The sequence below is a fragment of the Planosporangium spinosum genome, assembly GCF_049999945.1.
Taxonomy (GTDB): domain Bacteria; phylum Actinomycetota; class Actinomycetes; order Mycobacteriales; family Micromonosporaceae; genus Planosporangium; species Planosporangium spinosum.
Genome location: NZ_JBLYUB010000008.1, coordinates 115,344 through 169,536, shown reverse-complemented (window position 1 = coordinate 169,536; position 54,193 = coordinate 115,344). Strand labels below are relative to the sequence as shown.

Sequence of the window (54,193 nt, the reverse complement as noted above, 5' to 3'; positions counted from 1 at the left end):
GCGCGTTGCCAGGCCCGCAGCCGGTCGAGGATCTCCCGCTCCGCCTCGCGACTGAGGCTGTGGAACACCGAGACGTCGTACGGGTCGCGTACCGACGCGTCCGTCGGGGCATGCTCCTGCAACCAGGCCCGAGCCCGGATCCGGAACGCCGCGAGGTCGGTGTCCACGACGAGATCAGCCGTCATCTCAGTCCTCATGCACCAGGGAGATTGCCCGCTCGGGACAGTTGTCCACGGCGGCCCGAAGGTCTGCCACACCCTCGACGTTCTCGGGGACGCTCTCGTTGATGACCACCGGGAAGCCCTCGTCGTCGCAGTCGAAGAACTGGCCGGCGAGGCCGTAGCAGCGCCCGTGACCGCTGCACCTGTCGGTGTCGATGACAATGCGCATCGTCGTACCCACGTCCCGCGTCTGCCCGCTCATCGGTCCCACGCCAGGTGCAGCTTTTCGATGCCGACCTGCGGGCCGCTCTCGACCAGACCCTCCGTGTTCGCCACCCGGTAGTCGGGGATCCGCTTGTGCCACTCCTCCAGCGCGATCGCCAGCTCGGTCCGCGCCAGGTGCGCCCCTGCGCAGCGGTGCGGGCCGCCGGCGAACGAGTAGTGCCGGTTGACCTTGCGGTCCAGCTGGATCTCGGTCGGGTTCTCGTACTCCGCCTCGTCCCGGGAGCCGGAGGGGTTGGCCACCATGACCATGTCGCCCTTCTTCATGGGGCAGCCATGGAACTCGGTGTCCTTCGCGACCTGGCGCGCGGTCATCACGATGTTGTGCGCGCGCAGGAACTCCTCGACCGCGTTCGGGATGATCTCCGGCTCCCGGACGATCCACTCGCGGTCCTTCGGCGTGATCGCCAGGTGGTAGAAGATGTAGCTCAGCTGGCTCTTCACGGTGTCCAGGCCGGCCAGCAGCAGCACCTCCGACATGTTGAGGAACTCCTCGTCGGTGATCGGACGGTCACCGACGTTCGCGTTGGCCAGGATGGAGAAGAAGTCGCCGTCCTCCTCCGGACGCGGGTTCTCCCGGCGGTCGGTGAGGACCTCGGCGAAGTAGGCCTTGATCTCCCGCTGCGCCTTGAGCTGGTCCTCGGCCTCGTCGCCGAAGTGGCCGAGCCCCTCGAAGATGGTCTCGACCCACTCCATGAACATGTCGGTGTGCTCCATGGGAAGCCCGAGGATGCGCAGGAAGACCTGGGTCGGGAACACCTTGGCGAACTGGTCGAGGAAGTCGCACTGCCCGTCGGCCAGGAACTTCTCGATCGTCTCGACACAGTCGCGACGGATGTCGGCCTCGATCCGGCGGACGAAGCGCGGGGAGAACGCCAGGTTGAGGATGCGGCGGTAGTCGGAGTGCGCCGGCGGGTCCACCATGGTGGGGATCCACAGCCAGTCCGGATGCGGCACCGTCGGGATGGTCGCGCTGCTGCTGAACACCTCTGGTGTCTGGTAGGCCTCACGGACAAGGTCGGAGGTGAGCAGCATCCAGAAGCCCGGCCCGTAGGTGCTGTAGGCGACCGGGGTCTGCGCCCGAAGCTTGTCGAACTCGCTGAAATAGCTCAGCGCCGGCTTGGGGGTGGTGTAGTCGAAATGGACGACGGGACACCCAGCCGCCTGGGCGCGCGTGCGGCCCTCCTCGGCTTCCGGGAGCAGCGCGTCGCCGGCCTCGGCCGTCTTGTTCTGCATGTCGAGCTCCTCGATCTTGTGTTTCCGGTTCGGCGTCTGCGCGCCTCGACGAATCAGGGCGCGACCGCCGGAGGGATGTGGACGTCCACGGGCGCAACGGCGGTGACGGGCAGGAAGTTGGACAGCTTGATGGTGTGGACCATGTGGGAGATCCGCCAGCGGTCCGCGGCACGGGTGAAGGTCGTGCGGTAGTGCGCGGCCATCATCAGCACGTGCGAGGGGTCGTCCCGAATCACCTGGTGGGAGATCAGGTAGGCCAGCCCCTCGGCCGTATCCCCGGTCACGTCGATCCGGTAGGGCGACACGTTGTGGTGCTGCCAGGCCAGGTGGGCGGTGTTCTCGATGATGTAGCCGACCACGGCGTCCGCCCCGGTGACGACCGTCCGGCCGTTGTGGTAATCCACGACGACGTCGTCAGCGAAGACGGACCGGAGCCGATCGAAATCCCGCGCGTCGATGAACGCCGCGTAATCCGTCATCACGTGACGGATCTGCTGCTCGTCGACCAGGAGCTGAAGCTGCCGTGCGAGTCCGCTGATCTCCAACATCACCCCTCCCGTCGGTTCTGCTGAGCGCCACGTCGTCCCTGCGCGCACGATGTGACGGTGACCACCAGAATCTAATTCATCATGAGAATTAGGTCAAGGATTCCTCGACGAGATGGCAGGGCGGTCGCAGCTCCGTACGGAGCCGACGATCGCCCCCACCTCCGTACGGAGCCGTACGATCGCTCCCACCTCCGTCACGCGACGGTGGCGCCCCCGTCGACGGGGATGGTGACCCCCGTGACATAGCTGGCGTCGTCGCTGTTCAGGAAGGCGATCACATTGCCGATCTCCTCCGGCTGGGCACCACGACCGAGCGGCACGGTGTTCCGGAAGTTCGCCATCAGCTCGGCCGGGTCCCTGTCCTCGGAGCCCGGGAAGAAACTGGACAGCATCGGAGTCTCGACCATGCCCGGCGCGACGACGTTCACGCGGATCCCGCGCTTGCCGCCGAGCAGGGCCAGCGAGCGTGCGAGTGGAGGCAGCGCCCCCTTGGTCATCGAGTAGATCGGGCTCCGGGGTGAGCCGATGATCGCGGCCGCGGTGCTGGTCAGCGTCAGGCTGCCCGCACCGTTCGCCTTCTCGAGGAGGTCGAAGGCGAGCGTGGCGGAGTAGTAGGCCGACTTCATGTTGACGTCCATGACCCGCTGCCAGTCCTCCTCTCCCATCTCCAGTCCGCTGGGGCCCGGGATGCCGACCTGGTAATGCACGGCGTGCAGCACACCGTGCTCGGCATCGATCCGCGCGTAGAGCGCCCGCAGCGCGTCGACGTCCGCCGCGTCGATCCCGACCCCGACGGCCTTGCCGCCGGCCTCCTCGATCTCGGTGGCGACCTTCTCGGCGCTGGCCCGGTTCAGGTCCCCCACCCAGACCGTTCCGCCTTCTGCGGCCATCCGCCTGGCCGCAGCGCGCCCCATGCCGGAGCCTCCCCCGATGACCAGGACGACCCGGCCCTCGAACCGTGCGAGCATGCGAACTTCCTCTCCAGTCAGTAGTTGCGGGACCACACGCTCTTGCGTCGCGTGTACTCCTCGAGCGCCGGCGAGCCGAGGCTCCGGCCGTAGCCGGAGTGCTTCGCACCGCCGTAGGACACCGCGGCGTCGGTCACCTGGTAGCAGTTGATCCAGACCGTGCCGACGTCCAAGGCGTCCGCGGCCCGGTTGGCGCGCGCGATGTCGGTGGTGAAGACCCCGGCGGCAAGACCGAACTCGGAGTCGTTCGCGAGCGCGTACGCCTCCTGCTCGTCCTCGAAAGGAATGATCGACATCACCGGGCCGAAGATCTCCTCGCGGGCGATCGTCATGTCATTGCGGACGTCCGCGAAGATCACTGGCCCCTGGTAGTTACCCCCCGCCGGGCCTGCCGAGGACCCCTCCAGGCGGAGAGTGGCACCCTCCGCCGTGCCCTGCTCGATGTAGGCCCTGACCTTGGCCAGCTGCGCCGGCGTGATGAGCGGGCCGAGATCCGTGGAGCCATCGAAGGCGTGGCCGACGCGGAGGTTCTCGGAGAGCCGCACGGCCTCGTCGACGAACTCCTGATAGATGCTGCGCTGGACGAAGGTCCTGGTGCCGGCGGTGCAGACCTGACCGGAGTTGTTCCAGACCGTGCCGGTGGCCGCCCGGACGGCTGCGGGGATGTCGGCGTCCGAGAAGACCAGGACCGGACTCTTTCCACCGAGTTCCAGGTTTACCTTCTTGAACGTCTTGGCGGCCACGGCGGCCAGCGCCCGACCGGTGGCGACCGAACCGGTGAACGACAGCCGGTTGATGCCGGGATGCTCCACCATCGCGATACCGACCACCGCGTCACCGTGGACGACGTTGAACACACCCGGCGGAATCCCGGCCTCGAGCGCCAGGTTCGCCATGTACGCGGCGCTGAGCGGAGTGTGCTCGGCGGGCTTGAGAACCACCGAGTTGCCTGCGGCCAACGCGGGGGCGACCTGAGCGAAGATCGCGGCCGGGCCGTTCCAGGGCTTGATCACCCCAATGACACCGACCGGCTCGACGCGCTCCTGGACCACGAAGTCCGGGCCCACGGGAGGCATCCGACCGGCCATCTTGGTGGGCCAACCGGCGAAGTAGTGCAGGGCGGCCGCGGAGTACTGAGCGATGTAGTCCGCATAGCGGCGCAGGATCCCCGCGTCGAGCGAGTCAAGGTCGCCGATCACCGAGGCATGCTCCTCGACCAACTCACCGAGCCGGCGCAGCCGGCGCTCCCGCTCCCGGGGCACCAGCCGAGACCAGCGACCGTCCGCGAAGGCGGCGCGCGCCGCTCGCACCGCACGGTCGAGGTCCTCGGCGCCGCCGGCGGCCACCGACCCGATGCGCGAGCCGGTCGACGGATTGAGGATGTCGCGCGTGGCCCCCGAGGCAGACAGGACCGACTGACCGTCGATGATGTGCCCGATGACGCCGGCGGTGAGGAACGCGTGCGCGGCCGTGCTCACCGTCGCTCCGTCGAACGTCCTGGATCCGGTTGCCTCGACGACTGTCATCGTGGTCTCGCCCTCTCGTTTCGGCTGCCAAACTGATCAGGCCGCAGCGCCGTTCGGGTTGCTGTCCAGTGAAATGCCACCCAACCGTCGAACCCGTCGCGCGGAACCCGCCGGGCCGCCCGCCGAACGGACGAACGACCCGGCGAAAGTTCGCTCTGCACGACTGCCGGAAAGGCCACTCGCGAATCGGAACGCGTCACCTGCGGACGCGAGGCGTTGCGGCGTGAGTCGCGACTTTCAGCCTTGTGACCGTGGCCACGTGGCGGTGTCAGTGTGTCAGCCGAATCGCCAGCATGTCAATATTCCTCATGATGATTCACTCCGTCGCTCACGCTCAGCCCGGACGCGGTCAGCTCGCGCCCGGGTGAGACGGCCTGAACGCCCATCCCAGCAGGCCGACCGGGATAGCAGAGACCACGGTCGGCACCTGAGGCACCGCCCGACGACCGCACGCGTCGGATCGACGCTCACCCGGGAGACGACGTCACGCCGCGACGCCGAGATAGGAGGCTTCGATCTCGGGCCAGCGAGCCTCCAACTCGGCGGCGCTCCCCTCCGCGGTGATACGCCCCGCGGAGAGGACGTACCCACGCTCGACATGCTTCAGCGCCAGATGAACGTGTTGCTCGACGACGAGCACGCCGATATTCAGTCGGGTGGCGAAATCACGCAGGGCCTCGAACAGCCGCTCCACGATGAGTGGTGCGAGACCAAGTGACATCTCATCCACCAGCAGTACCCGGGGCTCGCAGTACAGTGCCCTGGCGAGGCAGAGCATCTGTTGCTCGCCGCCCGAGAGCAGGGCGGACCGTCGCCGCCGCAGCGGCTTGAGCTCCGGGAACAACTCGAAGGCGTCGAAGGACGGGCTGCCGGAAGCCACCCGAAGGTTCTCCTCCACCGTCAGGCTGTAGAACAAGGAACGATCCTCGGGCACCTGAACCACCCCAGCCTTGACGATCTGGTTGGGCGCGAGGTTCTGGATGTTCCGATCGCCGAGCTTGATCTCTCCTGATTCGACTTTGACCAGACCAGAGCATGCGAGCAGCGTCGTGGACTTGCCTCCACCGTTGGGCCCGACGAGCGCCACGACCTCACCGGGCTTCACCTCGATGTCGATGTCATGCAGCACGGTGACGCCGCCGTAGCCCGCACGCAGCTTCGAGATCGTCAATGATTCGTTCGTCATGAGCTCGCACCGCCTTCCCCGACAAGCTGCTCCGCCGGGGTACCGAGGTAGGCCCGAAGGACTTCCGGATGCTCGCGGATCACGGACGGAGGTCCACCCGCCAGCCACTGCCCGAAGCTGAGAACGTGCACCTCGTCGCAGTGGCCGAGCACGAGGTCCATGTCATGGTCGATCAACAGGATCGTCACTCCTCGTTGATCGACCAAACCCCGAAGGTGCTCGGCAAGCTGTCGGGTCTCTCCTACCTCGAGTCCGGCCGCTGGTTCGTCGAGGAGAAGCACCCGTGGATCCGAGACCAGGGCACGGGCTATGGAGATCACACGCTGTGTCCCATGTGGGAGATCGTCGGGAAACCGGTCGATCGCCCACTCCACGCCGAAGAGGCTCAACGCCTCCAGGATCTTCGTCTCCATCTCCGACGAGCGCCGCAGCCGCTGGCCGAGCTGACGCAGTCCATGCGGAGCGGCGTAGACAAGAAGGTTCTCGCGGATCGTCAAGTCGTGGAAGAGCTCCACGGACTGGAAAGTTCTCACGAGACCGTTCCTGCTCCGTTTGTAGGCAGGCCATGTGTCGATGACGTGGCCGCCGTAGCGGATGTGCCCGGTGTAGCGGGTCATCCCGGTCAGCGTGTCGATCAACGTGGTCTTACCCGCGCCGTTCGGACCGATCAGTCCGGTGATGCTCCCCTCCTCGACCGAGAACGTGACGCCGTTGAGGGCATGAACCCCTCCGTACCGCACGCTCACGTCGTTGAGCTCGAGGATCGGCATCGTCGCCTCCCTTTCGTGTGGCGTCACTTGGTGCTGGCGAGCGTGCCCCGGAACCAGGCGATGCCGTCGGTGACATCGATGTAGTCGGCCAGCGGGCCGGACTTGTCCACGCTGACGGGAGTGAACGTGCCGCCCTTGTACTGAGACACGGTCTGCCAGGGATTCAGCACCGAGGGCGAGCCTGCGGCCACATAGTCCTTCGACATCGCGTGCGAGAGGAAGCCGTTCCAGGCCTCCTTCTTGTTCAGTTCGGCGAGCACCGACTCCTTCGTGATCGGCCCTTGAACACCCTTGAGGACCTTGACCATGTACTCCAGGGAGGAGGCCGCCATGCAGGTTTGGTTGGACAATTCCTGCTTCGGCGCGTAGGTCTCCATCACGTGGTGGTACAGCTTCGTGTCGACTCCGTCGACGGAGTCGGGCTTGCAGGCGAAGGAGAAGTACTTGCCGTCAGCCGCCGGCCCGGCACTCTGGAAGACAGACTTGATCGCCGCGGCGGCGGTGCCACCGACCGGAACGTCGATCCCGGCGGTCTGCATGTCCTTGAACATGCGGGCAGCCGTGCCACCCGACGCGCCTTCGATGACGACGTCCGGCTTGCTGGCGGCGACCCGCGACAGCAGCGGGGTGAAGTCAGGCGAGGTGGAGTCGAACGGGAAGGTCTGCGCCGACTCGCCGCCCAGCTGCGTCCACAGCTTGGTGAGCATCGTACCGACGCCGTTCCCCGACGCGGTGTCCGGCAGGACCAGCGCCAGCTTCTTGGCTCCGGTCGAGCGGAAGTAGACAGCCAGCGCGGGGTAGGAGCCGGACGCACCGGGAGTCGTGGGGAACACGTACGGGCTCTCGTACTCCTGCTGCGTGATGGGGTTCCCGCCGATGCTGGCCACCTTGGCGGCAGCGGTCTGCGGGAGCACCACCTGGCCGAAGGTCAGCGATGCGTTGTTGACGAAGGCGACGATGTTCTTTGCGAGCAGGTTCGACGCGCACTGGGTAGCGGTAGCGCCGTCTCCCTTGTCATCACAGTTGACGATGCTGACCTTCCGGCCCCCGATGCCGCCGAGCTCCTGGTTGATGTACTTCTCCCACGCCGCGTTCGTCGCCGCGACGTCGGCGTTCTGCCAGGCAGGGTTGGAAATGGTGAGCAGTGAGCCGAGTACGATCGGATCACTCGAACCGGCCTTGCTGGTGCCGCCGCACCCGGCCACGAGACCGAGAGACAGGGTGGCGACTGCTGCGAGCACAGAGCTCGTACGTAACTTCCTCATGATTATCTTGCAAGCCCTTCCAGAGAAACGTCCGCTCGATCTGCGTTCATGGAACCGTGGGTCGTGGTGGTTGATGTGCCAGCCACTCCGCGTAGTGCTTTCTTTTGGCGCCGCTGTCGTATCTCATGTCCGAGCGAAGCGATGCCGTTCGAGTGCAACTGAATTGCGATCAGCAATGCCAGACCGCCGATGAGATCCTGCGCCGAGGACCACCCGTTGACAGCCAGGAACTGTGCGAACAACCCACCGCTGGCCCCGATACCGGCGAACACCGCGCCACCGATCATGGCGATGCCCCCGATGTAGCCCATGATGACGATGTTGAGCGATCCGAAGGTGCCGAACCCGCTCGGCGCGAAGACCAACGCGTGGTAAGACAGCAGGCAGCCAGCCAGCCCTGCGATTGCTGACGACAGCGCAAAGCCCGCCAGCTTGTAGTGGGTGACGTTGGTACCGGCGGCGATGGCGGCGGCCTCGTTCTCACGGACCGCCAGAGCGCGGCGCCCGAAGCTCGACGCGCGCAGAGCGGCGACCAAGGCCCCTGTCGCGATGACGACCACCAGCACGAGGAAGGCGAAGGCCCGCGGGCTCAACGGTGAACCCAGCAGCTCCGGCGCCCTGACCAAGGGGAACCCGAATCGACTGCCGACGATCCGGGGATCCTCGAAGATCACCGTTTGGCAGATGTAGGTCGCGCTCAGCGTGACGAGAGCAAGGTTTTGACCGCGCACCCGGACCGACGGCAGACCCAGCAGGACACCGATGACCGCGGCGACGAGCGCCGACACGATCATCACCACCGGTAGCGGTAGCTCGGCGGACAGCCTGGCGGCGACCAGGCCGCCGATACCGGCGGACGCGAACTGCGCGAGGGAGACCTGACCCAGGAAGCCTGTGATCAGGACGACCGAGAGCCCGATCATCACGCCGCCCATGGTCACGACAGCAGCCGAGAGCCACGGGGTCGCGAGCGTCATGATCAGCACGGAGCCGACGAGGAGGGCGACGAGGGGGCCGGAACGCCGGTACCGCGGCATCGGACAGATCGGCAGGCGGCCGGTGGCGGCGTCACCGCGGGAAGGCAGGAGCCGTCCCGAGAAGACGATGAGAAGGATGACGATCAGGGCCGGAAACGCCTTCGTGCGACCGACTCCAGCCCACAGTTCGGTGTACCAATGGCTGGAGCCCTGGAAGAGCTCCAGGATCGCCTGCATCATCCCGATCCCGAGGCCGCCTGCGACGGCGAGCAGGAACGAGTTGAACCGAGCCAGCAGCGCCGCTCCGAACACCGGCACGATCAAGAGGGTCAGGGCATCGGCGTCAAGACCGGCGACGGGGCTCAGGAGGATGCCGGCCAGCGCGGCGAGTGCGAACCCGACGCCCCAGGTGACCGCACCGAGCAGGCTCGGCGAGAGCCCGACCAGCTGTGCTCCCTTCTCGGAGTCGGCGACAGCCCGCACCGCCAGACCCAGCCGCGTGCGCACGGAGAGGACGCTGAGTGCGACACCGAGCGCGATGGCCAGACCAGCAATGATGAGCCGGTCCTCCGGTACGGCAACACCGCCGAGATGAAGGGTGCGATGAGGGAGCACGTGATCCGGAGTCGTGGTGGCGACCTCGAAGACGCTCATTGCCAAGCCACGCAACAACAGGAGAAGGCCGATCGTCGCGGTGATGCGGGCGAGAATCGGCGCACTGCGGAGCTGACGCATGACGAGCCGGTAGAACACCCAGCCGGCTACGGCTGCTGCCAACAGGGTGACGACAGCCGCCAGGACCGGCGGCCACTCTTGCTTGTCGCGGAGTCCAAAGAAGACGTAGGCGGAGAACATACCCACGGCGCCCTGACTGAAGTTCGGCACTCCAGTTCCGCGGTAGATGGCGACGACCCCCAGCGCGAGCAGAGCGTAGGCACCTCCGAGGCCCAAGCCCAGAATCGCCATGCGGACCACATCCATCAGCACACTCCATCTCTGATGTTGTTCGTTCGAAGTGCGCTCCTGAGACCGCTCGCACTGGTGCGTGCCGGTCACTGAACGGAGCGTGCCGTCCCCCCGAAAGTGTGTCTGTCACCACACCGGGAGTCAATACTTATGAGGAATATTTGTCATGACGAATTTGCCGAACCGACGTTGACAGGTCGGACCCCCATCACCCTGCGTGACTGGCAGACGGTGAACGTGTTGCACGCGACGATGGAGACCGCGATCGTGCGGCAATGACCAGCACGTCGCACAGAGCGGGGCATGGGGACCCGACGGCTCCCCCGCCGTGGAGTGGGCGGCCTCCGGGTGACGGCGCGCCAATCGGGCGGAGTGACGCTCCGTCGCTGATCGCGCCGAGCACACCGGCCGGCGGCGTCTGCTCGGCGCTCGACCAATCACCGAGCGGTCATCAGCCCCACGACCGACCTCGCGTCCACGTCAACAACCCGCACAGCCCTTGACAGCGCGGAAGCCGCGAAAGCACCAACGGGCCTACCGCGTCGGTAGCCGCCCACATGCAACGATCTGCCTCGACGCAGCCAGGCCGACCATGACGCGATCGCGGCCAAACTCTGACCCTGACCCGGATGGAGTGCGTCCATCAATGGAGAGGACCCGACCCACCGTAGTGATCAGCGGCAGTGAGTGGAGGAGTCACCGCTGCTGCGAACGGAGAACAGGACCCTGCACCAAAGCATGGCCCGCCGGAAATAGCGCAGCCTTCCGCGCCAGGCAGCCGACCAGATCCGACGAGCACATCCGCGTTCGTCGAGGCGGAGACGGCCCGTGACCGCGCAACCGGGTCGCCGTCATCCTCACTTGCCGATGAACTGCTCCACCAGTCGCTGCGCTTCCTTGGTTTCGACCGCAGCCGCAATGGTCTTCGCCTCGTCCTCGGCGCTGCGCTCACGTGCCACCTCGTAGGACGACCGGATCAACCGCTTGGCCTGCCCCAACGCGTTGGCCGGTCCGTCCGCGAGTCTGCTGGCGATCTCGGCGGTTCGTTCGTGCACCAGGTGCTCGTCGACGACCTCGGTGACCAGTCCCCAGGCCAGGGCCTCCTCGGCCGTGAGCACGCGGCCCGTGAGGGCCAGGTCCAGTGCCCGCTGGGTGCCGATGACGCGGGGCAGCAGGTAGGAGACACCGCAGTCGGGCGTGAGGCCGATGCCGGCGTAGGCCATCAGAAACTTCGTCGAGCGACCGGCCACCACGATGTCGGAGTTCAGCACGAAGGCCAGGCCGGCGCCTGCGACGGCGCCGTGGACACCGGCGACGACCGGCTTGGGCAGCTCCGCCAGCCGCCGCAGCTCGAACTCGAGGACGGTCGCGAGTTCATGAAGGTATGCCGACGGCTCCGCCGCTTGCAGGAACGAGCGGACGTCCCCACCGGCGCAGAACCGCTTCCCCGAGCCGGTGAGGAGGATCGTCTTCACCCCGTCTGCGGCCGCGGCGGTCACCGCCGCTCCGAACGACCGCGCAGTGGCAAGGTCGATCGCGTTGGACGCCTCGGGCCGGTTCAGGGTGATCCGGCCAACCCCGTCGGTGGCCTCGAACAGCACGCCCGGCGTCATCACGAGATCCGCCGGAAGAGTGCGGCGAGGGCCTGCCCGCCGCCGATGCACATGGAGACCACGCCGAGCTCGAGATCGCGACGGACCAGGTCCTTGGCCACCCGCAAGGAGAGGATGGCGCCGGTGGCGCCAACCGGGTGGCCGAGCGCGATGGCACCGCCGTACGGGTTGGTCTTGTCCGGGTCCAGCCCGGCGTCCCGGATCACCGCCACAGCCTGGGCGGCGAACGCCTCGTTCAGCTCGATCGTGTCGATGTCACCCGGCGTGGTCCCGGTCTGGGCGAACAGCTTCCGCAACGCCGCCACCGGGGCGTAACCCATCAGCTCGGGCTCCATCGCCGCGGTGGCCACCGCCTCGAGAGTGACCAGACCGGTCAGCCCTCGCTCGGCCGCGACGGACTCCCGCGCCAGCACCACCGCCGCACCGCCGTCGTTGATGCCCGACGCGTTCCCGGCCGTGACGGTGCCGTCCTTCTCGAACGCCGGCCGCAGTTTCGCCAGCGCCTCCAGCGTCGTCTCCGGCCTGGGGTGCTCGTCCTCGTCGACCACGTACGGTCGACGACCACCCACCTCCACCGAGGTGATCTCCTCGGCGAACGCCGCCCGCGCCGCGTCCGAGGCGGCCCGCTGCTGGGACAGCAGCGCGAACTCGTCCTGCGCCTGCCGGGACACGTCGTACGTCCGGGCCACGTTCTCAGCGGTCACGCCCATGTGGATGCCGTGGAACGGATCGGTCAGCATCATCACGGTGCCGTCCACCAGGGTCCGGTCCCCCAGCTTGTAGCCCGACCGGGCGCCGAAGTCGTAGAACGGCATCCGGCTCATCGACTCATCCCCACCGGCCAGCGCGAAGTCCGCTCCACCCCAGCGCATCTGCATGGCCGCGGACCAGATCGCCTGCAGCCCGGACCCGCAGAGCCGGTTCACCGTGTACGCCGGCGTGGTCTTGGGCAGCCCGGCCGCGATCGCGACACGGCGGGCGTTGTACCCGTCCGGGCCGACCTGGCCGATGCAGCCCATCACCACCTCGTCGATCTCCGCCGGCGCGACGTTCGCGCGCTCCAGCGCGGCCCGGGCCGCCGTCGCCCCCAGTTCATGCGCGGGGACATCTTTGAAGGCGCCGCCGAAGCTGCCGACCGGCGTCCGCGCGCCGCCCAGCAGCACGATCCTGTCCTGGTTCATCTCCACCTCTTCACTGACCTGCCCCTCCGCAGATACTAGGACTTCCAACTATTTTCGGGATGACGAATGCGTCACACGACCTCACCCCGCCGCCGACGCGGCAGGCAGGACGACCGGGAGCACCGTGGCGGTCAGCCGGCCTGTCACCAGGGTCATGTCGGCGGTGCCTGCGCTGACCGGAGGCAGCCACCACTGCCGTCGATCTGCCGGTCGGGCACGCCGACTCGCACTCGTCGCGCAGGGCCTCGACTTCCTCGACAGGCCTTCCTGGCCGTCTGTAGCATGCTCAATTCGACGTTGCGTCGGGTGGCAGTGTCCGGAGAATTGAGCATGACCGACATCGCATCCACGATGGCGGCTTTCTCGTTCACCGGTGGACAGGCGGGTGAGGAGGCGCGCGTGGAGGTGGTCAGCCTCCGGCAGATCGCCGAGCGTGGCGGGGCGCTCGATCTCGACGACCGAGGGTTCCCGGTCCGCCCGCTGGTCGTGGTGGACCTCGACAGCGCCGACTGGCGCGCTGCGCAGGCCGCCGCCGCAGTGCTCGAGGGCGGACGCAACCCCGTCCTGGTAGGCGTGGCAACCTCGGCGCTCCCGGCCGCCGCCGCACCTCTGCTCGAGCGACTGACCTGCACACTCGCCCCGGCCGGCCCGGGCCTGTACTGCGCGGGGGACGCCGCGGACCTGGACAGCATCGCGGGGACGGTCGGCGCCGCGCCGTACGCCGCCGTGACTCTCGCCGGACTGCTCGACGTCAGCACAACGTGCTCCGTCGCCGATGGTCTGCTGCTGGAATCGCTCGCCTACTCGATGCTGCTGGCCGGGCCGGAGTTCACCGCCTGGCGCACCGGCACCCCGCGAGGCGACATCGTGGGTGGTGACGAGCCGGTCTTGCTCGAGCGGTCCGGGGACACCCTGACGATCACGCTGAACCGCCCGGATCGGCACAACGCGTTCGGCCACGCCGTTCGTGACGGGCTACTCCGAGGACTCGACATCGCACGGCACGATCCCGCTGTCCGGGAGGTCGTTGTTTCCGGGGCGGGACGGTCGTTTTGCAGCGGGGGCGACCTGGACGAGTTCGGCACCACGCCGAACGTGCCGGCGGCGCATCTCGTGCGCCTACACCACAGCGCCGGGCACGCCGTACACCGGTTGCGGGACCGCGTTCGTTTTGTCGTGCACGGCGCCTGTATCGGCGCTGGCGTCGAAATTCCTTCATTCGCCGGGTCCGTGGTAGCCCGGGACGACGCCTATTTCCAGCTGCCCGAGTTGCGGATGGGGCTGATTCCCGGCGCCGGTGGAACCGTGAGCATCACGCGCAGGATCGGACGCTGGCGGACCGCCTACCTGGCGTTGACCAACCGGCGAGTCGACGTACCGACGGCGCTGCGGTGGGGTCTGGTGGACGGCCGTGCCTGAACCCGATCCGGTGGCGGACTGGGCGCGCTGCGGGGCCATGGCGCTGACCGGGCGCGCCGACGGACCCCCGCTCGTCGCTCCGGGCCGGCCGGCAACCACGCTGCTGAATCATCTGGAACAGGTCCGCCGGAACGCCGTCGTCCGTACCGGCTGGCCACCGGCGCTGCCGGGGTGCGAACTACTGGGCGAGCGCGCGGCGATCGCCGGATTCTCGCGTCGCGGACCGTGGTCGTGCGGTGCCGCGTTCCGCGCTGTCCCCACCACGGACGGATGGTTCGGCCTGTCGCTTGCCCGCGACGATGACGTGGTGTTGGTGCCTGCCCTGGTCGAACACGAGACCGTGGACTCCGCCTGGGAGGCGATCGAAGCCTGGGCCGCCGGCATCACCACCGCGGAGGCGGTGGCCCGGGCCCGGCTGCTCGACCTGCCCTGCGCCGCGTGGCCGCCGGAAACCGGCACCCGACCCGGAGTGCTCGTCGAGCAGGGCGGACGACACCAACCGGCGGAGCGCCCGCTCATTGTGGATCTCACCTCGCTATGGGCCGGCCCGCTGTGCGCGCACCTGCTCGGACTGACCGGTTGTGTCGTCGTCAAGGTCGAGAGCTGGCAGCGCCCGGACGGCACCCGGCGCGGCCCGTCCCGGTTCTTCGACCTGCTGCACGGCGGCCACAGCTCGGTCGCGGTCGACTTCACCGATCCGCACGACCGTGACCGACTCGTGGGGCTGATGCAGCGGGCGGACCTGGTGCTGGAAGGCTCCCGGGCCCGTGCGCTGCGGCGTCTCGGCATCATTGCCGAGGATCTCGTCGCCAGTGGCACCAGTTGGCTCTCCATCACCGCACGGGGACGTGACTCCGAGGCTGTCGGGTTCGGCGACGACGTCGCGGTCGCCGCCGGTCTGGCCATCCAGCAAGGCCGCGACCTGCTCCCCGCCGGCGACGCCCTCGCCGACCCGCTCACCGGTGTCGCCGCAGCGGCTGCGGCGTCCGAGGCGCTGCTCGCCGACAACGCGGTCCTGGTCGACGTCTCGATGCTCGACGTCGCGCGGGAGGCCGTCACCGGTCCCCCTGAGCCACACACCGTGTGGCGCGACGACGGCGCCTGGTGGGTGGAGTCCGTCTCCGGCCGGCACCTGGTCGCCGGGCCGGCGGCACGCGCTCCGCACGGCCGCGGCCCCGGGCTCGGGGCCGACAACGAGGCCTGGCTGCGATGAACCTCCTCTTCCGCGACGTGGAGGTCGACGGCAACCGGGTCGACGTCCTGGTGAAGGGAACCCGTGTCGTCAATGTCGGAGCTGACCAGCGGTCCGGCGACGAGGAACCCGTCACGGTCGTCGAAGGCCATGGCGGTGTCCTGCTACCCGGGCTGCACGACCACCACGTGCACCTTCTCGCGCTCGCGGCCGCGCACGACTCCGTGGACTGCGGCCCCACCGTCCGCGACAGGTCCGGCCTCGCCGCTGCCCTGCGGGCAGTCAACCGACCGTGGGTGCGGGGCGTTGGCTATCACGAGTCCGTAGCGGGAGACCTCGACCGGCATGCTCTCGATGAGCTCATGCCCGACCGCCCGGTGCGCATCCAGCACCGCGGCGGCGCGCTCTGGATGCTGAACTCGTCGGCGCTCGCACTGGTGTCGCATGTGCTCGACGACTCCGCCGACGTCGAACGAGATGCGCGTGGTGAGCCGACCGGGCGGCTCTGGAGGTACGACGCGCGTCTGCGGCCTGCCATGCCGCCGCCGGACCTCGACCTGACCCGGCTCGGTCGGGAGCTCGCGGACCATGGCATCACGAGCGTCACCGATGCCACGCCCGACCTGGACACGGAAGCGGTAGCACTGCTCGCAGCGGCGCACGCCGGAGGCGACCTCCCACAACCCATCACGCTGCTGGGTGCGCCCACCGGCACCGTACTCCCGACCGGGCTCACGGCTGGTCCACGCAAGCTGCTTCTGCGCGACCACGCCCTCCCCACCTTCGACCAACTGCGCGGCGCGGTCGCCGAGATCCACCGGACCGGACGAGCGGTTGCGGTGCACTGCGTGACCAGCGAGTCACTGACCCTGACCCTTGCGGTACTCGAGGACGTCGGCACCATCCCTGGTGACCGGATCGAGCACGCCTCCGTCGTTCCACCGGGCCTCGCACCCTGGATCGCCGACCTCGGGGTCGCCGTCGTCACGCAACCGGACTTCCTGCGCACCCGCGGCGACGGCTACCTGCGCGAGGTCGACATCGCCGAGCAACCGTTCCTCTATCCGTACCGTTCGCTGGTCACGTCCGGTGTGCGGGTCGCGGCCTCCAGTGACGCCCCGTACGGCGAACTCGACCCGTGGACGGTGATACGGACGGCCGGTCAGCGGACCAGCATGCGGGGACGGGTGATCGGCGCGGAGGAGTCGGTCACGACGGCTACCGCCCTCGCCGGTTATTTGTCCTTCCCGCGTGACCCAGGCGGTTGCGTAAGGCAGGTCCGCCCCGGAGTCCGTGCCGACCTGTGCCTGCTGCACGTTCCGCTGGCAGAGGCCCTGACGGACCCACGATCCGAGCTCGTCCGATCGACGGTGATCGGGGGACGGCTCCATCAACCGCCCCCCTGAACGGAGACGCCAACCTCCGAGCGGACGGAGGGTACCGCCCACCGCGAATCGCTCTCCACTGCGCATCAGCGGTAGGTTCGGGCCGCCCCGAGATGGGCGTGCTCGTTGAAGGACAGCAGGTTCAGCCCCGAGGAGCCCGCGAGCACGGCGGTGATGGACGCGTTCACCATGACGCGGTTGAGAGCGACGATGCCGGGCGCCGGGGCAGCCAGGAGCGAGCCCACGGCAGCCGCGATCACGCCGCCGGAGGTCACCACGACAGCATCCTGACCGGGTACGAGACGATCGGGAAGGGCGTGCAGAGCCTCCACCGCGCCACTGACGAAGGAGTCCCACCCTCCGCCGGGGCCCTGCTCGATCCATCGCCCAAGAGCACTGTCGAGGTGCGTCTGGAATGCGCGACTGTCGCGGACAATCCCAGGGTCGGTGCCCCGAGAATCCGCGCCACCAAAATCGGCGGCCTCGGCGTACCGGCCGATGAGCTGGAGATGGTCGTATTCGTTCCACCGCGAATCCTCGATGACGTCGTGGACGGCACCCGGCGGCCCGAGCAGGGTGGCGGTGTCTTTCTGCCGACGCAGCGTCCCGGACACGCGCAACGGCTTGCGCACCCGCCCGGCGAGCTCCTGTCCGGCGAGCCGGGCCTGCTGGCGCCCGAGTTCACTGAGGGCGTCGTAGTCCGCAGCACCGAACGACGCTTGCCCATGTCGGACGAGATAGATCACTGCCATGACATCTCCCCCTTTTCGTCGGGAGGAATTTACGGGTACGAGGGAACCGACCTGCTCCGACCCCCGCTGAAGACTTCTCATCGACCTCGACCGCTCCGTCGCGCTCGATCGGGTCGCGCCGTATGTCTCGAACCCGCTGCGCCAGTGCACCCGCTCGGTCGGCGTCGGCCGCACGGATTCCCAGCGGCGTTGCAGCGTCTAGGTCAGGCGCTGCCGCATCGTCGGCGCCGCACGGGTCATCAGCGCGTGGGCGGACCCGTACCCCACTCGGACCTTCGCGAGCTTGCGCCGATGCGCGTCAATGCCTTGCTGCGTCGAACAGGAGCTGGCGCAGCCAGGAGATGAAGTAGTGGTCGCCCAGATGCGGGTTCCACACCATGTCGATGCCCAGCCCCGGGAGGTGGAACGGGAACTCCTCGATCCGCAGGTCGACGAGCGTGCGCATCTGCGCGGCAACCCGGTAGCGAAGGAGGCCGACCCCACCGGCACGTCCGACCAGGTACGGGACGAGCAGGAAGTCGGAGATCAGCTGGCCGACGCGGTAGGTGACCCCGTTGTCGTCGAGCACCGAGTACGGGAAGACCCGCCGCTCGGTATCGACGACGATGTGCGGCTGCGTGGTCAGCAGGTCGAGTGCGCTTGCTTCCGGTGGTGTGTCCGTCGAGGCCACCACCACGATGCGGTCGTCGTACAGGCGCTCCCGCGGGTACGGCGACGTGAACGCCTCGGAGACCAGCACGACGTCGACACCGTGCTCCGTGAACGTGGTCTCGGTCGGCACGGTGATGGTACGCACGCGGAGGGTCGCGTTCGGGGCTCGTTCCGTCACGAGTCGAACCAGCCGCGCCCCGAGGACGAAGGCCGTGCTGGTGGTCATCGCGATGGTGATGACACGACGATCCGTCGCCGGATCGAAGCCCGGGAAATTGACCACGTCCGCGGCCTGCTGGAGCGTCGCCCGCAACGGCCCGATCAGCTCAAGCGCGCGCGGGGTCAGCGTGACACCGCTCCCCTGCCGGACGAGCAGGTCGTCGCCGAAGAGACGCCGCATGCGACCCAACGCGTGACTCATCGCCGGCTGCGTCAGACCGACGCGCTCAGCCGCCTTCGTCACCGAGCGCTCCTCCAGGAGCGCGAGGAGGGGCACCAGCAGGTTGAGATTGACCGATGCCAATCGATACAACCCGGAACCCGTGGTGCCCGCTCCGTCGTCGCTCATCGCGACGAAACCCTACACCGCTTCCCGGCTCACGCGACGCAGCCGCGGGATCGGGATCCGGTAGTTCAGCGCCACAGCCGCACCGGAGCCGTCGTCGTGCGACCAGCGCATCAGCGCCGGACCGCCGGGCCCTCCCTCGACGTATGTCGGCTCTCCGTCCAGCGGGAGATAGCCGACGGCCTTGAGACTGAGCCCGAACTGCTCGGTCCAGAAGTACGGCTGGAACTGAAGCGGTGGCGTGTCGTCCCCCCGAACGAGGGCGGCCGCAGCCACCTTCGCCTGCTCGATCGCACTGTTCCACAGCGGGATGCGTCGCAGGCCGTAGGGCGCCGGGAACGCCGCCAGGTCGCCGACGGCAGCGATCTCGGGCCGGACCAGTCCGCGGGAGTCGACGCCGACGACGCCCTGGTTGGCCAGGCCGGTGTCCGCGAGCCACTCCGTGTTCGGGACGTCGCCGACGGCGGTCACCACCAGTTCGGCTTCGAGGACGGCGCCGTCGTCGAGTACGACACGTACGTCGCCGCCACGCCGATCGAGTCGCGCCGATCCGGTCTCGACGATGGTGAGCCCGCGCTCCAGCGCTGCCTTGCCGAAGACCTCGGCCAGGTACGGGCCCAGCTGCAGGATCAGTGGCACGCCTTGGGAGACAAGGGTGACCTGACAACCCGCGGTCAGGCAGCCCGACGCGATCTCCATGCCGAGCGGGCCCCCGCCGACCACGACGACCGACGGCCGTCCAGCCAGCCGCTTGCGCAGGGCACGTGCATCGTCGAGGCCGCGCAGAGTGAACTCCGCGGGAAGGTCGGACAACCGTCGCGCACGGGACCCGGTGGCGAGGACGACGCGGTCGTACGGAAGGGCCGCGCCGTCGTCGAGCGTGACGAGTCGACGGTCGACGTCGAGTCCGGTCGCGCGTACGCCCAGCAGCTCGGTCGCCCCGTGGGTGGTCGGCGGAAGCTGGTGGGACGACATGTCGTCGACGTCGAGCAGCAATGCCTTCGACAGAGCCGGACGGCTGTACGCCGCGTGCGTCTCGTCGCCGACGATGGTGAGCTCGCCGTCGAAGCCGGCCTCACGGAGCGTGTCGGCAGCCGTGAGGCCGGCGATGCCGTTTCCGACGACGACGACCCGCTGGATCGGCGTGCTCATACGATGCGCAGGGCCGCGACCGGGCAGACCCGGACAGCGGCGTTGGCCAGCGCGGCGTCGGCGTCGCTGAGCTCCTCGCGGTCGAGCACCAGGTCGCCGTCGTCGTCGAGGTGCATCAGGCCGGGCGCGGCCTCCTCGCACAGCCCGTGTCCCTCGCAGCGCGGTCGGTCCAGGACGATCTTCATGCCGGCACCACCTCCACGACGGGCAGCTGTTCGATACTGCGGGTGATGTTGCTGGGGACGCGGACCTCGGGGCCGACGATGAGCCGGTCGACCCGGCGGGCCAGGGCGTCGATGACGGCGTGCCCCTCGAGGCGGGCCAGCCCCTGTCCGGCGCAGCCGTGCGGGCCGTACCCGAAGGAGAGGTGGTCGATCGGGTTGCGCTCGACCAGGAACGCGTCGGGGTTCTCGTAGTGGCGAGGGTCCCGGTTGCCGGCGCCGAACAGGATCGCGACCTTCGCGCCCTGCGGGACCAGGACACCGTCGACCGCCACGTCCCGGGTCGCACGACGGCCCCAGGCATGGACCGGCGCCCAGTAGCGGAGCACCTCGTTGAACGCGGCGGGCACCAGCGACGGGTTCTCCCGGACCAGCGCGAGCTGCTCGGGGTGGGCCGCGAACAGGGCCACGATGTTGCCGATCGAGGCGATCGTGGTGTCGACGCCGGCACCGAGGTACTGGTGGATGATGTGGCCCGCCGTGTCGGGTGGGATGTCGCCACGCGCCTCGGCCTCGAAGATCCCCCGGCCGACCGAGCCGGGCGCCAGGTCCTCGGCGGTGACGGTCGAGCACCACTGGTACAGCTCGCCGGCGATCGGGAAGCTCTCCGCCGTGCGCTGGTTCATCGGTCCGAGGACCTGCATCGCGGCCTGGCCCCAGCGCAGCATGTTGTCGCGGACGTGGCCGGTGAACCCGATGAGATCCGCGACGACCTCGAGCGGCAGGGCGCGGGCCAGCCCGTCGATGGCCTCGAACGAGCCCTTGGTGACCAGTTCCGCGACGAGGGCGTCGGCCTTGGCGTCGATGCTGTCCTTCAGGCCGCGCAGCGCACGCGGCGACAGGTTCGCGGTCAGGGCCGCCCGCAGCTGCGTGTGGACCGGCGGGTCCGAGGCGAGGGACGTACCCGTGAGCGCCTCGTTGACCATCGGGTTGAACCCGATCGCGCCGTCGGAGGAGAAGCTCTCCCAGTCACCCAGGGCGTTGCGGATGACGTCATACCTCGTGAGCACATAGACGTCGTTGGCCGGGAGGCGGACGACGCCTCCAAGGTCGCGCAGTGCTGCGTACGAGGGGTACGGGTCGACGAGCACCGTGTCGTCGAACAGGTCGAGATCGGAGATGGGAGCGGCTGAATCGGTCATCGGTTCACCTCGGGTCAGTCATTCAGTGAACCATTGAAGTGGCCACGCTCACATCAAGCAAACACATGTTTTTCATGCCATGACATGCACACGATGCATGTTCCCGCTCGGTCGCCACCTGCGTCGATGACCCCGGCTGCCCCGTGGAGGGTGGCGGCGTGCGGGGTTCCAACCTCTCATCAACTATGTGACCAGGGAAAACGATGGCGCCCAGTCGTGCCGTCCGGCATCACGACGCGCGTCGCTGCGCCCGCTCCACCTCGTGGTCTGCCACCTCGCCGATCGGCTCGCTCTCCTCGCCCACACCAGCGCGACCAAAGACGTGGAGATCTCGGTCCTGCGTCACGAGGACGCGGTCCCGCGCGCCGGCAGAACCCGAAGCCGCGGCTGGACCGGGCCGGCCGGCCGCCGATCGCCCCGGCCCTCGCCGACGCCGGCATCACCGTCTGCACGATCCCGCCGCACAGCCCGCGGGCCAACGCCTACGCCGAACGGTTCATGCTCACCATCCGCCCCGAGGCCACCAACCGCATGCTCATCCTCGACGAGCGACATCTCGGCAGGGCCCTCGACGCGTACGCCCGCCACGACAGCGGACGCCGTCCGCACCGACCCTGGCAACTGCAGCCACCACGATCACCGCAGCCCTTGTCGTGACACGGACTTCTTCGCACGAACCATGTTCACGCAAGGGCTGCACTCATGATCGACCATGGTCACATCGACAAACCCCGCAGGCCAACCGACAAGCTACGGGTACGAGACTGCTACCGGGCCGAGCCGAAACTGCCCAGCCGCTCGGTGGGGATGCCGTTACGGGGTTGTTCCTTCAGGATCCACATGGGATTCGAGAAGCCGATCACGTCGCCATCGGCGGTGATCCACCGCCGGACCGTGCGAGGGCTGCCGTGCGGCAGGGCGACGATGTCGGCGAACACGTGCGTGGGGCGCCTACTGGCGACGACCTCGCCGGGGTGATCGGGGTGCGGAAACTCGATCAGAACCCTGACGAGGTCCTCGCTTATGGGCCTACCTCAACTCGGACGAGTGACGGACATGGCTTCCGGCAAACCTGGTTAGCGGCGAACACCTAAGTTCTGCCGGCCGCAGCCGATGACGAGGACGAGGACGAGATGTCCGCTCAGTGCGCGTATGAACACCACCAGAAAGGTCCGTGGCGTGTCCACCACCCAGAGCCGCGCGTTACGCCAGTCAACCATCAACAAGGCCGCTGCGGGGACACTTGTCCTGATCACCGGTCTGCTCGTCGTCGCCGTCGTACTGGTCAACTCCGCCGTCAACGCCGAAAAGCGCGCCTACGTGCGCCAGGCCGAGTTCAAGGCCCTTGGCCTCCAGTTGCAGAACGCCTCGGATTATCTGACCGACGAGGCGCGCCTCTACGCGGTCACCACGGACCACACGCACCTGGACAACTACTGGAACGAAATCACCGTCACCAAGACCCGGGACAAGGCTCTCGCGCAGCTCGAGCAGCTCGACGCCACCCAGGATGAGCTCGCGCTCGTCGACCAGGCCAAGACCAACTCCGACGCGCTGGTGAAGACCGAGTCCCGGTCCCAGCGGCTGGTTCTGGAGACCACCGGCGTGGCCCCAGCGAACATGCCGCCGGCTATCGCGCAGACCCAACTCGACGCCGCCGACGAAGCGCTCAGCCCCGCCAGGAAGCTCGAGGTCGCGCGAACGATCATGTTCGACGCCAAGTACGCCGCCGATAAGGCGGTCATCGCCGCTCCGATGGACAAGTTCCAGAAGATGCTGAACGACCGTGCGGCGCAGGCGGTCACCAGCGCTGACGGTTCGACGAGCACGTCCATGAACCTGCTGATCGCGCTAACCGTGGTGCTGCCGGTGGCGATCGGCGGGGTCCTGTTCCTGCTGCAGTCGAAGGTCGGCCGCGTCATCGTCCGGTACACCGGCGCGCTTCGCTCACGCGATCATGACGATCTGACGTTCCGACTCGACCCCACCGGCACCCAGGAGCTTCGCGCGCTGGCTGAGACGTTCAACGACGAGCTGGCGCGCAAACTCGACATGGTCCGCGCGGTGGCCGGCAACGCCGACGCGCTCGCCTCGGCCTCCCAGGAGCTGGCGGCGACCAGCGAGCAGGTTGCGACGAGCGCCGAGCAGGCCAGCAGCCAGGCCGCTGTCGTCAGCGGCTCGGCCGAGCAGGTGGCGCGAAATGTACAGATCGTGGCCGCCGGGTCCGAAGAGATGGGAGCGTCGATCCGGGAGATCGCGGAGAACGCCAACGAGGCCGCCCGGGTCGGTGACAACGCCGTCCGGCTCGCCGAGTCGACCAACCACACCGTCGCCAAGCTCGGCGAATCGTCGCAGGAGATCGGCAACGTCATCAAGGTCATCACCTCGATTGCCGAGCAGACGAACCTGCTGGCCCTCAACGCCACCATCGAGGCCGCCCGCGCCGGGGACGCCGGCAAGGGCTTCGCGGTCGTCGCCAGCGAGGTCAAGGACCTCGCCCAGGAGACCGCCAAGGCCACCGAGGACATCGCCAGCCGGATCGCCGCGATCCAGACCGACAGCCAGGGGGCTGTCGAGGCGATCGCGCAGATCACCCAGGTGATCGGGAAGATCAACGATTTCCAGACGACCATCGCGAGCGCGGTCGAGGAGCAGACCGCGACGACCAACGAGATGAACCGTAGTGTCACCGACGCCGCGACCGGATCGGGCGACATCGCCGCCAACATCTCCGGGGTCGCCCAGGCGGCCCAGAGCGCGGCCGACGGTATTGCCGAGGCCAAGCGTGCCACGGCCGACCTGGCTCGAATGGGTTCCGAACTGCAAACGCTGATCGGAAACTACCGCTACTGAACTGCGCGGGGCCCGATCGCGCTGACGGTCGGGCCCCGCTGTGCGGGCAATCAGCTGGTCCTCCCGGAGCGTTATCCGTCGGCGCCCCCGGACTTGAGCCTGTCACCATGCCGATCCACCCGCGCGCGAGGCAAGCACGGGAACCACCGCGAACAGCAGGTACTGCCCGGCGAAACCGCCACCGTCGAAACCACGGACGGCGTGGGAAGGCGCCAGCCGCGCAGCCCCGCCGCCTCTCGGCACCGTCGTACTCCTGCGGCCACGGTCAGACGGACGAGCCTGCCGTGGCGGGCGCGCCGTCGCCCGGCAGGTCGATCGCACGCGCGATCGGTACCCCCGGCCGGTAGGCCAGGTGCAGGTACGACGGAGCGTCCAGCACCGTGAGGTCCGCGCGACAACCGGCCTTGACCACGCCGATGTCGCCACGGCGCAGCGCCTTCGCGCCGCCGAGCGTCGACGCCAGCAACGCCTCGGCCGGTGTCAGGCCCATCTCGCGCACCGCGAGCGCGATGGCGAAGGGAATCGACGAGGAGTAGCACGTACCGGGGTTGCAGTCGCTGGCCAGCGCGACGCTGACACCCGCGTCGAGCAGCCGGCGCCCGTCGGGGTACGGCGATCGCGTGCAGAACTCCACTCCCGGCAGCAGGGTCGCCACCGTGATCTCAGCCGCCCCTGCCAGTGCGTCGATGTCGTCGTCGGACAGGTAGGTGCAGTGGTCGACGCTCGCCGCCGCGAACTCGACCGCCAACTGCACGCCTGGGCCGTACCCGAGCTGGTTGCCGTGCACCCGCAGCTCCAGACCGGCGTCGCGGCCGGCCGACAGGATCTGCCGGGCCTCCTCCCCGGTGAACGCGTGCGCGCTGTGGGGCTCGCAGAACACGTCGATCCACCGGGCGTACGGCCGGCACGCCGCGAGCATGTCCCCGCAGACGAGGTCGACGTACTCGCCACGGCGGTCGGCGTACTCGGCCGGCACGACGTGGGCACCGAGGAACGTGGTCTCCGCCGTGACCGTGCGCGCCACGCGCAGGCTGCGCAGCTCATCGTCGACGGTGAGCCCGTACCCGCTCTTGATCTCCACGGTCGTCGTGCCTTGCGCCCGCATCTCCCGTACCCGGCCGGCGACCAGGGCCCGCAGCTCATCGTCGCCGGCGGCGCGGGTGGCGCGCACCGAGTTCGCGATGCCGCCGCCGTCGTAGCGGGCGCCCGTCATGCGGGCGGCGAACTCGGCCGCCCGGTCCCCGGCGAACACCAGATGGGAGTGGCTGTCGACGAAGCCCGGCACGACGGCCCGGCCGCCGAGGTCGAGGCGGCGGTCCGCGGCCGGCGCCCGCGACGCCGGACCGACCCACGCGACGTGGTCGCCGTCGACGACGACGGCGGCGTCCCGCAGCAGCCCCAGCCCCTCGGCGTGATCGCCGCCGTCGACCGACGCGTCGTTGGTGACCAGCTCGGCGATACCGCTGATCAGGGTCGTGGTGGTCACTGGTCCTCCCAGAGGGGCTCGATCGCGTCGCGTAGCAGGGAGGCGATGTCGCCGAGTCGGTGCTGTCCACCCTGGACGGTCATTCGCCCGTCGACGATCACGGTGTCGACGTCGGCGGCGGTCGCCGACATCAGCACCTGATCGGGGGCGGTACCCGCGGTGCGTACGCTGTCGGTCCGCACGGCGACGAGGTCCGCCCGCGCGCCGACCGCCAGCCGGCCCGCGTCCGGCCAGCCGAGGCTGTCATGGTTGGTCGCCGCGGACAGCAGCTCGGACAGGGTGAACCGGCCGCGCCGTCGCGAGCCGAGCCGTTCGTGGCTCTCGAGCGCCCGCGCCTCCTCGATCAGGTCGATCACCGCGTGCTGGTCGGACCCCAGCGACAGCGGCGACCCGGCGTCGTGCAGGGCGCGGGCCGGGCCGATGCCGTCCGCCAGGTCGCGTTCGGTGGTCGGGCAGAAGCAGCAGACGGTACCGGTCCGGCCGAGCAGGGCGATGTCGGCGTCGGTCAGGTGGGTGGCGTGGACCGCGGAGGTCAGCGGCCCGAGCACGCCTTCGGTGGCGAGCAGGCCGGTCGGGGTGAGGCCGTACCACCCCAGGCACGCCTCGTTCTCGGCCGGCTGCTCGGACAGGTGGACGTGCAGTGGCCGTCCCGCCGCCGCGGTGACCACGGTCTTCAGCGCCTCCCGCGGGACGGCCCGCACCGAGTGGACCGCCGCGCCGGCGCGCATTCCCTCGCTCGGCGCGAGCGCGCCGACCCGCTCGGCCCAGCGCTCGGCGGAGCCGTCGGAGAAGCGCCGCTGGGCGTCGCCCAGGGGCTGATGGCCGTCGGCGGTCAGCCCGCCACTGAGGTAGCAGGCGTCCAGCAGGGTCAGCCGGATCCCGGCCTCCGCCGCCGCCTGGCGCAGCGCCTCACCCATCGCGTTCGGGTCGGCGTAGCGCGCCCCGCCCGGTGCGTGGTGGAGGTAGTGGAACTCCCCCACGCAGGTCACCCCGGCCAACGCCATCTCCGCGTAGGTCGCGCGGGCCAGCGCCAGGTAGCGGTCCGGGTCCAGCGCGGCCGCGACGGCGTACATGCCGTCGCGCCAGGTCCAGAAGGTCCCGCCGCCGTGGTGGGTTCGCCCGCGCAGGGCACGGTGGAAGGCGTGGCTGTGCGCGTTGGCCAGTCCGGGCAGAACTACTCCGGGTAGCGGCTGCGCGCCCGCCGGGTGAGAGTCCGGGGTGATCGACGTGAATCGGCCGTCGACAACCTCGAAGGTCACGTTCCGGGCTGGCCCGGCCGGCAGGAGGGCGTACGCCGCGTGCCACCGCCCCGTCCGCTGCGTCGCGGTCATCCGGCCAGCTCCTGCACGGCGCGGGCCAGCGCGGCCACCCCGGTGTGGCAGTCGTCGCGTTCGGCGAACTCCTCCGGCGAGTGGGAGACGCCGGTGGGGTTGCGCACGAACAGCATCGCGGTCGGGATGCCCGCCGTGGCGAGGATGCCGGAGTCGTGACCGGCGCCGGTCCCGAGGCGCGGGACGTGCTCGCCGAGCAGCGTCGACAGTCGGTCGGACAGGGCCGGGTCGAACGCCGTGGTCGGGGTCCAGGACTCCTCGGTCAGCGTCGCCCCGTGTCCCGCCGCCACCGTGGCGATGTCGTCGACGGTGGCGCGCACCGCCGCTTCGATCGGTCCGCGGGCGTCGAGCCATCCGGTCACGTGGCTCGGGATGGCGTTGACCCCACCGGGCTGCACCCGCACCTTGCCGATGGTCGCGACGCAGCCGTGCCGGGCCGCGGCGGTGCGGGCGGTGAGCACCGCCTCCGCGTACCCGAGCATCGCGTCGTGACGGTCCTCCAGCCGGGTGGTGCCGGCGTGGTTGGCGGTACCGGGGAAGTCGAGGCGCCAGCGGCCGTGCGGCCAGATGTCGGTGGCGACGGCGACGGGTTGGCCGAGGTCGGCCAGGCCCCGGCCCTGCTCCACGTGCAGTTCGACGAAGACCCCGATCCGGCGGAGCGCCTCGGTGTCCGGCCCCAGTGTTGCCGGGTCGCGGCCCGCCCGGCGCATCGCCTCGGCCATGGTCACGCCGTCCGCATCGGTCAGCCCGCGCGCCCGGTCGGCGTCCAGGACCCCGGTGATGACCCGCGAACCGGCGCAGGCCACCCCGAAGCGGGCGCCCTCCTCGTCGAGGAAGTTGACCACGCCGATCGGCCGGGCGGGCTGGAAGCCCTGTGCCCGCAGCGCATCCACCGCGGCGAGCGAGCTGACCACGCCGAGCGGCCCGTCGAAGGCGCCCCCGTCGGGTACCGAATCCAGATGCGACCCGATGACGACGCCGGGGTCGCCGGCGGCGACGGCCGCGTCCGGGTCGCCCCACCACGCCCACTGGTTGCCCATCCGGTCAGTGGTGAGGTCCAGTCCCCGGACCCGGCACTCCTGGGCGAACCACTCGCGCAGCTGGAGATCGCTAGCGGTCCAGGCGTACCGCCGGTACCCGCCGGTGCCGGCGTCGCGGCCCACCGGTTCGATCGCCGCCCACATGCTGTCGAAGGTCATCGCGGCGGCTCAGCTCTCCCGCATCGGGATCCGCACGCCGCGCTCCTGTGCGACCTGCTCGGCGCGCTCGTAGCCGGCGTCAACGTGGCGGATCACGCCCATGCCGGGGTCGTTGGTCAGCACCCGCGACAGCTTCTCCGCCGCCAACGCGGTCCCGTCGGCCACCGAGACCTGGCCGGCGTGGATGGACCGGCCGATGCCGACACCGCCGCCGTGGTGGATCGACACCCACGACGCACCCGAGGCGGTGTTGATGAGGGCGTTGAGCAGCGGCCAGTCGGCGATGGCGTCGGAGCCGTCGAGCATCGACTCGGTCTCCCGGTAGGGCGAGGCCACCGAGCCGGCGTCGAGGTGGTCGCGGCCGATGACGATCGGCGCTTCCAGCTCTCCGGAGGCCACCATCTCGTTGAACTTCAACCCGGCCCGGTCCCGCTCGCCGTAGCCCAGCCAGCAGATCCGCGCGGGCAGGCCCTGGAAGGCGATCTTCTCCTGGGCGCCGCGCATCCACCGCTGCAGCCGGTCGTTGTCTCCGAACAGGTCCATCACGGCACGGTCGGTGGCGTGGATGTCGGCGGGGTTGCCCGACAGCGCGGCCCAGCGGAACGGGCCCTTGCCCTCACAGAACAGGGGGCGGATGTAGGCGGGCACGAAACCCGGGAAGGCGAACGCGCGGTCGTACCCGCCCTGTCGCGCCTCGTCGCGGATCGAGTTGCCGTAGTCGAAGACCTCGGCACCGGCGTCGGAGAACTCGACCATGGCCTGGACGTGCTTGGCCATGGAGGCACGGGCACGGGCGGTGAACTCCTCGGGCTTGGCCTCGGCGTAGTCGCGCCACTGGTCGACCGAGACACCCTCGGGCAGGTACGACAGCGGGTCGTGGGCGCTGGTCTGGTCGGTGACGATGTCGATGTCGACACCGCGGCGCAGCAACTCCGGGAACACCTCGGCACAGTTGCCGACGAGACCGACCGACAGCGCCCGGCGCTCCGCCTTGGCCCGCAGCGCCTTCTCGATCGCGTCGTCGATGTTCTCGGCGACCTCGTCGAGGTAGCGGTGCTGGACGCGGCGGTCGAGCCGGGCGCGGTCCACGTCGACGATGAGGCAGACGCCGTCGTTGAGGGTCACCGCGAGCGGCTGCGCGCCGCCCATGCCGCCGCAGCCGCCGGTCAGGGTCAGCGTGCCGGCCAGGGTGCCGTTGAAGCGTTTCTCGGCCACGGCCGCGAACGTCTCGTACGTGCCCTGCACGATCCCCTGGGTGCCGATGTAGATCCACGAGCCCGCCGTCATCTGGCCGTACATCGTCAGGCCGAGGCGCTCGAGGCGGCGGAACTCCGGCCAGGTGGCCCAGTCCCCGACGAGGTTGGAGTTGGCCAGGATCACCCGCGGCGCCCACTCGTGGGTGCGCATGACACCGACCGGCCGGCCTGACTGCACCAGCATGGTCTCGTCTTTTTCCAACGTGGTCAGCGTGCGGACCATGGCGTCGAAGGACTTCCAGTCGCGGGCCGCCCGGCCGGTACCGCCGTAGACCACCAGGTCGTCGGGGCGCTCGGCGTTCTCCGGGTCCAGGTTGTTCATCAGCATGCGCAGCGGGGCCTCGGTTGCCCACGACTTCGCGGTGAGGGTCGTGCCGCGCGCCGCACGGACCGGGCGTGCACCTTCCATGACGGTTCTCCTTGCTGTGATGGACGATCAACTGCAGCGGGCGGTGGCTACTGGAACGAGCCGGTGACCGTCTCGGCGGCGCGCAGGGCCGCGCCTGAGGCGACGAACTGCACGGCGGCCTCGATCTCGGGGGCCAGGAATCGGTCCACGCCGGGGCCGGGTGTCACCTGCCGCAGGGCGTCGATGACCGCTCCGGTGGCGGGTGCGGGCTGTAGCGGCGCCCGCAACTGGATGCCGCGCGCGGCGGTGAGCAGTTCGATGGCGAGCACGCGGGTCAGGGCGTCCACGGCCCGGCGCAGCTTGCGGGCGCCGGACCAGCCCATCGACACGTGGTCCTCCTGCATCGCCGAGCTGGGGATCGAGTCGACACTCGCGGGCGAGGCGAGGCGCTTGAGCTCGGAGACGAGGGCGGCCTGGGTGTACTGCGCGATCATGTAACCGGAGTCGACGCCGGGGTCGTCGGCGAGGAAGGCGTTGAGCCCGTGGTTGCGGGCCACGTCCAGGTACCGGTCGGTGCGGCGTTCCGCCATCGAGGCGACGTCGGCGGCGACGATGGCCAGGAAGTCGATGACGTACGCGATCGGGGCGCCGTGGAAGTTGCCGTTGGAGGACACCCGCCCGTCGAGGGTGACGACCGGGTTGTCCACCGCGGCGGCGAGTTCACGGGACGCGACCAGGGCCGCGTGGTCGATCGTGTCGCGGGCGCCGCCGGCGACCTGGGGTGCGCAGCGCAGCGAGTACGCGTCCTGTACCCGGGTGCAGTCGGGGCCGCGGTGACTTGCCATGATCGGGCTGTCGGCGAGTACCGCCCGCAGGTTGGCCGCCGATGCGGCCTGGCCGGGGTGGGGGCGCAGTGCCTGCAGTTCCGGGGCGAACACCGCGTCGGTTCCGAGCAGGCCCTCCACGCTCATCGCCGCGGTCAGGTCGGCGACCTTGAGCAGGTGTCGCAGGTCGGTGATCGCGAGCACCAGCATGCCGAGCATGCCGTCGGTGCCGTTGATCAGGGCCAGGCCCTCCTTCTCGGCCAGGGTGACCGGGGTGATGCCGGCCTCACGCAGCGCGTCGGCGGCGTCGCGTAGCTCGCCTGCGGCGTCGCGCACGGTGCCCTCCCCCATCACGGCGAGGGCGCAGTGCGCCAGCGGCGCCAGGTCGCCGGAGCAGCCGAGGCTGCCGTACTCGTGCACGACGGGGGTGATACCGGCGTTGAGAAGTTGGGCGTACGCCGCGGCGGTCTCCTCGCGTACCCCGGTGCGACCGGTCGCCAGGGTGGACAGTCGCAGCAGCATGAGGGCGCGGACGACCTCGCGCTCCACCTCGGGGCCGGAACCGGCCGCGTGGCTGCGGACCAGGCTGACCTGCAGCTGCGCGCGGAGCTCGACGGGGATGTGCCGGGTGGCCAGCGCACCGAAGCCGGTGGAGACGCCGTAGTGCGGCACGACGTCGTCGGCCAGTGCCTCGATCACCTCCCGGCTCTTGCGGATCTCGGCCAGCGCGACCGCGGAGATCTCGACGGGTGCGTCGTGGCGGGCGACGGCGACGACGTCGGCGAAGCTCAGGGCGTCGACGCCCACCGTGACGACGGCGCCGGCGCGGACCGGGTGGTGTGTGTTCATGCCCCTATTTGACCGGACAACCAGCCCCCGGAATACGACCCCTGACCGGGTTCTGTCTCGTATCTGAGACACTCGGCCCATGCCCAACGTCCCCGCCGCCACGCACGCCATCAGCCTGCTCAAGCTGCTTGCCCGGCACGCCGGCCCGCTGCCGGCGGCGTCGATCGCGCGGGAGCTCGGTCTCCCCCGGTCCAGCGTCTACCACCTGCTGGCGGTGCTGCGCGACGAGGGATTCGTGATGCATCTGGCCGAGGAGCGGCGCTACGGGCTGGGGGTGGAGGCGTTCGCCCTCGGCTCGGCGTACTCGCGCCAGGCGCCACTGCAGCGGGTCGCCCGGCCGCTGCTCACCCGGCTCGTCGAGACCAGCTCGCACAATGCGCACCTGGCGATCCTGCACGGCCGCGAGGTGTTCTACGTCATCGAGGAGCGCGCCCCGGGACGGCCCCCGCTCGTGACCGATGTCGGCGTGCGACTGCCGGCCTCGTTGACCGCGACGGGCCTGGCGATGCTCGCCGCGCTGCCGCACGCCCAGGTGCGTGCGCTGTTTCCGAACCGGGACGCGTTCGTGCAGCGACACGACGTCGGGGTCACCAGCCTGACCCAGCTGCGCGCGGAGCTGATCCGGGTCCGGCAACGCACGTACGCCATCGAGGAGGGGCTGGTCACGCCCGAGTTCTCGTCGGTGGCGGCGGCGGTGGTCGACCACACCGGACACCCGGTCGCCGCGGTGGCCGTGACCTACCCCGCCGATGACGTCGACGACGACCGGCGCCGTGAGCTGGCGCGCCAGGTGACCCGTACCGCCGCGGACCTGACCCGGCGCATCGGCGGCCGGGGTTAGTCCGTGTTTCAAAGAGGGGTCTGGGCCTTGGTGAGTGTCGGTGATCGGAGAGGGGAGTTCGCCGACGTGCGCCTGGGTTGGGGGCTAGGAACGCCGCCAGCGCCAGTTGAGTTCGTCGGCGGCCGGTGGTGGTCCGGGTAGATCCTGGCCGTTGCTGGCGAGGCCGGCTACCAGGAGGGCCAGGTGGCGGCGGCGTAGCTGTTTGGTGCGTTCCGGGTCCGGCAGGCGTACCGCGGCGCAGCCTTCCAGGATCAGCGCGATGTCCTGGGCGGTGATGTCGCGGCGCAGTTCGCCGCTGGCCAGCGCGTCGTCAACCAGCGAAGCCACGAGTTGGCCGGCGCGGATGGCGTCGGCGGTCATTTCGGCTGTCGGGGTGAATGTGCCGGCCAGGTGCACGGTCAGGGAGTGCACGTCGGCGTCGACGACGCGTTGCAGGAATCCGACGAGCGCCGACCAGTGCTCCGGTTCGTTTGCCGCTGTTTCGGCCTCGGCGATGAACCGGCGCAGTCCGTCGCGGCAGAGCTGGCGCAGTAGGTCCTCCTTGCTGGCGTAGCGGCGGTAGAGGGCGCTCATACCGACGCCGGCCCGGTCGGCGACCGCCGAGATCGGCGCTTTCGGGTCGTTTAGGAACACCTCGCGGGCCGCTTCGAGGATGGCTGTGTCGTTGCGTGCCGCCTGCCGGCGCCGCCCGGACTTGGTCTGCGTCATAGTTTCACACGGTAGCACTGGAACGGACCGTTCCGTTCCGCTAGAGTGCAGCGGAACAGATCATTCCGCTACTGCTCGGAGGTCATCATGAACAGTTGGCGTGCACTGCTCGACGCGTCCCACGAAGCGCTGCGTACCGTCACCGTCGGCCTCACCGAAGCTGACAAGGACAAGTCGACGCCCTGCGAAAAGTGGACGGTCACCCAGGTGCTGCAGCACGCGACCGGCGACCAGATCGGCTATGCGGCCGCGATAACCGGTGGTCCGTGGCCGTCTGACGACCCGTTCTTGCCGTCCGGCCGCCTCGACGGCGACCCAGTCGCGTTCGTCGAGAGCGGGATCAGCGCCTCCGCGGCGGCGTACGCGCAGATCGCTGACGACGACCCGAGCGTAGCGACACCCCTGCCGCAGGGCGCGATGCCGGCCTGGCAGGCGGCGGGCGCCTGCGCGCTGGACGCCGCCATCCACGCGTGGGACATCGCCGTTGCCACTGGCCAGCGGTCGCCGTTGACCGCGGACATGGCCCGCGGCCTGATGGAGGTCGCCATCACGATCGTCGAACCGCTGCGTGGCTTCGCGTACGGGCCGAACCTGCCCGCAGCGCCCGGTGACCGCGACATCGAGACCCTGCTGCGCTACCTCGGCCGCGACCCCCGCGCGTGACCCGCCGGACGGGTTACGAAAAGCAGATGTCTCGCCCCGGTGATGCCGCGGCGTGTCGGTGATCGATAGACGGCGAGGTCTCCAGTACGCCCGAATCGACAAGTACCTCGGCGCGTCCCTGCAGGGCGTCGACCACCTCGGGCAGCGCGTGCAGCGGCGCCACGGTCTGGTCCAGTTGCCGGCCTCCGTGGTTGGACAGGACCACCGCGTCCACGCCCGCGTCTGCGGCACGTGCCGCGTCCTCGGCCCGCAGCAGCCCCTTGACCACCAGCGGGCCGGGCCACAACATTCACGGCTGCCGGAAACGGAACAGCTCGGCCGGGTTGGTGACCAGCAGCTTGTGCCGCAGACCCTCGTCCGGGGCTATCTCGGCGATGAGGTCGACAAGTACCCCGTCATCCGGCGCCGCCCCGGTGATGTTCGGGTGAGGGAAGTCGGTGCCCCATACGACGCGGTCGGGCGCGTGCCGTGCGAGCAGGCCGGCGAGCGCGACGGCGTTCCCGTACGGCCCCTCGGACCGGGCGGACAACCGGTCGACGCCGCTCAGCTTGACCCACACGTTGCCCGTGTCGAGCAGCCCGAGCAGCGAGGCGACGTGCTCGGTGTCGAGGCCACCACGAACGTCGACGCGGGCCATGTGATCGATGACGACCGGCGCGTCGATCGATCGGATGCGGTCGGCGTAGTCGGTGATTCCGGTGCCGGCCACATGGATGGAGACGTGCCAGCCGTACGGCCGCACGAGGCGGAGGACGGCGTCCATCGTCTCCTTCGACGGCGCGCCGCCGAGGTGCGGAAGGAAGTTCAGGCGCGCGCCGCACACGCCGGCGGCGTCCAGCCGGGCGATCTCGTCGGGGTGGGTCGCGGGCGTCACCAGAGCCACGCCCCGGTAGCGCCCTTCGGACGTCTCCAGGGCGTCCAACAGCGCCGCGTGGTCGATGCCGTGGCAGGCGGACTGCACGATGACCGCCCGGTCGAACCCGAGGAAGTCGTGCAGACGCCGCAGCCGCTGCCGGGGTACGTCCACCGGGGTGAAGGTGCGCTCGGCGGCGAAGGGGAAGATGTCCGCCGGCCCGAAGACGTGACAGTGCGAGTCACAGCTCAACGCCGGCAGCGTGATGTCGGGACGCTTCGGGTTGTCGACAGGCGGTGGGCAGTTGGGGCTTGTCTCACTCATGTCGTTGTCCTTTCAGTCGCAGCGCGCCGTCATCCCGCCGTCCACCACGATCTCCGTACCCGTGATGAACCGGGCCTCGTCCGAGGCGAGGAAGAGCGCGGCATAGGCGGTGTCCCGGCCGTCCCCGGCGAAGCCCAGCGGGATGCGGGCCTGGCGCTGCGCCAGCAACGCCGGTACGTCGCCGCCGGCCCGCTGGTGCGCGAGTCGGGCGGAGACCATCGGGGTGTGCAGCTGTCCGGGTACGACGGTGTTGACGCGGATCCCGTCGGGGGCATGCTGCACCGCGACCACGCGGGACAGCTGGATGACCCCCGCCTTGGCGGCCGCGTAGCCCACCTGCGGGGAACCGGACCACCGGATTCCCGAGGTCGAGGCGATGTTGACGATGGATCCGGACCGCTGCTGCTGCATCACCGGGAGGACGTACCGGCACGTGCGGTAGACGCTGCTGAGGTTGAGGTCCAGTTGAGCCGCCCAGGCTTCCTCGGTGAGCTGTGCCGGGCCGCCGGGGTGCGAGCCGCCGACGTTGTTGACCAGCACGTCGATGCGCCCGAAGTCGCGCCGTACCTCGTCGACCAGCGCGGCGACCGACTCGCTGTCGGTCACGTCACAGATCCGAGGTTCGACCCGGCCGTCTTCGCCACGGATCGCGTCGACCGTCGGGGCGAGGGCGTCCGCGTTCCGGTCCATCGCCACGACGGTCGCGCCCTCCCGGGCGAAGATGACGGCGATCGCGCGGCCGTTGCCCCAGCCGGGTCCCACGCTGCCGGCGCCGGTGACGATGGCGACCTTGCCCGCGAGCCGCCCGCTCATGCCCGCACCTCCGCCGCCCGGTCCGCCGGTGTGATCTGCATGGCGACCAGGAACCGCGACACCAGGTTGTAGGCGCCCACGGTCGCGGTCAGTTCGACGATCTGCCGCTGGTCGAAGTGTTCGCCCAGGACGTCGAAGAGCGCGTCGGGAACCTCCACGTCGCGGGTCATGGCGTCGGTGTAGGCGAGGGCCGCCCGCTGGGCGGGGGCGAGCACGGCTGGATCGCCCCCGCCCCGCAGGACCGCCAGGTGCGCGTCGCCCAGCCCGCCACGGCGCGCCAGCGGCTCGTGGGCCGCCCACTCGTACTCGGCGCGGTTGAGCACCGCGACTCGCAGGATCACGAGCTCCCTGATGTCGTCGGTCAGGGTCGATTCGGTCCGGATCGCGCCGAGCAGCCGGTTCCAGCCGTCGGCCACCGGCGGGCTGTGCAGCAGCAGTCGGTCGAGCGGGGTGAGGCTGCCACCCCGGCGCGCGCGCATCCGGTCGGCGGTCTCACTGGCGTCTGCTGCGTACGGCAGCCTGGGCATTTTCTCTCCTAGGTGGATCGAGGGTGGGGCATGCGGCGGGGCTGGGCCCGGCCGCTACACCGCGGCGCCGACCGTGGCGTTCTCCGCGTGCGGTGCCTCGGCCGGGACCTCGCCGTTGAGTACGGCGCGGGCGTGAGCGACGTCCAGGACGCGCTCCCAGCGGCTGACCACGAGGCTGCCCAGGATCTGGCCGCCGAGGCTGACCAGCCCGCGCATGGTCGACAGCAGGCGGTCGATGCCGAGGATGAGCATGATTCCGACGACCGGGACCGAGCCGGTGGTCGACAGGGTCGCGGCCAGGATGATGAAGCCGGAACCGGCGACGCCGGCGCTGCCCTTCGACGTGATGAGGAAGACGGCGAGCAGCCCGATCTGCTGCCACAGCGACATCTCCACGCCGAACGCCTGGGCGATGAACAGCGACGCGAAACCGAGGTACAGGCAGACGCCGTCACCGTTGAAGGCGTACCCGGACGGGACGACCAGGCTGACGATGCGCTTGGGGCACCCCAGCCGCTCCAGCTTCTCGATGAGCCGGGGCATGACGGCCTCGTAGTTCGCCGTACCGAGCGTGATGAGGAGCTCGTCCTTGAAGTAGCGGTAGAGCTTGAGGATGCGCAGGCCGCAGAGCCGGGCGACGGCGCCGAAGACGATCAGTCCGAAGAGGATGCCCACGGCCCAGAACAGCCCGATGAAGGCGCCGAGGCTGGACAGCGTCCGCCCGCCGAACTTGCCCACCGCGAAGGCCATCGCACCGAAGGCGCCGATCGGCGAGAAGTACATGACCATCTTCACGACGCCGAAGAAGATCTCACCAAGGCGCTCGACCGCCGCGATGACGGGCTCTCCGCGTTCGCCGAGGAGCTTGACGGCGACGGCGAACAGGATGGCGACGAACAGCACCTGGAGGACGTTGCCCTCGACGAACGCGCTGACGACGGTCTTGGGAACGATGTTGACCAGGAAGTCGTACCAGTGCTGGTGGCTCGCGGCGCTGACGTAGTCCTTCGCGCTGCCGGTCAGGTGCAGGTCGGACGGGTGGGCGTGGATCCCACGGCCGGGGCCGACGAGGTCCATCGCCACCAGGCCGATGATCAGGGCGAGCGTGGTCACCACCTCGAAGTAGACCAGCGCCTTGATCCCGATCCGGCCGACGCTGGTCAGGTGCCCCGCGGACGCGATGCCGGTGACGATCGTGCAGAAGACCACCGGGCCGATGAGCATGCGGATCATTGCGATGAACGTGTCGCCGAGCGGTTGCAGCGACACGCCGACACCCGGGAACGCGAGGCCCACCACCGCGCCCAGCGCGATCGCCACGAGAACCGTGACGTACAGCCGGTCAGTGAACGCCCGCTTGGCCACGCCAGCAGCAGAAGCCATGAGCTACCATCCTTATGTTCGTCCTACGTACATTAGTTCGTCGGACGCACATGGTGACACGGGTCGCACGCCCGCTGTCAAGAGGTGTGGCTGGTACGTACGGTCGACGTACCCCTGGGGCGGTACCCGTTGTGGAGGTTGTGAATGGCAGAGGGGCTACTCTTCGTCCTGTCGGCGCAGGGATCCGTTCCGGCCGCGGAGTTCCACGACTGGTACGACCACGAGCACGCTCCGGCCCGCATGGCGCTGGCGGGCATTCACACCGGAAGGCGTTTCCGCGCCACCGACGGGGTGACCCCGACCTGGCTGGCCGCCTACGACATCGATCTCGAGGTCCTGGCCACCCCGACCTACCGGGCGCTGCGGGACCGGCGGAGCGCGCGCGAGCAGGCCGTCATCGACCGCCTCGCGGTACTGGACCGGCGGGTGTACGAACTGCTCGACGAGCACGGCAGCATCGACGGGCCACCGCCGGTCGTGGTCTGCACGTCCCTGTCGGTGCCGGCCGACCGGGAGCCCGCCCTGCACTCCTGGTACCTCGAGGAGCACATCCCGCTGCTGCACGCGATCCCCGGCTGGCTGCGCACCCGCAGGTACCGGATCGTCGACGGGAACGCCCCGACGTTCCTGGCGTTCCACGAGCTTGCCGACACCACGCCGCTGGAGACCGCCGCGTACCGTCACGCCACCTCGACCCCCCGGCGCGACGAGCTGATGCGGTCGGTCACGGCGCGCGAGCGTCGCGTCTTCACCTTCCACCGCGCCTTCTCCCCGACACACCGGCCCTGACCACGGACGCCGTTCTCCGCCGCGATCGGCGGACCGGATAATGACCTGCGAACCCGAGGCGTGTCGGGCCGGAGCGTGCAGAGGAGCGGGGGCGATGTCGCGAGAGGATCCGGATGTCATCGATTCGGTAGAAAAGGCCTTCCGGCTGCTCCAGGCATTCTCGGCGGAGCATCCTACGGTGACTGTCAGTGAGGCTGCCCAGCTCACGGGGCTCACCCGGGCCACCGCGCGCCGGATCCTGCTGACGTTTCAACGTCTCGGCTTCGCCGAGGCAGTCGGCCGCGAGTTCCGGCTCACCCCGCACGTGCTGCGACTCGGGTACGGGTACCTGAACTCGCAGCCGGTGGCCGAGCGAGCCCAGCCGCACATGCGGGCGCTCGCCGACAAGCTGCTGGAGTCCTGCTCCATGGCTACCCTCGACGCGGACGAGATCGTCTACCTCGCGCGCGTGCCCGCCGCGCGCAGCATGTCGATCACCCTGAGCGTGGGATCGCGACTGCCCGCCTACCCGACGTCGATGGGGCGCGTCCTGCTCGCGGCGCTCCCGCCGGAACAGCTCCAGGCGTACCTCGACGGCGTCGAGCTGCGCAGGCTCACCCCGCGCACGATCGACGACACCGAGGCCCTGCGCGCCGAGCTCGAGCGGGTACGCCGGCACGGGTACGCCGTGGTCGACGGTGAGCGCGAGGAGGGGGTACGGTCGGCGGCGGCTCCGGTCCGCGACTCCTCCGGAACGGTCATCGCAGCGATCAACGTGTCGGCGAACGCCGCCCGGGTCTCCCTGAAGATCCTCCGCGAGGAGTTCGTTCCGCACCTGGTGGCGACCGCCGACGCCGTTTCCCGGGACATCGGCTTCAACGGAACCCGGGTGGTGTCATGACCGCTGAAAGGCCCCTGCCCGTCGCCGTCCTCGACGACTACCAAGGGGTGGCACTGCGCAGCGCCGACTGGTCGCCGCTGGCCGGTACGGTCGAGGTCACCGCGCTCTCCGAGCACCTGCCGTCGGAGGCCGCTGTCGTCGCGGCACTACGGCAGTACCCCGTGGTGGTGGCGATGCGGGAGCGCACGCCGTTGCCCCGCGCCACCCTCGAGCAGCTGCCGCGGTTGCGGCTGCTCGTCACCACGGGGGCCCGTAACGCCGCCATCGACCTGGCGGCGTGCCGGGAACTCGGCATCACGGTGTGCGGAACGGGCGGATCGGGCCTGGCGACCGCCGAGCACACGTGGGCCCTGCTGCTGGCCTGCGCCCGGCGCCTCGACGTCGAGCTCGCGAATGTCCGCGCCGGGGGCTGGATGACGACCCTCGGCACCGAACTGCGGGGGCGTACGCTCGGCGTTCTCGGCCTGGGCCGCCTCGGCACGCAGGTCGCCGTGGTGGCCCGCGCGTTCGGCATGCGGGTCCTCGCCTGGAGCCGGCACCTCACCCAGGAGCGGTGCGAGCAGGTGGGCGCCGAACTCGCCACCTCCCTCGATCAGGTGCTGGCCGAGTCCGACTTCGTCACCATCCACCTCGTGCTGTCCGAGCGCACGCGGGGGCTCATCGGGCCGCAACAGCTGAGACGGATGAAGCCCACCGCGTGGCTGGTCAACACCAGCCGCGGCCCGATCTGCGACGAGTCCGCCCTGGTACGCGCGTGCCGCGAGCGGTGGATCGCCGGTGCCGCCCTGGATGTCTTCACCGACGAGCCGCTCCCGCCGGAGCACCCCTTCCGCCACCTGGACAACGTCCTGGCGACCCCGCACATCGGCTATGTCACCGAGGACACCTACCGGACCTGGTTCGCGCACGTCGTCGAGGACATCGCCGCGTTCCTCGCCGGTGCGCCGGTGCGTGTACTCGCCTCCCCCGGCCGATCGGGTCGCGTCAACCCGAACACGTGACCGCGGCAGCAGTTGGCGGCACGTCCCTCACCCGATCGGCAGACCTGCGTAGTTCTCCGCCAGTTCGGTCGCGGCCGCGGTGGACGTGGCGATGCGGTCCAGCTGTGCGATCTGCAGACGGGTGTCGAACGGGGACTGTGCCGGGTCGGGGTGCAGCGTGGTGGTCATGAAGTACGAGAAGTGCTCGGCCCGCCAGACCCGCCGCAGGCAGGTGTCGGAGTAGGCGTCGAGCAGCGACGTGGAGCCGGTGGTGCGCAGGTGGGCGAAGGCCCGGGCGAGCACGACGACGTCGGCGACGGCCAGGTTGAGCCCCTTGGCGCCGGTGGGCGGCACGATGTGGGCTGCGTCGCCGGCGAGGAAGACCCGCCCGTACCGCATCGGTTCGGCGACGAAGCTACGCATCGGGGTGACGGACTTGCTGGTGATCGGGCCGCGCTGCAGTTTCCAGCCGCCGTCGCGGAGGGCGAGTCGGGCGTCGAGCTCGTCCCAGATCTGCTCGTCGGACCAGGCGTGCGCGTCGGTGTCGTTTCCGACCTGCAGGTACAACCGGCTCACGACGGGTGAGCGCATGCTCAGCAGGGCGAAGCCCCGCTCGGAGTGTGCGTAGATCAGCTCGTCGTTGGAGGGTGCCACGTCAGCCAGGATGCCCAGCCACGAGTACGGATAGGTGCGCTCGAAGGTCCGTCGCGCGCCGTCGGGGAGGGCGTGCCGGGTGACGCCGTGGAAGCCGTCGCAGCCGACGACGTAGTCGCAGCGAAGGGTCTGCTCGCGACCGGAGTGGGTGAAGCGGATGACGGGGCTGTCGGTGTCGGCGCCCTCGACGGCGGTGACCTGGGCCTCGAACAGCAGCGGCGCGCCGTCGGCCAGTTGCAGCGCGATGAGGTCCTTCACGACCTCGGTCTGCGCGTACACCATGACCCGGCGGCCCCCGGTGAGGGCCGGGAAGTCGATGCGGTGGCGCCGGCCGTCGAAGTGGAGCTCGATGCCGTCGTGGGGAAGGCCCTCGCGGTCCATGCGCTCGCCGGCGCCGCAGGCCCGCAGCACGTCGATGGTGCCCTGTTCGAGGATGCCGGCGCGCTGACGCTGCTCGACGTAGGCACGGTCGCGGCACTCCAGGAGTACGCAGTCGATGCCAGCCTGGTGGAGCAGGCGGGCGAGCAGCAGCCCGGCCGGGCCGCCGCCGACGATGCCGACGGTGGTGCGCATCAGTTCCTCCCGGAGGGGTCGGTCGGAGCGGCGAGGTCAAGGTCGATTCCCTCCTCGCGGAGGGTGCGCTGGGCGACGCCGAAGGCGGCGTTGGCGGCCGGAACTCCACAGTAGACGCCGATCTGGAGCAGCACCTCGCCGATCTCCTGCGGGGTCAGGCCGTTGCGCAGCGCGGCGCGTACATGCATGGCCAGCTCCTCGAGGTGGCCGTGGGCGACCAGCGCCGTCATGGTGATGCAGGACCGGGTGCGGCGGTCCAGACCCGGGCGGGTCCAGATCTCGCCCCAGGCGTACCGGGTGATGAAGTCCTGGAAGTCCGCGGTGAAGTCGGTCGTGTTCGCGGTGGCCCGGTCCACGTGCGCGTCGCCGAGGACGGCCCGCCGCACCGCCATACCGGCAGTGTGCCGGGCGCGGTCCCCGCTCGCCGCGGGGGCGAAGTGCTGGCTCAGCGCCGCGGTGACGAGCTCGGGCTTCTCCACGTTGGCCAGGTGCGCGGCGCCGGCCACCTCGAGGAGGCTCGCGCCGGGGATGCCGTCGGCGAGTTCACGGGCGTGCGACGAGGGCGTGGCCGGGTCCTCGCGGCCTGCCACGATCAGGGTCGGCACCGCGATCCGGGGCAGGTCCGCCCGCAGGTCGTAGGTGGCGAGCGCGTCGCAGCAGGCGGCGTACCCGGCGTCGGCGGCGGCGGCGAGGTCGCCGAGGAGCGCCTCGGCGCGCGGCGAGCCGGCGAAGGCCGGGGTGAACCAGCGCCTGGCGGTGGCCCCCGCCAGGCTCCCGGTGCCCTGGGTCCGGACCGTGTGCGCCCGCTCGGCCCATGCCTCCGGTTCGCCGAAGCGGGCGGACGAGCACACCATCGCCAGGCTCTCGACCCGGTCGGGGTGGTGCAGCGCGAGGTACGCGCCGATCGCGCCGCCGAGCGAGATGCCGGCGTACCGGAACCGCTGCCATCCATGGTGGTCGGCGAGGTCGAGCACCAGCCTCGCCAGGTCGGCGACGGCCGCGGTACCCGCTGGGAGCACCGACGTCGGCGATCCCCCGTGGCCGGGCAGGTCGAAGCGCAGCACCCGGTACGTGCGCGCGAGTTCGGGCAGCGACGGTTCCCACGCCGCCATGGAGGTCCCGAGCGACGGGCCGAGGATGAGGGGCGGCGCGTCCGCAGGACCGTCGAGGCGGTGGTGCAACTGATCGGTCATCGGTTCCCTTGGGGGGCGGAGGGTTCGCGACGCAGCGCCCGGTCGGTGAGTGCGGCGGCTGCGCCGAGGTAGGCGGCCGGGTCCGTGAGCTCACGTAACCGGTCGGCGTCGAGCAGTCCGGCGAGCGCCGGCTCGTCGGCCAACGCCGCGCCGAGGTCGACGCCGTCGGCCGCGGCGCGCCGGGAGGCGCGGGCGACGATCTGCTTGGCGTTGGCGCGGCCGACCACCTCGGTCAGCGCCGCGCTCAGCCGCTCGGAGACGATCAGCCCGCCGGTGAGATCGAGGTGGGCGCGCATCCGGTCGGGCCGTACCCGCAGGCCTTCGGCCAGGTCGGCGGCTTCCCGGGCGGCGCCGCCGGTCAGCCGCAGCGCCTCCCGCAGGGTCTGCCACTCGGCGTGCCAGGCGCCCGACGGGCGCTCGTCCTCGGCGACGACGGAGCCGAACAGCACGGCGGCGAGCGCCGGCACCTGGCGTGCCGCCGCGGCGATGAGCGTGGCGCGTACCGGGTTGCTCTTGTGCGGCATCGCCGAGGAACCCCCGCCGGCGCCCTCGGCGACCTCGCCGATCTCGGTACGCGACAGCACCAGCACGTCGGCGGCGAGCTTGCCGAGGGCACCGGCGGTGAACGCGAGCGCGGCGGCGAGGTCGGCGACCGGGGTGCGCAGGGCGTGCCAGGGCAGGGTGGGTTCGGCGAGACCGGTCTGCCGCGCGTACTCCGACAGCAGCCGCAACCCGTCGCCACCGAACTCGCCGAACGCCGCCAGGGTCCCGGCGGCTCCGCCGAGCTGCGCCGGCAGCGACCGCCGTACGGCGTGCAGCCGGTCGTGGGCGTCCAGTACCAGGCTGCGCCACCCGGCGGCCTTGAGCCCGAAGGTGGTGGGCACGGCGTGCTGGGTGAGAGTACGCCCGGGCATCGGCGTGTCGCGGTGCGCGGAGGCGAGCCCGGCGAGCGCGGTGGCGGTCCGGCCGAGGTCGGCCAGGACGGGCGCGAGCGTACGGCGGGCCACCAGCATCATCGCGGTGTCGAGGATGTCCTGGCTGGTCGCACCGCGGTGCACGTACCCGGCGGCGTCGGGGTCGCGGGCGTCGACGGCCGCGGTGAGGTCGGCGACGAGCGGGATGACCGCGTTTCCCCCGGCACGGGCGCGCGCGGCGAGGCCGGCCAGGTCGTACGCATCGGCTGCCGCGGCGGCCGCACCAACCGCGGCGGCGGCCGACGCCGGGGCGAGGCCGAGCGCCGCCTGCGCCCGGGTGAGCGCCGCCTCGGCGTCGAGCATGGCCTGCAGGAACGCGGCGTCGCCGGTCGCGGCCTCGGCCGCCGACCCGGCCCGCACCGGTGAGAGCAGGCCGAGGTCGGCGACGTGGGTGGGATCAGCCGAAGTCAAGGAAGACGGTCTCCTCATGCGAACCGTCACCGGCCTGCAGGCGGATGTCGATGCGGTACACCCGGTCCCGCTCCGCGGTGGCGATCAGGGTGGCGCGGCGCTGCGGCGTCAGGGCGGCGAGCACCGGGTCGGCGGCGTTGGCCTCGATGTTATCCGGCAGGTAGACCCGGGTGAACAGGTGGTGCAGCAGGCCCCGGGCGAACACGCACACCGCCAGGTAGGGCGCAGCGCCGTTGCGGGAGCCGGGTGGCAGGGTGCGCAGCGCGAAGTGCCCGTCGGCGTCGGTGGCGACGCGGCCGAATCCGGTGAAGTCCACCCCGTTGCGGCCGATGATCGCGCCGGTGACCGGGTCGCGGCGCAGCGAGCCCGGCGCACCGGTGGTCGAGCCGGCGGGGTCGGTCTGCCAGAACTCCAGCAGGGCGTCCGGGACCGGCTGGCCGGCGCCGTCGTAGACGTACCCGTGGACGGTGATGGTGTCGGGGTGTCCGGCCGGGGCGACGTCACCGCCGCCGGTGAACGGCAGGGCGTACCCGTAGAACGGGCCGACGGTCTGCGACGGCGTCGGCGCGCGGAACTCGGTCATCGTCCTTCCTCCATCCAGGTCGCCGACGGGCCGTCGAGCACGATGTCCCATCGGTAGCCCAGCGACCACTCGGGGCTGGACAGGTCGTGGTCGTAGTCGGCAATGAGGCGTTGCCGGGCCTTGTCGTCGGTGATGGAGTTGAAGATCGGGTCGAACGGGAACAGCGGGTCGTTCGGGAAGTACATCTGGGTGACCAGCCGCTGCGTGAACGCCGTGCCGAACAGCGAGAAGTGGATGTGGGCCGGCCGCCAGGCGTTGAGGTGGTTGCGCCAGGGGTACGCGCCCGGCTTGATCGTGGTGAAGTGGTAGCGGCCCTCGTCGTCGGTCAGGCAGCGGCCGACGCCGGTGAAGTTGGGGTCGAGCGGGGCCGGGTGCTGGTCGCGCTGATGTGCGTAGCGACCGGACGCGTTCGCCTGCCAGATCTCGACCAGCTGACCGCGCACCGGCCTACCCTGCCGGTCCAGGACCCGGCCCGTGACGGTGATCCGCTCGCCGAGCGGCTCGCCCGGATGCCGCTTGGTGAGGTCGGAGTCGAGGTCGGTGACGTCGGTGACGCCGAACACCGGCCCGGTCAGCTCGACGGCGTCGGGGTCGCCGACCACGACGAGGCCCTGCTTGGGGTGGCGCAGCAGGCTGCTGCGGTAGGGCGCGTAGCCGCGGGGCGGATGGTTCGCCGCAGGCGCGCCGTCAGACAGCGCAGCGTCGGCGGCGCGCCGCAGTTCCGCGATCTCCCGGTCGATGTCGGCCTGGCCGAGCGGTGCGGGCGTGGCGGGCTCCCGCTCGATTGGTGTGGTCATGTGGATCTCCGCGCAGGTTCGGTCGGCCGGGTGGGCACGGGCGGACGACGAGGAGCGGGGACGAGTTTGACGCCAACCCTTGTTCGCCCAGTGAACTTTTGTTCATAATTCGCGTCATGAGTCTCAGCCCGCCGGAGGGCGAGTGTCAACGATTCCCGCCTTGGAATTTCCCTGGGATCAGCCCTGGCGGCACGGCATGTGGCCAGACCGAGGAGCAACCCGATGACCAGCATCGATACGACCGTCGCGGCTGAGGCTCCGGCCGGCTCCCCCGACGAACCGGTGGTGGGACCGCTCGAGCGTGGCCTGGCGGTCCTGCGCGCCATGTCCGCGCCGGGCGAACACCGGCTGCGCCCCAGCGACCTGGTGCACCTGACCGGCCTCGCCCGGGCCACCATCGACAGAGTCGTCGGCACGCTCGTTCATCTGGGTTACGTTCGCGCGGCGGGCCGCGACGTGGAGCTCACCCCCCGCGTACTGCACCTCGGTAACGCGTACCTGGCCGGTTGCGGCATCCCCGATGCCCTCGGGCCACTGGCCGAGCGGCTCGCCCGCGAGTTCGACGAGTCGGTCTCGATCGCGGTGCCCGACGGGGACGGCGCCCGCTTCGTCACGCGGGTCTCCCGCCGGCGGACGATGTCACTGACCTTCCGCATCGGCGACCTGCTGCCCGCCGAGCGGTGCGCTCCAGGGACGCTGTTCGCAGGCGGATGGACCGAGCAGGAGTGGCAGGACTGGCGGCAGCGCCGGCGCGCCGACCCCCGCGACGCTACCTTTCCCGCCGTCCCCGCCCGCCCGGCGGCGGCCGACCCGCAGACCGTCGAGGCGGACTTCGCCCGGCGCGCCGCACAGGCCGCCGAGCGCGGCTGGGCGGACGACGACCAGCTCGTGGAACCGGGCCTGATCGCCGTGGCGGTCCCGGTGATGGACCCGTCGGGGCGGACGGCCTGCGCGGTGAGCGTGGTCAGCCACACCAGCCGGCACACTGTCGGGTCTCTCGCCGCTGCCGTGCTGCCCAGGCTGCGTGCGGAGACCGCCGCCATGGAGCGGGCCCTGGCCGACGCCGTCGGGCAGCGGAGCGCCGCGCCGCTCGCCGGCGCACCCGCGACGGACGCCTCGCTGGCGGCAAAGCAGGAGTTGGGGGCAGGGTTTCTGCAGTCGCTGGCGCGCGGACTGGCCGTCCTGTCCTCGCTCGGCGCGGCCGCGGGCGGGCTCACCCTGTCCGAGGTGGCGGCCGCCACCGGACTTCCACGCGCCACCGCCCGGCGATCACTGCTCAGCCTGCAGCAACTCGGCTACGTGGCGGCGAACGGGCGGCTGTTCCGGCCGCTGCCCCGGATTCTCGAACTGGCCTACGCCCACCTGTCCGGGCTCAGCTTCGCCCAGATCGTCCAACCGCGCCTGGAGCGACTGGTGGAGGAGGTCCGCGAATCCGCGTCGGCGACGGTCCTGGACGGTGACGACATCCGCTACGTGGCCCGGGTCCCCACGTATCGGATCATGAGCGTGGACATCACGATCGGCACCCGTTTCCCGGCCTATGCGACATCGATGGGGCGGGTACTCCTGGCCGGGTTGGACGAGCACGAACGCGCCGCCCGGCTCCGCCGCGCCGACCTACGGCCGCTGACCCGGCGCACCGTCACCGACCCCGGGGAACTCGCGCGGATCCTGCGCGAGACCGCCAGCGGGTACGCGCTGGTCGACGAGGAACTCGAGGAGGGACTCCGCTCGATCGCCGTACCGGTACGCGATGCCGGCGGTGCGGTGGTGGCCGCGGTGAACCTGTCCACCCACACCGGGCGGGGAAGCGTCGAGCACACCCGCGCCACCCTCCTGCCGCCCCTGCGCCGGGCCGCGTCCGACATCGAAGCCGACCTGCACGCCGTTTCGGCGCGGACGCCATTGCGGCTGCCGTGAACGCCACCCCGCGTCGGTCACCGGCGTCTCCGCGCTGGACGAGGGCGGCTCCACCAGGCCCGTCGGCGCCCAGGCTCCCGGCACCGACAGGCGCGCTAGACGCGCTCGAAGACCGCGGCGAGCCCCTGGCCGCCGCCGATGCACATGGTCTCCAGCCCGTAGCGGGCGTCGCGGCGGGCCATCTCCCGGGTCAGGGTGGCCAGGATCCGTCCACCGGTCGCGCCGACCGGATGCCCCAGCGAGATGCCCGACCCGTTGACGTTGAGCCGGTCGAAGTCGGCCGGGGTGAACTTCCACTCCGCGGTGCAGGCCAGCACCTGCGCGGCGAACGCCTCGTTCAGCTCGATCAGATCGATGTCGGCCAGCGTCAGCTGCGCGGCGGCGAGTGCCTTCGCGGTCGCCGGCACCGGGCCGATGCCCATCGTCGCCGGCGGCACTCCACCGATGCCTGCGGACACCAGCCGGGCCAGCGGTCGCAGCCCGAGCTCGGCGGCCCTGGCCGGGTGGGTCACCACGCAGATCGCGGCGCCGTCGTTCTGACCGGACGCGTTGCCCGCGGTCACGGTCGCCTCCGGGTCGTCGCGGCCGAGGATCGGGCGCAGCGTGGCGAGCTTGTCCACCGTCGAGTCCGGACGGATGTGCTCGTCGCGGTCGACGACCGTGTCGCCCTTGCGGCCCTTCACCGTCACCGGGACGATCTCGTCGGCGAACCGGCCCTCCGCGGCGGCCGCGGCGGCCCGCTGATGGCTGCGCACCGCGTACTCGTCCTGGTCGGACCGGCTGATGGCGTACTCCCGGCGCAGGTTCTCGGCGGTCTCCAGCATGCCGCCGGGCACCGGGTGATTCTTGCCGCCCGCGGTGACCCGGCCGCGCGCCAGCGCGTCGTGCAGCATCACCCCCGGCCCCGCCTTGGCGCCCCAGCGCATCGAGGTCGAGTAGAACGGTGCGTTCGACATCGACTCCGCCCCGCCGGCCAGTACCACGTCCGACGCCCCGGTCTGCACCTGCATCGCCGCGTACAGTACGGCCTGCAGCCCGGACCCGCACCGCCGGTCGATCTGGATGCCGGCCGCGGTCACCGGCAGCCCGGCGTCGAGTGCGGCGACCCGGCCGATCGCGGGCGCGTCCATGGTCGGGTAGCAGTGACCGAGGACGACGTCGTCGACCGCCTCCGGCGGCAGACCGGTGCGCCTCAGCAGGGCCCGGATCACGGTGGCCGCCAGCTCGTGGGCCGGCACGTCGCGCAGTGAGCCGCCGAAGGCGCCGACCGGCGTCCGCAACGGTTCGCAGATGACCGCTTCACGCATGTCGATGTTCTCCCAGTGACGTGTGGATCAGGCCCGGACCGGATCGGCCGCGTCGAGGGCGTTACGGAACGGGGCCGCGGTGTGCTCACGCACCCAGTCGAGGGTCACGCCCTCGGCCAGGTCGACGAGGACGAGTTCGCCGTCGGAGACGGTGAAGGTCGCGGCCTCGGTGACGATGACGTCGACGGGGCGCAGCGCGGTCAGCGGGAAGGTGCACTCGGCGACGATCTTCGGTGAGCCGTCCTTCGCCGTGTGGGTGGTGGCGACGATCACGCGCTTGGCACCCACGAGCAGGTCCATCGCGCCACCCACGCCGAGGACCGGCTTGCCGGGCAGCGCCCAGTTCGCGATCCGACCCTGGGCGTCGATCTGCAGCGCACCCAGCACGGCGATCTCGACGTGCCCGCCACGGATCATCCCGAACGAGGCGGAACTGGCGAAGTACGACGCGCCCGGCCGCGCGGTGACCGGCTGCTTGCCCGCGTGCACCAGGTCGGGGTCGACGTCCTCCGGCGCCGGCGTCGGGCCGACACCGAGCAGGCCGTTCTCGGTCTGCAGGAACACGGCGTCGGCGTCGGGCAGGTGGTCGGCCACCAGCGTGGGGATGCCGATACCCAGGTTGACCACGGCGCCGGGCGGGATGTGCGGAACGACCCGGGCCGCGATGCGGTTCTGTACGTCGCTCACGACCGCCCTCCGCTCAGTACGAGGTGGTCCACGAACAGGTGCGGCGTCACGATCGCCTCCGGGTCGAGGGCCCCGACCGGGACGATCTCGTCGACCTCGGCGATGACGAGATCGGCCGCGGTGGCCATGTCGGGATTGAAGTTGCGGGCGGTCTTGGCGTAGACGAGGTTTCCCAGCTCGTCGGCGACGCGCGCCCGTACGAGCGCGACATCGGCGCGCAGGCTCTCCCGGAACAGGTACCGCTCGCCGCGGATCACCCGTTCCTCGCACCCCTCGCCCAGCAGGGTGCCCAGGCCCGTCTTGGTGTAGAAGCCGCCGATCCCGGCGCCCCCGGCGCGGATCGACTCGGCCAGGGTCCCCTGCGGCAGCAGGTCGATCTCCAGCCGCCCTTCGGCGTGGGCGCGGACGACGTCCGGGTTGCTGGTGAAGTAGGACCCGATCGCCTTACGCACCCTGCCCTCGAGCAGCAGCCGGCCCAGACCCTTGCCGGGCTCCCCCAGGTTGTTGCTGATCACGGTCAGGTCGCGGGCTTCGGGGCTCTCGCAGAGCGCCTCAATGAGCGTGAGCGGCGCTCCGACCAGCCCGAACCCGCCCACCATCAAGGTGGCGCCCGGCCGGACGAGGGAGACCGCCTCCGCGGCGCCGCGTACCAGCGATCGATCGCGGATCGCCGAATTCGTCTGGGACATGCCGTGATTGTGCTCTCGCGCAGCCGATACTTCAAAGATCTGATTGGTAGCTACTCATACTGAATCAGTATATTATTGACCCCGTGCAGTATCGGCGGTTGAAATACTTCGTAGCCGTTGCCGAAGAGCTCAGCTTCACGCGGGCCGCGGAACGGCTCCACATGGCCCAACCACCCCTGAGCCACCAGATCGGCCAACTGGAGAACGAGCTCGGAGTGGTGCTGTTCGACCGGTCCCGCCGGGCGATCCGGCTCACCGCCGCCGGGCAGGCGCTACTGCACGAAGCGCGTCGCCTGCTCGCCGACCTCGACCAGACGGTCCGCATGGTCCGCCGGGTCGGCGACGGCGCCCGCGGTGTGCTGTCGATCGGCTTCGTCCCGTCGGCCGCCAACGGCGACCTGCCCCACCTCATCCGGTCCTTCCGGGCGGATCACCCCGCCGTTGAGCTGGTGCTGCGCGAGATGGGGCCGGATGCGCTGGTCCGCGCCCTGCACGATCGACAGCTCAACGTCGCCCTGCTCTACCTGCCGGTGAGCGACCCGGAGCTCACCTCGTACCGGCTGTCCACCGAGCAGCTGCTCCTCGCCCTGCCGACCGACCATCCTGCCGTCACCACCGGGCCGGTCGACCTGCGCGACGTCCGACACGAACCGTTCGTCATGCCGGAACAGCACGACGTTCCCGGGCTGCACGCCCGCATCACCGAGCTGTTCGCCGAAGCCGGGATCACCCCGGAGGTCGCCCAGCAGGGCGTCTGGCTGATCCAGACCGTGCTCGGCCTGGTCGCCGCCGGGATCGGGCTGGCCATCGTCCCCTCGTCGGTGGCCACCCTGAACCGATCCGGCGTCACCCTCCGACCCCTGCGCGGGACCCCGCGCACCGTCGAACTCGCCGCCGTCTGGCGTCGCGACGACCGGTCCGACCTGGTGGCCGATTTCCGGGGCTGCATAGCGCGAGAGGTCCCGACCGGGGCGCGCTGACGGCACGGACCGGTCCGGATCACCGCCGGCGGTGGAGGGACGAGTCGGCCAGGCACGCCGACCACCCCTCGATCCCGTACTCCCCTCCGAGCCCGGAGTCGTGGCCACCGCCGAACGCTCCCGACTCCTCGATGGGCAACGCCGGCTTCCGCACGGTCGCGCTGTAGCGACGAAGGGCTGGCACGCCATCCGGCGTGCGGCACCGGCTGCCGGCCTCAACGGTGTCGACGCTGACCGTCATGGCTTTCCTTCCGCCCCTGCCGTCCGGGCCGTTCCACGACGGCCCGGTCGTGGTCTTCGTACTCGCCGCGGTCCTCGCGGCGGTCGGCGCCGTCGTCTCGATCTTCCGTGATGGCGTCTACATCCACGACGAGTAGGCGAATCCCCGACGGGTAGGCGCGCCCCACCATGAGACTCACCGTGACGCGTACCGTGATCCTCACCGTCACCTCACCGTGACCCGAACGTCCAAGCCGGGTGCCTCGTCGTCACGCCGGCCCCTTCGGCGCGGTCCCCATCGTCATGGGCCCTGCGTGCCGCGGCCGGATCTGTTGCTTCCGCGCGCACTCCGGCGTTGTCGCGCATGGTGAACGACAGCTCCTGGCCCCAGTCGGGGGCGTCAACCATGAGCGTGTGCGGGAAGCCGGCGCCGATGGCCAGCGACGGCCGGATAGCGTTCGCGCCGGCCGCCTTGATGGCCGCGAAGGCTCCGGCCTGGTTGGCGCACCGGCGGTAGACGTGGTTGATGCCGCGCAGGACAAGGTTGCGGCCATTGGCCTCGACGAGCCGGCCGGTTCGTACCCGCATTCCGGTGGCCGTGTGAGCGCTCGGTACGACGACGAAACCCGAGACAAGGAGCGTGAGAATCCCGGCGCTCATCGCCACCAGGCCTCTTCTCATGATCACCTCGGAGGAGAGCCGGGCGGAGCGGTCCGCCCGGTAGCTACCCAAGGACGAATGACTTACCCGCGGCGGCCCGGGCCCGATAGCGTGGCCCGGCCCTTGCCTGAGGTCGACGAAGGCGTGGAAGTGGTCGGCCCGCGGGCGATCTACACCATCCCGGTCGTCGAGTTCGACACCCACCCGCCGGCGCGCGCCACGGTGATCTGCGCCGACGAGCTGGGTCAGGTCATCGCCCGTACGTTCCCACCGGCATCGGGCTGGTCCGCCGACGGCCTATGGTGTGCCGGATACACCGACATACGTCCTGGTACTCATTGAGGGCGTCGTTGTCGCCGGGCCTGCGCCGCAGGGCGACGAACCGCGTACATGGGCCCCTTCTGGTGGGCGATGAAGAACAGGCCGGCGTCGAGTTCGCGGTACCCGCACGGCGCACTTCGCAGTGTCATGCGTCTATGACTTTGGGCTACGATCTGGACTCTCCGGCAGTAGGAAGGAGCCTGTCGATGGGGCGGCCACGAGATCTGCTTGAGGAGTACGTTGCCGCGGGAAAGGTCATGCAGCTGGCCACCGTGGACGATCGGGGCGCCCCGGTGGTGTGCAACCTCTGGTACGCCTTCGAATTTGCGCCGGATCGACTCTGGTTCATCTCCCGGCCGGCTCGGCAGCATTGCGCGAACCTGCGCGCCGACCGGCGGGTCGCGGGCGCGATCCTGGCCATCGAGCTGGACGAGGTGGGACAGGCGGTACGTGGGGTGAGCTTCACCGGGACCGCCCGGGAACTACCCACGACAGGAATCGACGATCAGATCCGGGTGTACGCCGGCCGGTGGCCGCGCGCCGCCGGCGCGATCGACCCGGCCCGGCTGGCCGAAGGCGTTACGCACCACCGCGTCTACGAGATCGAGGTCACCGACTGGGTGCTCTACGACGAGCAGAACTTCGGCGGGCAGCCCCGCCAGGAGGTCGCTGCGCTACGGGAGCCCGTGTCGCGTTAGGACGGCCACGGGTAACTGTCGCCGATGCCGGGTCGCTACTGTCGGCCGTCCCGGTGGCATCGCCTGCCGCCGCCTCGGACGTAGGCCTGGTCGGCGCGCCGCCGAATCACTGGGCGAGTGTCGGCAGTGCCGGACGACTCGGCCGCCACGGCGTTGCGGCACACGGCGTCATTCCGACAGCGGGTCCGCGGGGGCGGCCGCGGAGTTCGTGGGGCCGCGTTGCTGGTCCATGCCGGCGAGGAGACTGTCGAGGGTGAAGGTGAAGCGGGTGTCGGGGTTGGCACCCGCGCCGGTGGTCAGGGCGCGTGTCAGCAGCGGAAACTCGTCCGGGTCGAGGGCGGCCAGCGCGACGGGCACGCCATCGGCGGGGTCGGGCCGGCCGTCGTCCGGTTCAACTTCGGCGAGCGTGTGACCGATGACGAAACAGGCGATCCCGGTGATGATGTTCAGCGCCTGGTCGAGGGTGAAGCCCGCACGGTGGAGCACGGTTGCGCTGCGTTCGACCGCGCGCAGCGAGCGTGGCGTGGTCACCGGTCGGGTGGCGACCAGCGGCAGGACGCGGGGGTGCGCCAGCAGGGTCGCCCGGTAGGACGTGGCGAAGCGGCGTAGCAGGCTCCGCCAGTCGTCGTCGGAACCGGCGTCGTCGGGCGCTCCCGCCTCGGTGACGAGTTCCACGACTCCGTCAAGCAGGGCCTGCTTGTTGGGAAAGTGGTGATACAGGCTCATCCCTTCCACGCCGAGGGCGGCGCCGAGGCGACGCATGCTCAGCCCGGCCAGACCCTGTTGGTCGATGATGTCCAGCGCTGCGGTCAGGATGCGCTGCCGTGACAGCCGCATGCCGCCGGGCGAGGCACTCCGCCGCGGTTTGCCCGGTGCATCGCTCATGTGACACCCCCCTCATCACCTTGACATCTTACATCGTAAGGCCGAATCTTTCGAGGACAAACTTACGGTGTAAGGCTGCAAGGAGAATGAGGACGCCCGTGAACATCCCCGCCATCGCCGCCGGCGCACAGCTGACCTTGACCGGCTACTTCGCCCTCACCCACTGGGTACCGATGGGGCGTTTCAACGACCTCAGCGGCGAACACCAGACGGTCAACGCCGCGATGCAGACCGCCATGGCCGCGCTCGCCATCGGCACGTTCCTCGACGCGCGGTACGCGATCTGGATCGCCGCGGTCTACTACACGCTGTGGATGATCGGGCACCTCATGTCCTGGTGGGTGCCCTACCTGACCGGCTGGCCGCACAGCTCCACCCGCGACAAGTACCCCACCGGCATCCCGGTCCTGCCGGCCCGCGGCAACCGGCCCACCCCAGACCTGCTGCACACCATCCTGGGGCTCCTGTCAGTGGCCGCGCTGGCCACCACCTGGCTGGCCGTCACCCACGGCTGAGTACGGCAGCGAGATGAGCAGGTGGGTATAGATCCGAGCGGGACGAACAGCCGGCGGCTCG

General features: G+C 70.3%; 55 protein-coding genes and 1 pseudogene (1 of these 56 running past the window's edge). 16 read left to right on the top strand and 40 right to left on the bottom strand.

What is annotated here, in order from left to right:
• The 12 genes from ACNTMW_RS13720 to ACNTMW_RS13665 form a co-directional block, all read right to left on the bottom strand.
• Positions 1–185, bottom strand: partial view of an acyl-CoA dehydrogenase family protein gene (locus ACNTMW_RS13720; protein ID WP_426633895.1) — the start only. It extends 1,039 nt beyond the left edge of the window; only the first 185 of its 1,224 coding nucleotides appear in the window; the start codon lies at positions 183–185; its stop codon lies beyond the left edge, outside the window.
• Between the two features lies 1 nt (position 186).
• Positions 187–423, bottom strand: coding sequence for a ferredoxin (locus ACNTMW_RS13715; RefSeq protein ID WP_426633894.1), 237 nt, complete (start codon positions 421–423; stop codon positions 187–189).
• A complete protein-coding gene (locus ACNTMW_RS13710; RefSeq protein WP_426633893.1) occupies positions 420–1,679 on the bottom strand; it encodes a cytochrome P450 in 1,260 nt (419 codons plus the stop codon). Before ACNTMW_RS13710 ends, ACNTMW_RS13715 begins: the two co-directional genes overlap by 4 nt.
• A 53-nt stretch (positions 1,680–1,732) precedes the next feature.
• Positions 1,733–2,227, bottom strand: a complete 495-nt coding sequence (locus ACNTMW_RS13705) for a nuclear transport factor 2 family protein (RefSeq protein WP_426633891.1) — start codon at positions 2,225–2,227, stop codon at positions 1,733–1,735.
• Between the two features lie 194 nt (positions 2,228–2,421).
• A complete protein-coding gene (locus ACNTMW_RS13700) occupies positions 2,422–3,195 on the bottom strand; it encodes an SDR family NAD(P)-dependent oxidoreductase (protein ID WP_426633890.1) in 774 nt (257 codons plus the stop codon).
• 17 nt (positions 3,196–3,212) lie between these two features.
• Complete coding sequence (locus ACNTMW_RS13695; protein WP_426633889.1) at positions 3,213–4,673, bottom strand: aldehyde dehydrogenase family protein; 1,461 nt, start codon at positions 4,671–4,673, stop codon at positions 3,213–3,215.
• A gap of 532 nt (positions 4,674–5,205) precedes the next feature.
• Positions 5,206–5,907 carry an ABC transporter ATP-binding protein gene (locus ACNTMW_RS13690; RefSeq protein WP_426633888.1) on the bottom strand — a complete coding sequence of 234 codons (702 nt, stop codon included), beginning with the start codon at positions 5,905–5,907 and terminating at the stop codon, positions 5,206–5,208.
• Positions 5,904–6,677: an ABC transporter ATP-binding protein gene (locus ACNTMW_RS13685; RefSeq protein WP_426633887.1), complete on the bottom strand. Its 774-nt coding sequence runs from the start codon at positions 6,675–6,677 to the stop codon at positions 5,904–5,906. Before ACNTMW_RS13685 ends, ACNTMW_RS13690 begins: the two co-directional genes overlap by 4 nt.
• Positions 6,678–6,700: 23 nt before the next feature.
• Positions 6,701–7,918, bottom strand: a complete 1,218-nt coding sequence (locus ACNTMW_RS13680; RefSeq protein ID WP_426633886.1) for an ABC transporter substrate-binding protein — start codon at positions 7,916–7,918, stop codon at positions 6,701–6,703.
• A gap of 26 nt (positions 7,919–7,944) precedes the next feature.
• Positions 7,945–9,900 carry an ABC transporter permease subunit gene (locus ACNTMW_RS13675; protein ID WP_426633884.1) on the bottom strand — a complete coding sequence of 652 codons (1,956 nt, stop codon included), beginning with the start codon at positions 9,898–9,900 and terminating at the stop codon, positions 7,945–7,947.
• Between the two features lie 842 nt (positions 9,901–10,742).
• Positions 10,743–11,498 (bottom strand): enoyl-CoA hydratase/isomerase family protein, encoded by a 756-nt coding sequence (locus ACNTMW_RS13670; protein ID WP_426633883.1) that lies wholly within the window; start codon positions 11,496–11,498, stop codon positions 10,743–10,745.
• Positions 11,498–12,679: a thiolase family protein gene (locus ACNTMW_RS13665; RefSeq protein ID WP_426633882.1), complete on the bottom strand. Its 1,182-nt coding sequence runs from the start codon at positions 12,677–12,679 to the stop codon at positions 11,498–11,500. Before ACNTMW_RS13665 ends, ACNTMW_RS13670 begins: the two co-directional genes overlap by 1 nt.
• Positions 12,680–12,961: 282 nt before the next feature.
• Here ACNTMW_RS13665 and ACNTMW_RS13660 point away from each other — a divergent pair, with 282 nt between their 5' ends.
• From ACNTMW_RS13660 to ACNTMW_RS13650, 3 genes are read left to right on the top strand one after another with little or no spacing between them, the layout of a single operon-like run.
• A complete protein-coding gene (locus ACNTMW_RS13660) occupies positions 12,962–14,098 on the top strand; it encodes an enoyl-CoA hydratase/isomerase family protein (protein WP_426633881.1) in 1,137 nt (378 codons plus the stop codon).
• Positions 14,091–15,311, top strand: a complete 1,221-nt coding sequence (locus ACNTMW_RS13655; RefSeq protein WP_426633880.1) for a CoA transferase — start codon at positions 14,091–14,093, stop codon at positions 15,309–15,311. The genes ACNTMW_RS13660 and ACNTMW_RS13655 overlap by 8 nt, the downstream gene beginning before the upstream one ends.
• Positions 15,308–16,696 (top strand): amidohydrolase family protein, encoded by a 1,389-nt coding sequence (locus ACNTMW_RS13650; RefSeq protein ID WP_426633879.1) that lies wholly within the window; start codon positions 15,308–15,310, stop codon positions 16,694–16,696. The genes ACNTMW_RS13655 and ACNTMW_RS13650 overlap by 4 nt, the downstream gene beginning before the upstream one ends.
• Before the next feature lie 65 nt (positions 16,697–16,761).
• Here the strand turns inward: ACNTMW_RS13650 and ACNTMW_RS13645 are convergent, their stop codons facing one another.
• From ACNTMW_RS13645 to ACNTMW_RS13625, 5 genes are all read right to left on the bottom strand, one after another.
• On the bottom strand, positions 16,762–17,427 hold the full coding sequence (locus ACNTMW_RS13645; RefSeq protein WP_426633878.1) for a histidine phosphatase family protein: 666 nt from the start codon (positions 17,425–17,427) through the stop codon (positions 16,762–16,764).
• A gap of 298 nt (positions 17,428–17,725) precedes the next feature.
• Complete coding sequence (locus ACNTMW_RS13640; RefSeq protein WP_426633877.1) at positions 17,726–18,646, bottom strand: LysR family transcriptional regulator; 921 nt, start codon at positions 18,644–18,646, stop codon at positions 17,726–17,728.
• A 12-nt stretch (positions 18,647–18,658) separates the two neighbouring features.
• Positions 18,659–19,795, bottom strand: coding sequence for an NAD(P)/FAD-dependent oxidoreductase (locus ACNTMW_RS13635; protein WP_426633876.1), 1,137 nt, complete (start codon positions 19,793–19,795; stop codon positions 18,659–18,661).
• Complete coding sequence (locus ACNTMW_RS13630; protein ID WP_426633875.1) at positions 19,792–19,980, bottom strand: ferredoxin; 189 nt, start codon at positions 19,978–19,980, stop codon at positions 19,792–19,794. The genes ACNTMW_RS13635 and ACNTMW_RS13630 overlap by 4 nt, the downstream gene beginning before the upstream one ends.
• On the bottom strand, positions 19,977–21,158 hold the full coding sequence (locus ACNTMW_RS13625) for a cytochrome P450 (protein WP_426633874.1): 1,182 nt from the start codon (positions 21,156–21,158) through the stop codon (positions 19,977–19,979). Before ACNTMW_RS13625 ends, ACNTMW_RS13630 begins: the two co-directional genes overlap by 4 nt.
• A gap of 84 nt (positions 21,159–21,242) precedes the next feature.
• Here ACNTMW_RS13625 and ACNTMW_RS13620 point away from each other — a divergent pair, with 84 nt between their 5' ends.
• On the top strand, positions 21,243–21,815 hold the full coding sequence (locus ACNTMW_RS13620; RefSeq protein WP_426633873.1) for an integrase core domain-containing protein: 573 nt from the start codon (positions 21,243–21,245) through the stop codon (positions 21,813–21,815).
• A gap of 110 nt (positions 21,816–21,925) precedes the next feature.
• On the opposite strand, the gene ACNTMW_RS13615 is transcribed toward ACNTMW_RS13620, so the two are convergent.
• A complete protein-coding gene (locus ACNTMW_RS13615; protein ID WP_426633872.1) occupies positions 21,926–22,096 on the bottom strand; it encodes a hypothetical protein in 171 nt (56 codons plus the stop codon).
• Between the two features lie 214 nt (positions 22,097–22,310).
• Between ACNTMW_RS13615 and ACNTMW_RS13610 the strand changes: the two genes are divergently transcribed.
• Positions 22,311–24,011, top strand: coding sequence for a methyl-accepting chemotaxis protein (locus tag ACNTMW_RS13610; protein ID WP_426633871.1), 1,701 nt, complete (start codon positions 22,311–22,313; stop codon positions 24,009–24,011).
• Between the two features lie 265 nt (positions 24,012–24,276).
• Here ACNTMW_RS13610 and hutI read toward each other — a convergent pair whose 3' ends face one another.
• From hutI to hutH, 5 genes are read right to left on the bottom strand one after another with little or no spacing between them, the layout of a single operon-like run.
• Positions 24,277–25,497, bottom strand: a complete 1,221-nt coding sequence (gene hutI, locus ACNTMW_RS13605) for an imidazolonepropionase (RefSeq protein WP_426633870.1) — start codon at positions 25,495–25,497, stop codon at positions 24,277–24,279.
• On the bottom strand, positions 25,494–26,828 hold the full coding sequence (locus tag ACNTMW_RS13600) for a formimidoylglutamate deiminase (RefSeq protein ID WP_426633869.1): 1,335 nt from the start codon (positions 26,826–26,828) through the stop codon (positions 25,494–25,496). Before ACNTMW_RS13600 ends, hutI begins: the two co-directional genes overlap by 4 nt.
• Entirely contained in the window at positions 26,825–28,027 is a 1,203-nt protein-coding gene (locus tag ACNTMW_RS13595) for an allantoate amidohydrolase (RefSeq protein WP_426633868.1), read from the bottom strand. Before ACNTMW_RS13595 ends, ACNTMW_RS13600 begins: the two co-directional genes overlap by 4 nt.
• Positions 28,028–28,036: 9 nt before the next feature.
• Positions 28,037–29,692: a urocanate hydratase gene (gene hutU, locus ACNTMW_RS13590; RefSeq protein WP_426633867.1), complete on the bottom strand. Its 1,656-nt coding sequence runs from the start codon at positions 29,690–29,692 to the stop codon at positions 28,037–28,039.
• Positions 29,693–29,739: 47 nt separating this feature from the next.
• Positions 29,740–31,305 (bottom strand): histidine ammonia-lyase, encoded by a 1,566-nt coding sequence (hutH, locus tag ACNTMW_RS13585; protein ID WP_426633866.1) that lies wholly within the window; start codon positions 31,303–31,305, stop codon positions 29,740–29,742.
• A 79-nt stretch (positions 31,306–31,384) separates the two neighbouring features.
• Here hutH and ACNTMW_RS13580 point away from each other — a divergent pair, with 79 nt between their 5' ends.
• Positions 31,385–32,146, top strand: coding sequence for an IclR family transcriptional regulator (locus tag ACNTMW_RS13580; RefSeq protein ID WP_426633865.1), 762 nt, complete (start codon positions 31,385–31,387; stop codon positions 32,144–32,146).
• Positions 32,147–32,230: 84 nt separating this feature from the next.
• Here the strand turns inward: ACNTMW_RS13580 and ACNTMW_RS13575 are convergent, their stop codons facing one another.
• A complete protein-coding gene (locus ACNTMW_RS13575; protein WP_426633864.1) occupies positions 32,231–32,854 on the bottom strand; it encodes a TetR/AcrR family transcriptional regulator in 624 nt (207 codons plus the stop codon).
• An 87-nt stretch (positions 32,855–32,941) separates the two neighbouring features.
• Between ACNTMW_RS13575 and ACNTMW_RS13570 the strand changes: the two genes are divergently transcribed.
• Positions 32,942–33,517 carry a TIGR03086 family metal-binding protein gene (locus tag ACNTMW_RS13570; protein ID WP_426633863.1) on the top strand — a complete coding sequence of 192 codons (576 nt, stop codon included), beginning with the start codon at positions 32,942–32,944 and terminating at the stop codon, positions 33,515–33,517.
• Positions 33,518–33,602: 85 nt separating this feature from the next.
• Here ACNTMW_RS13570 and ACNTMW_RS13565 read toward each other — a convergent pair.
• The 5 genes and pseudogenes from ACNTMW_RS13565 to ACNTMW_RS13545 all read right to left on the bottom strand — a co-directional run.
• A pseudogene (locus ACNTMW_RS13565) lies at positions 33,603–33,791 on the bottom strand (alpha-hydroxy-acid oxidizing protein); the annotation flags it as partial.
• Positions 33,792–33,806: 15 nt separating this feature from the next.
• The gene (locus tag ACNTMW_RS13560; RefSeq protein WP_426633862.1) at positions 33,807–34,694 is read right to left on the bottom strand and encodes an amidohydrolase family protein; all 888 of its coding nucleotides are present in this window, start codon (positions 34,692–34,694) and stop codon (positions 33,807–33,809) included.
• 12 nt (positions 34,695–34,706) lie between these two features.
• Positions 34,707–35,507 (bottom strand): SDR family NAD(P)-dependent oxidoreductase, encoded by an 801-nt coding sequence (locus tag ACNTMW_RS13555; RefSeq protein WP_426633861.1) that lies wholly within the window; start codon positions 35,505–35,507, stop codon positions 34,707–34,709.
• The gene (locus ACNTMW_RS13550) at positions 35,504–36,034 is read right to left on the bottom strand and encodes a carboxymuconolactone decarboxylase family protein (protein WP_426633860.1); all 531 of its coding nucleotides are present in this window, start codon (positions 36,032–36,034) and stop codon (positions 35,504–35,506) included. Before ACNTMW_RS13550 ends, ACNTMW_RS13555 begins: the two co-directional genes overlap by 4 nt.
• A gap of 54 nt (positions 36,035–36,088) precedes the next feature.
• A complete protein-coding gene (locus ACNTMW_RS13545) occupies positions 36,089–37,417 on the bottom strand; it encodes a cation:dicarboxylate symporter family transporter (RefSeq protein WP_426633859.1) in 1,329 nt (442 codons plus the stop codon).
• Between the two features lie 144 nt (positions 37,418–37,561).
• On the opposite strand from ACNTMW_RS13545, the gene ACNTMW_RS13540 reads away from it, so the two are divergent.
• The 3 genes from ACNTMW_RS13540 to ACNTMW_RS13530 all read left to right on the top strand — a co-directional run bounded on the left by ACNTMW_RS13540 (position 37,562) and on the right by ACNTMW_RS13530 (position 40,087).
• Positions 37,562–38,206, top strand: coding sequence for a hypothetical protein (locus ACNTMW_RS13540; protein ID WP_426633858.1), 645 nt, complete (start codon positions 37,562–37,564; stop codon positions 38,204–38,206).
• A 94-nt stretch (positions 38,207–38,300) separates the two neighbouring features.
• The gene (locus ACNTMW_RS13535; RefSeq protein WP_426633857.1) at positions 38,301–39,086 is read left to right on the top strand and encodes an IclR family transcriptional regulator domain-containing protein; all 786 of its coding nucleotides are present in this window, start codon (positions 38,301–38,303) and stop codon (positions 39,084–39,086) included.
• The gene (locus ACNTMW_RS13530) at positions 39,083–40,087 is read left to right on the top strand and encodes a D-2-hydroxyacid dehydrogenase family protein (protein ID WP_426633856.1); all 1,005 of its coding nucleotides are present in this window, start codon (positions 39,083–39,085) and stop codon (positions 40,085–40,087) included. Before ACNTMW_RS13535 ends, ACNTMW_RS13530 begins: the two co-directional genes overlap by 4 nt.
• Positions 40,088–40,114: 27 nt before the next feature.
• Here ACNTMW_RS13530 and ACNTMW_RS13525 read toward each other — a convergent pair whose 3' ends face one another.
• From ACNTMW_RS13525 to pcaH, 5 genes are read right to left on the bottom strand one after another with little or no spacing between them, the layout of a single operon-like run.
• Positions 40,115–41,293, bottom strand: coding sequence for a 4-hydroxybenzoate 3-monooxygenase (locus tag ACNTMW_RS13525; protein WP_426633855.1), 1,179 nt, complete (start codon positions 41,291–41,293; stop codon positions 40,115–40,117).
• The gene (pcaDC, locus tag ACNTMW_RS13520; RefSeq protein WP_426633854.1) at positions 41,293–42,486 is read right to left on the bottom strand and encodes a bifunctional 3-oxoadipate enol-lactonase/4-carboxymuconolactone decarboxylase PcaDC; all 1,194 of its coding nucleotides are present in this window, start codon (positions 42,484–42,486) and stop codon (positions 41,293–41,295) included. The genes ACNTMW_RS13525 and pcaDC overlap by 1 nt, the downstream gene beginning before the upstream one ends.
• Complete coding sequence (gene pcaB, locus ACNTMW_RS13515; protein WP_426633853.1) at positions 42,483–43,889, bottom strand: 3-carboxy-cis,cis-muconate cycloisomerase; 1,407 nt, start codon at positions 43,887–43,889, stop codon at positions 42,483–42,485. The genes pcaDC and pcaB overlap by 4 nt, the downstream gene beginning before the upstream one ends.
• Complete coding sequence (pcaG, locus tag ACNTMW_RS13510; protein ID WP_426633852.1) at positions 43,858–44,454, bottom strand: protocatechuate 3,4-dioxygenase subunit alpha; 597 nt, start codon at positions 44,452–44,454, stop codon at positions 43,858–43,860. Before pcaG ends, pcaB begins: the two co-directional genes overlap by 32 nt.
• Entirely contained in the window at positions 44,451–45,251 is an 801-nt protein-coding gene (gene pcaH, locus ACNTMW_RS13505) for a protocatechuate 3,4-dioxygenase subunit beta (RefSeq protein WP_426633851.1), read from the bottom strand. Before pcaH ends, pcaG begins: the two co-directional genes overlap by 4 nt.
• A 222-nt stretch (positions 45,252–45,473) precedes the next feature.
• Between pcaH and ACNTMW_RS13500 the strand changes: the two genes are divergently transcribed.
• Positions 45,474–47,171 carry an IclR family transcriptional regulator domain-containing protein gene (locus ACNTMW_RS13500; protein ID WP_426633850.1) on the top strand — a complete coding sequence of 566 codons (1,698 nt, stop codon included), beginning with the start codon at positions 45,474–45,476 and terminating at the stop codon, positions 47,169–47,171.
• Positions 47,172–47,266: 95 nt separating this feature from the next.
• Here the strand turns inward: ACNTMW_RS13500 and ACNTMW_RS13495 are convergent, their stop codons facing one another.
• Genes ACNTMW_RS13495 through ACNTMW_RS13485 form a run of 3 tightly spaced genes read right to left on the bottom strand, consistent with a single transcriptional unit; the run spans position 47,267 to position 49,854 of the window.
• Positions 47,267–48,478: an acetyl-CoA C-acetyltransferase gene (locus ACNTMW_RS13495; RefSeq protein ID WP_426633849.1), complete on the bottom strand. Its 1,212-nt coding sequence runs from the start codon at positions 48,476–48,478 to the stop codon at positions 47,267–47,269.
• A gap of 27 nt (positions 48,479–48,505) precedes the next feature.
• On the bottom strand, positions 48,506–49,165 hold the full coding sequence (locus ACNTMW_RS13490; RefSeq protein ID WP_426633848.1) for a 3-oxoacid CoA-transferase subunit B: 660 nt from the start codon (positions 49,163–49,165) through the stop codon (positions 48,506–48,508).
• Positions 49,162–49,854, bottom strand: a complete 693-nt coding sequence (locus ACNTMW_RS13485) for a CoA transferase subunit A (RefSeq protein ID WP_426633847.1) — start codon at positions 49,852–49,854, stop codon at positions 49,162–49,164. The genes ACNTMW_RS13490 and ACNTMW_RS13485 overlap by 4 nt, the downstream gene beginning before the upstream one ends.
• Positions 49,855–49,937: 83 nt before the next feature.
• Here ACNTMW_RS13485 and ACNTMW_RS13480 point away from each other — a divergent pair, with 83 nt between their 5' ends.
• Entirely contained in the window at positions 49,938–50,834 is an 897-nt protein-coding gene (locus tag ACNTMW_RS13480) for a LysR family transcriptional regulator (RefSeq protein WP_426633846.1), read from the top strand.
• 19 nt (positions 50,835–50,853) lie between these two features.
• Here ACNTMW_RS13480 and ACNTMW_RS13475 read toward each other — a convergent pair whose 3' ends face one another.
• Positions 50,854–51,075, bottom strand: coding sequence for a hypothetical protein (locus tag ACNTMW_RS13475; RefSeq protein WP_426633845.1), 222 nt, complete (start codon positions 51,073–51,075; stop codon positions 50,854–50,856).
• On the opposite strand from ACNTMW_RS13475, the gene ACNTMW_RS13470 reads away from it, so the two are divergent.
• The gene (locus ACNTMW_RS13470; protein WP_426633844.1) at positions 51,074–51,211 is read left to right on the top strand and encodes a hypothetical protein; all 138 of its coding nucleotides are present in this window, start codon (positions 51,074–51,076) and stop codon (positions 51,209–51,211) included. The genes ACNTMW_RS13475 and ACNTMW_RS13470 overlap by 2 nt on opposite strands.
• Positions 51,212–51,284: 73 nt before the next feature.
• Here the strand turns inward: ACNTMW_RS13470 and ACNTMW_RS13465 are convergent, their stop codons facing one another.
• Entirely contained in the window at positions 51,285–51,719 is a 435-nt protein-coding gene (locus tag ACNTMW_RS13465) for a hypothetical protein (RefSeq protein WP_426633843.1), read from the bottom strand.
• A 117-nt stretch (positions 51,720–51,836) separates the two neighbouring features.
• Here ACNTMW_RS13465 and ACNTMW_RS13460 point away from each other — a divergent pair, with 117 nt between their 5' ends.
• Entirely contained in the window at positions 51,837–52,055 is a 219-nt protein-coding gene (locus tag ACNTMW_RS13460; protein ID WP_426633842.1) for a hypothetical protein, read from the top strand.
• 185 nt (positions 52,056–52,240) lie between these two features.
• Positions 52,241–52,732 carry a pyridoxamine 5'-phosphate oxidase family protein gene (locus ACNTMW_RS13455; RefSeq protein ID WP_426633841.1) on the top strand — a complete coding sequence of 164 codons (492 nt, stop codon included), beginning with the start codon at positions 52,241–52,243 and terminating at the stop codon, positions 52,730–52,732.
• 168 nt (positions 52,733–52,900) lie between these two features.
• Here the strand turns inward: ACNTMW_RS13455 and ACNTMW_RS13450 are convergent, their stop codons facing one another.
• On the bottom strand, positions 52,901–53,617 hold the full coding sequence (locus ACNTMW_RS13450) for a TetR/AcrR family transcriptional regulator C-terminal domain-containing protein (RefSeq protein WP_426633840.1): 717 nt from the start codon (positions 53,615–53,617) through the stop codon (positions 52,901–52,903).
• 98 nt (positions 53,618–53,715) lie between these two features.
• Between ACNTMW_RS13450 and ACNTMW_RS13445 the strand changes: the two genes are divergently transcribed.
• The gene (locus tag ACNTMW_RS13445; protein ID WP_426633838.1) at positions 53,716–54,132 is read left to right on the top strand and encodes a hypothetical protein; all 417 of its coding nucleotides are present in this window, start codon (positions 53,716–53,718) and stop codon (positions 54,130–54,132) included.
• Positions 54,133–54,193 lie beyond the last annotated feature (61 nt).

What these genes read in the sequence shown, in the direction of transcription:
- ACNTMW_RS13705 (WP_426633891.1), bottom strand. Translation starts at nt 2,227, where the DNA reads ATGTTGGAGATCAGCGGACTCGCACGGCAGCTTCAGCTCCTGGTCGAC.
- ACNTMW_RS13600 (WP_426633869.1), bottom strand. Translation starts at nt 26,828, where the DNA reads ATGACCGCGACGCAGCGGACGGGGCGGTGGCACGCGGCGTACGCCCTC.
- ACNTMW_RS13485 (WP_426633847.1), bottom strand. Translation starts at nt 49,854, where the DNA reads ATGTCCCAGACGAATTCGGCGATCCGCGATCGATCGCTGGTACGCGGC.
- ACNTMW_RS13475 (WP_426633845.1), bottom strand. Translation starts at nt 51,075, where the DNA reads ATGACGGTCAGCGTCGACACCGTTGAGGCCGGCAGCCGGTGCCGCACG.
- ACNTMW_RS13550 (WP_426633860.1), bottom strand. Translation starts at nt 36,034, where the DNA reads ATGCCCAGGCTGCCGTACGCAGCAGACGCCAGTGAGACCGCCGACCGG.
- hutH (WP_426633866.1), bottom strand. Translation starts at nt 31,305, where the DNA reads ATGAACACACACCACCCGGTCCGCGCCGGCGCCGTCGTCACGGTGGGC.
- ACNTMW_RS13690 (WP_426633888.1), bottom strand. Translation starts at nt 5,907, where the DNA reads ATGACGAACGAATCATTGACGATCTCGAAGCTGCGTGCGGGCTACGGC.
- ACNTMW_RS13470 (WP_426633844.1), top strand. Translation starts at nt 51,074, where the DNA reads ATGGCTTTCCTTCCGCCCCTGCCGTCCGGGCCGTTCCACGACGGCCCG.
- ACNTMW_RS13675 (WP_426633884.1), bottom strand. Translation starts at nt 9,900, where the DNA reads ATGGATGTGGTCCGCATGGCGATTCTGGGCTTGGGCCTCGGAGGTGCC.
- ACNTMW_RS13660 (WP_426633881.1), top strand. Translation starts at nt 12,962, where the DNA reads ATGCTCAATTCGACGTTGCGTCGGGTGGCAGTGTCCGGAGAATTGAGC.
- ACNTMW_RS13500 (WP_426633850.1), top strand. Translation starts at nt 45,474, where the DNA reads ATGACCAGCATCGATACGACCGTCGCGGCTGAGGCTCCGGCCGGCTCC.
- ACNTMW_RS13575 (WP_426633864.1), bottom strand. Translation starts at nt 32,854, where the DNA reads ATGACGCAGACCAAGTCCGGGCGGCGCCGGCAGGCGGCACGCAACGAC.
- ACNTMW_RS13545 (WP_426633859.1), bottom strand. Translation starts at nt 37,417, where the DNA reads ATGGCTTCTGCTGCTGGCGTGGCCAAGCGGGCGTTCACTGACCGGCTG.
- ACNTMW_RS13715 (WP_426633894.1), bottom strand. Translation starts at nt 423, where the DNA reads ATGAGCGGGCAGACGCGGGACGTGGGTACGACGATGCGCATTGTCATC.
- ACNTMW_RS13685 (WP_426633887.1), bottom strand. Translation starts at nt 6,677, where the DNA reads ATGCCGATCCTCGAGCTCAACGACGTGAGCGTGCGGTACGGAGGGGTT.
- ACNTMW_RS13635 (WP_426633876.1), bottom strand. Translation starts at nt 19,795, where the DNA reads ATGAGCACGCCGATCCAGCGGGTCGTCGTCGTCGGAAACGGCATCGCC.
- ACNTMW_RS13595 (WP_426633868.1), bottom strand. Translation starts at nt 28,027, where the DNA reads ATGACCTTCGACAGCATGTGGGCGGCGATCGAACCGGTGGGCCGCGAC.
- hutU (WP_426633867.1), bottom strand. Translation starts at nt 29,692, where the DNA reads ATGGAAGGTGCACGCCCGGTCCGTGCGGCGCGCGGCACGACCCTCACC.
- ACNTMW_RS13530 (WP_426633856.1), top strand. Translation starts at nt 39,083, where the DNA reads ATGACCGCTGAAAGGCCCCTGCCCGTCGCCGTCCTCGACGACTACCAA.
- ACNTMW_RS13455 (WP_426633841.1), top strand. Translation starts at nt 52,241, where the DNA reads ATGGGGCGGCCACGAGATCTGCTTGAGGAGTACGTTGCCGCGGGAAAG.
- ACNTMW_RS13495 (WP_426633849.1), bottom strand. Translation starts at nt 48,478, where the DNA reads ATGCGTGAAGCGGTCATCTGCGAACCGTTGCGGACGCCGGTCGGCGCC.
- ACNTMW_RS13630 (WP_426633875.1), bottom strand. Translation starts at nt 19,980, where the DNA reads ATGAAGATCGTCCTGGACCGACCGCGCTGCGAGGGACACGGGCTGTGC.
- pcaDC (WP_426633854.1), bottom strand. Translation starts at nt 42,486, where the DNA reads ATGACCGATCAGTTGCACCACCGCCTCGACGGTCCTGCGGACGCGCCG.
- ACNTMW_RS13560 (WP_426633862.1), bottom strand. Translation starts at nt 34,694, where the DNA reads ATGAGTGAGACAAGCCCCAACTGCCCACCGCCTGTCGACAACCCGAAG.
- ACNTMW_RS13700 (WP_426633890.1), bottom strand. Translation starts at nt 3,195, where the DNA reads ATGCTCGCACGGTTCGAGGGCCGGGTCGTCCTGGTCATCGGGGGAGGC.
- ACNTMW_RS13535 (WP_426633857.1), top strand. Translation starts at nt 38,301, where the DNA reads ATGTCGCGAGAGGATCCGGATGTCATCGATTCGGTAGAAAAGGCCTTC.
- ACNTMW_RS13640 (WP_426633877.1), bottom strand. Translation starts at nt 18,646, where the DNA reads ATGAGCGACGACGGAGCGGGCACCACGGGTTCCGGGTTGTATCGATTG.
- ACNTMW_RS13645 (WP_426633878.1), bottom strand. Translation starts at nt 17,427, where the DNA reads ATGGCAGTGATCTATCTCGTCCGACATGGGCAAGCGTCGTTCGGTGCT.
- pcaB (WP_426633853.1), bottom strand. Translation starts at nt 43,889, where the DNA reads ATGAGGAGACCGTCTTCCTTGACTTCGGCTGATCCCACCCACGTCGCC.
- ACNTMW_RS13650 (WP_426633879.1), top strand. Translation starts at nt 15,308, where the DNA reads ATGAACCTCCTCTTCCGCGACGTGGAGGTCGACGGCAACCGGGTCGAC.
- ACNTMW_RS13525 (WP_426633855.1), bottom strand. Translation starts at nt 41,293, where the DNA reads ATGCGCACCACCGTCGGCATCGTCGGCGGCGGCCCGGCCGGGCTGCTG.
- ACNTMW_RS13555 (WP_426633861.1), bottom strand. Translation starts at nt 35,507, where the DNA reads ATGAGCGGGCGGCTCGCGGGCAAGGTCGCCATCGTCACCGGCGCCGGC.
- ACNTMW_RS13665 (WP_426633882.1), bottom strand. Translation starts at nt 12,679, where the DNA reads ATGAACCAGGACAGGATCGTGCTGCTGGGCGGCGCGCGGACGCCGGTC.
- ACNTMW_RS13620 (WP_426633873.1), top strand. Translation starts at nt 21,243, where the DNA reads ATGCACACGATGCATGTTCCCGCTCGGTCGCCACCTGCGTCGATGACC.
- ACNTMW_RS13580 (WP_426633865.1), top strand. Translation starts at nt 31,385, where the DNA reads ATGCCCAACGTCCCCGCCGCCACGCACGCCATCAGCCTGCTCAAGCTG.
- ACNTMW_RS13710 (WP_426633893.1), bottom strand. Translation starts at nt 1,679, where the DNA reads ATGCAGAACAAGACGGCCGAGGCCGGCGACGCGCTGCTCCCGGAAGCC.
- pcaH (WP_426633851.1), bottom strand. Translation starts at nt 45,251, where the DNA reads ATGACCACACCAATCGAGCGGGAGCCCGCCACGCCCGCACCGCTCGGC.
- ACNTMW_RS13670 (WP_426633883.1), bottom strand. Translation starts at nt 11,498, where the DNA reads ATGACGCCGGGCGTGCTGTTCGAGGCCACCGACGGGGTTGGCCGGATC.
- ACNTMW_RS13610 (WP_426633871.1), top strand. Translation starts at nt 22,311, where the DNA reads ATGAACACCACCAGAAAGGTCCGTGGCGTGTCCACCACCCAGAGCCGC.
- ACNTMW_RS13570 (WP_426633863.1), top strand. Translation starts at nt 32,942, where the DNA reads ATGAACAGTTGGCGTGCACTGCTCGACGCGTCCCACGAAGCGCTGCGT.
- ACNTMW_RS13625 (WP_426633874.1), bottom strand. Translation starts at nt 21,158, where the DNA reads ATGACCGATTCAGCCGCTCCCATCTCCGATCTCGACCTGTTCGACGAC.
- ACNTMW_RS13450 (WP_426633840.1), bottom strand. Translation starts at nt 53,617, where the DNA reads ATGAGCGATGCACCGGGCAAACCGCGGCGGAGTGCCTCGCCCGGCGGC.
- pcaG (WP_426633852.1), bottom strand. Translation starts at nt 44,454, where the DNA reads ATGACCGAGTTCCGCGCGCCGACGCCGTCGCAGACCGTCGGCCCGTTC.
- ACNTMW_RS13540 (WP_426633858.1), top strand. Translation starts at nt 37,562, where the DNA reads ATGGCAGAGGGGCTACTCTTCGTCCTGTCGGCGCAGGGATCCGTTCCG.